Below are 56,791 nucleotides of genomic sequence, written 5' to 3'. Positions count from 1 at the left end.
CCGCCGGCGTTGGCCAGGAAGACCGCCATCAGCGTGCCCGTGCCGATGGCGCCCGCGAGGAAGCCGGCCAGGGCGGTCGCGCCCAGCCCGAAGCCGACGGCGATCGGGGCCAGCACCGCGAGGATGCCCGGTGTGACGAGCTCGCGCAGGGAGTCCTTGGTGACGATGTCGACGACCTTGCCGTACTCCGGGCGTCCGGTGCCCTCCATGATCCCGGGGATGTCGCGGAACTGGCGGCGCACCTCGTAGACGACCGCGCCGGCCGCACGGGCGACCGCGTTGATGGCCAGGCCGGAGAAGAGGAAGACCACCGCGGCGCCGAGCAGCACACCGACGAGGACGGCGGGGTTGAAGACGCTGAAGTCGAGGAGGTTGGCCTCCTCCAGGCTCGGGTCGGCGTCGGCCAGGGACTCGAAGACCGAGGTGGCGTAGGACCCGAAGAGCGCGGTCGCGGCGAGCACGGCCGTGGCGATCGCGATGCCCTTGGTGATGGCCTTCGTGGTGTTGCCGACCGCGTCGAGCTCGGTGAGGATCTGCGCCCCCTCCTCGCTGACGTCGCCGGACATCTCCGCGATGCCCTGGGCGTTGTCGGAGACCGGGCCGAAGGTGTCCATGGCGACGATGACGCCGACCGTGGTCAGCAGGCCCGTGCCGGCCAGCGCCACCGCGAAGAGCGACACCGTGAGCGCGGCTCCGCCGAGCAGGTAGGCCCCGAAGACCGCCGCCCCGATGACCAGCGTGGTGTAGACGGCCGACTCGAAGCCGACCGAGAGGCCCGAGAGGATGACGGTAGCCGCGCCCGTGAGCGAGGTCTTGCCGACGTCCTTGACCGGGCGGAACTCGGTGCCGGTGTAGTAGCCGGTGAGGGCCAGGATGCCGGCCGACATCACGATGCCGATGACGACGGCGGCCGAGGCGATGAAGCGCGGGTCGCCGTCGGCCTGGGCCAGGTCGGGGGCGATGTTGGCGAACTCCGAGAAGCTGCCGGGTAGGTAGACGTAGGAGAGCAGCACGCTGGCCACGGCGGCGATGCCCGAGGAGAGGTAGAAGGACCGGTTGATGGTGGTGAGGCCGTTCTCGCCGGCCTTGGGGCGGGTGAGGTAGACCCCCGCCACTGCGGTGAGGGCCCCGATGGCCGGGATGAGCAGCGGGTAGACCAGCCCCTGGTCGCCGAAGGCCTGCGAGCCCAGGATGAGGGCCGCCACGAGCGTCACGGCGTAGGACTCGAAGAGGTCGGCGGCCATGCCGGCGCAGTCGCCCACGTTGTCGCCGACGTTGTCGGCGATGGTGGCGGCGTTGCGCGGGTCGTCCTCGGGGATGTTGTTCTCGACCTTGCCCACCAGGTCGGCGCCGACGTCGGCGGCCTTGGTGAAGATGCCGCCGCCCACGCGCATGAACATCGCGAGCAGGGCGGCGCCGAAGCCGAAGCCCTCCAGCACGTCGGGGGCCTCGTCCTGGAAGAAGAGCACCACCAGGCTCGCGCCCAGCAGGCCCAGGCCGACGGTCAGCATGCCGACCATGGCCCCGGTGCGCAGCCCGATCGTCATCGCCGGCTCGCGGCCCGAGGTCTCGGCCGCGGCGGCGACGCGCAGGTTGGCCCGCACCGCGAGGTTCATGCCCAGGTAGCCGACGGTGGCGGAGAAGCCGGCTCCCACGACGAAGAAGACCGAGCGGAAGATCCGCACCACGGTGTCGTCCGCGGGCAGCAGCAGCAGGGCGAAGAAGGCGACGGCGGCGAAGATCGCCAACGTCCGGAACTGTCGGGTGAGGTAGGCGTTGGCGCCCTCCTGCACGGCTTGGGCGATGGTCTGCATGCTGGCGGTGCCCTCACCGGCGGCGAGGACCTCCCGGCGGAACATCGCCGCCATCGCCAGCGCACCGAGCGCGACGAGGGCAACGATGACGACCAGGACGAGGTTGCCGCCGGAGAGCTCCACGACCAAGGGTCGGATCCCCGTCATCTGATTCCTCCTACGTGCTGGGTGAGCGAGCGGTGGAGTGAACGATCAGGCGCAGGAACGTGATCTGCGTCTCACGGACGAGCCGGAGTCTACGCACGCCGACGCCCTTCACCGCACGACTGTGTGTCGTGGGTCACACGTGTCGGCCCGGGGCGCGGGTCGCGGCCGGGCCCCACGGTGGTCGGGTCCGGTGCTCCTCAGCGAGGAGGGGAGGGGCCGGCGGCCGGTCCTGAGGACCGGTCAGCTGGCGGCCAGCGCGTCGTCGGCGCTGTCGTGGATCATGAAGACCTTGGCCAGCCCGGTGATCCGGAAGATCTTCAGCAGACGGTCCTGGGTGCACACGAGGTGCAGCGACCCGTCGTGGGCCCGGACCTTCTTCAGCCCGCCGACGAGCACGCCGAGGCCCGTGGAGTCGAGGAACTCGACGGCCTCCATGTCGACCACGAGGTCGTAGGTGCCGGCGGCGACCAGTTCGGTGATCTTGTCGCGCAGCTTGGGGGCGGTGTAGACGTCGATCTCGCCACCGACGGCAACGATGGTCTTCCCATCGACGTCGCGCGTCGCAAGAGTGAGGTCCACGTCTACTCCCATGTCGGCCTGCGGAATCCGTGCCAGTCGATCTGGCGGACCTCGTGAGGGCGGGCGACGCCATGACACTCGGCCAGCCATATGAAACCACGCTCGCGGCCCCGGCGCACAAAAAGGGTAAAGGTCGGACCCCCGCGCCGCGCTGCGCCCCGACGCAGCGCCCTGGCCGCTCCCGGACAGTGGCACGAAGGCCCCCGCGCCGGCCGCCAGCGGCCCGCACCGCCCGGCCCTGCGGGGCTGTCGGTGGACCCTGGGACACTCGGATCCATGACCGCCGCCCTCCCCCTGCGCCCACGAGCCGGTCTGGTCGACCGCCTCGCCGCGGTGCCGGGCCGCGAGGACCGCCTGACCCACGTCGAGGAGCTCGCCGCGCGCGATCCGCGCCACGCCCCGTGGCCGACCTGGGTCGCGTCCGACGTGCGGGGCGCGCTCGAGGCCCGCGGGGTCGAGCGGCTGTGGAGCCACCAGGTCGAGGCCGCCGAGGCGGTGCGGGCCGGGCAGCACGTGGTGGTCGCCACCGGCACGGCGTCGGGCAAGTCGCTGGCCTACCAGCTGCCGGCGCTGACCGCGGTGCGCGAGTCGCGGGGCAGCCGGGGACAGCGCGGCGCGGGGGTGCTCTACGTCGCCCCGACCAAGGCGCTCGCCCAGGACCAGCTGACCTCGCTGCGCTCGCTGGGGCTCGACGTGCGCGCCACGACCCACGACGGCGACAGCGGTCGCGACCAGCGCGACTGGGCCCGCGAGCACGGGGAGTACCTCCTCACCAACCCTGACATGCTGCACCGCTCGATGCTCCCGGGCCACGCCCGCTGGGCCGGATTCCTCGGCTCGCTGCGCTACGTCGTGGTCGACGAGTGCCACCACTACCGCGGCGTGTTCGGCGCGCACGTGTCGCACGTGCTGCGCCGGCTGCGACGCGTGTGCGCCCTGCACGGCGCCGACCCGACCTTCGTGCTGGCCTCGGCCACGGTGGCCGACCCGGCGGCCGCCGCCCACCGCCTCACCGGGCTCGACGTGGAGCCGGTCACCGACGACGGGTCGCCGCGGGGTCGGGTGTCGGTGGCGCTGTGGGAGCCGCCGTTGACCTCCCACACCGGCGAGAACGGCGCCCCGGTGCGCCGCGCCGCCTCCTCGGAGGTCGCCGACCTGCTCGCCGACCTGGTGGTCGACGACGTGCGCACGCTGGCCTTCGTGCGGTCGCGACGGGGGTCGGAGCAGGTGGCGATGACCGCGGCCGCCCTGGTCGCCGAGGTCGAGCCGTCCCTGGCCCGCCGGGTCGCGGCCTACCGCGGCGGCTACCTTCCCGAGGAGCGCCGCGCCATCGAGACCGCGCTGCGCGACGGGTCGCTGTGCGGACTGGCCGCCACCAACGCCCTCGAGCTCGGCATCGACGTCAGCGGCCTCGACGCGGTGCTGATGGCCGGCTTCCCCGGCACCCGCGCCGCCCTGTGGCAGCAGGTGGGCCGGGCCGGGCGCGGCGCCCAGGACGCCGTCGGGGTACTCGTCGCCCGCGACGACCCGCTCGACACCTACCTCGTGCACCACCCCGACGCCCTCTTCGGGGCCCCCGTCGAGGCCAGCGTCTTCGACCCGGGCAACCCCTACGTCCTGGCCCCCCACCTGTGCGCCGCCGCCCAGGAGGCTCCGCTCACCGCCGACGAGCTGGACCTCTTCGGCCCCACCACGCGCGGCGTGCTCGACCAGCTGGTCGCCGGCGGGCTGCTGCGTCGCCGCCCCCGCGGCTGGTACTGGACCGACGCGCGCCGCGCGGCCGACCTGGCCGACATCCGCTCCACCGGCGGCGCGCCGGTCTCGCTCGTCGAGGCCAGCACCGGTCGCGTCGTCGGCACGGTCGACGCCTCCAGCGCCCACGGCACGGCCCACCCCGGAGCGGTCTACGTGCACCGCGGCGAGACCTGGCTGGTCGACTCCCTCGACCTCGAGGAGCACGTCGCCGTCATCCACCGCGCCGACCCCGACTACTCCACCTCCGCGCGCGAGGTCACCGACATCTCGATCGTCGCCGAGCGGGGTCACCGCACCTGGGGGCCGTGCCGGCTCAGCGTGGGCGAGGTCGACGTGTCGCAGCAGGTGGTCTCCTTCCTCAAGCGACGCCAACCCGGGGGCGACGTCGTCGGGGAGGAGCTGCTCGACCTGCCCGAGCGGGCGCTGCGCACCACCGCGGTGTGGTGGACCGTGCCCGCCACGACCCTGGCCGCGGCGGGCCTGGCCGCCGACGACCTGCCCGGGGCCGCCCACGCCGCCGAGCACTGCTCGATCGGCCTGCTGCCGCTCTTCGCGACGTGCGACCGCTGGGACATCGGCGGTGTGTCGACCGCGATGCACCCCGACACCGGCGAGCTGACGGTCTTCGTGCACGACGGCCACCCGGGCGGGGCCGGCTTCGCCGAGCGGGGCTTCCACGCCGCCCGGGCGTGGCTGACCGCGACCCGCGAGACCATCGCGACCTGCGAGTGCGCCGACGGCTGCCCCTCCTGCGTGCAGTCGCCCAAGTGCGGCAACCAGAACAACCCGCTCGACAAGGCCGCCGCGGGCCGGCTGCTCGACCTGCTGCTCACCGGCGCCGACCCCGACGGGTCCGCCGCCGGGGCCTGAGACCGGCCACGACCGCAGCGCCCGCGTCAGGCCGGGCCCGCGCGGGCGACACCCACGGGGTCGGCGGACCGGCCCAGCCACCGCGGCCCGCGCACCAGCGCCTCGACCTCCACCTCGGAGCCCGTGACCGTGCACCGCACGGCCTCGGCGCCGTTGTCGCCCGCCACCCGGGCGGCCGCGGAGCAGGCGTCCGCGCCCTGCTGCAGGGCGCCGGCCCCGGCGAGCGCAGCGAGGTCGGCGGCGGCCTGGGCCGAGCGGTGCGCGGCGAACACCGCCCCCACCGTGCCCAGCGCCGCCGCCACCAGGAGCAGCACCCCGAGCAGGGCGACGCCGAGCACCGTGGCCGCACCGCGCTGACCGCGCTCCCCCCGCTCCACCCGCTCCCCCCGCTCGGGCGCGGCCGGCCCGCCGGCGGGCCTCGTGACCGGGACGGTCACACGCCCACCTCCACCGCGGCGACCGCATCGGCGGCCACCTCCGCACCCGGCAGCGACCCGACGACTCCCCCCGGGCCGTCGAGTCGCGCGGTGACAGTGACGGTGACGGTGTCACCCGAGCGGACCACCGAGACGGTGGCGCCGCTGGGAGCCACCCGGCGCGCCGCTGCCACCGCGGCCGCCTCGCCGTCGCCCCGCGCCGCCACCCGCGCCCCCTCCCGGGCCGCGTCGACCACGCGGACCTGGCCCAGCACCAGCGAGAGCACCCACACGAGGGCCGCGGTCACGGCCACCATGGCCGGCAGGACCATCGCGGCCTCGGCGGTCACGGCGCCGCGCTCGCCGCGTCGGGGCGACGGCTCCCGGCTCATCCGATGCCCAGCAGCCCGAGCACGTGGTCGAAGAGCCGGGTGAGCAGCTGGTCGCCGAAGCCACCGGTCAGCATCTTGTAGAGCAGCCCGGCCAGGCCGGCGCCCGCAGCGGTGCCGACGGCGTACTCCGCGGTGGTGATGCCCGCCTCGGGGGCCGTAGCGCGGGTGTCGGCCGGGGATCCCGCCGGGGACGCTGCCGGGGACGCTGCCGGGGACGCTGACAGGGACGCGGGAGCCGGACGGGTGCCGGGCACGGCGTAGAGCGCCGGCCGACGACGGCGGCCGGTCCGCGAGACCGGCCACGGGCCGGGGCGGTCGACGCCCGGACGCGCCAGGCGGAGGGCCCGGGGCGGGCGAGGCGCCGGGGCGGGGGTGCCAGAGGCAGTGGCGTTGCCGGCGGCGTTGCCGGCTGCGGTGCCGGCTGCGGTGCCGACTGCGGTGCCGACTGCGGTGCCGGCTGCGGTGCTGGCGGCGGTGTCGGGGCCGGGGACGGGGCCGACAGGGGCCGTGTGGTGCTCGGCGGTCGTGGTCATCTCTCTCCTCGCGTCGTGGCGCCGCGGGCGCGGCGCCGTGTCTCGACCCTGGCGCCGCCGAGGCCTGGCGGTGCGGCCCGCGGGCGAGCCTGTGGAGGGCCCGGCCACAGGGTGGGCGTGTGCACGGTTGGTGGTCAGGTCGCTCACCACGCGAGGCTCTCGAGCAGGCCCGCGACCACCGGCACGATCCCGACGAGGAGGAAGGCCGGCAGCAGGCACAGCCCCAGCGGGGCAGCCGCCCGGACGCCGACGGCCCGGGCGCGGTCCTCCACGTCGGCCCGGGCGGAGCGCGCCAGCTCCTCCGCGAGCCGCTCGACGGCGGCGACCACCGGGGCGCCCGTCTCGTGGGCCCGGCCCAGGGCCCGGCCCAGAGGGGCCAGGTCGGCGTCGGCGGTGACGAGGCGCCAGACCTCGCCCGGGTCGAGGCCCAGGCGCAGGCGGTGCACCGCCGGCTCCAGACGCTCGGCGGCGGGCCCCGGGAGCGCAGCGGTCGCGAGCTCCACGGCGGCCCCCGGAGAGGCCCCGGCCCCCAGCGCGGAGCCCACGAGCGCCACGAGGTGGGGCAGCTCGCGCCTCACCGCCTCCCGCTCGCGTCGGGCGGGCGCCGGCTCGGCGCGCCCGATGCCGACCCACACCGCCGCGCCCACGGCCGGGGCCAGCACCGCGCCGGCCGTGCCGGACACGAAGGCCCAGGCCCCGACGGCGCCGAGGAGCGACCAGAGCAGACGGTGACGGTGCAGCCAGCCCACGCCCGACGCGCCGCCGGCGGCCGCAGCGGTCCCCGCGGGGCCGCCCCACGCGTCGCCGGGGCACGGGTCGGGAGGCCGCGCCGGGCTCGGCAGCAGCAGCGCCACCGCCGCCGCTGCGGCGAGGGCCGCGAGGAGCCCGGGCGTCACCGGCCCTGCTCCACCGACCGGGCGATGGCCTCGACCCAGGCCACACCGGCCAGGGCGCAGGTCACGCCGGCGGCCAGGCAGGCCAGGCCGACCGGCTCGCCGAGCAGGAAGCCCCAGGGGTCGCCGCCGGCACCCGACCCCATGGCGAGCGCGAGGAGCGGCAGTGCGGCGACGAGCTTGACGGTGGCCCGCACCGAGGCGAGCTCGCCGCGGACCACCCGCTCGGTGGAGCGCACGGCGCGCAGTTCGACCGCGACCCGGTCGACCGCGGCGGCCAGACCCACACCGGTGCGGTGGGCGACCTGCCACGCCGCGGCCAGCAGGCGCAGGTCACCGGCGCCCGGCTGCCGCGCGACCGTGCGCCACGCCTCGGCGACGTCGGTGCCCAGGCGCAGGCTCTCGGCGACCGGGGAGAGGGCCGCCCACTCCTGGGCGGCGTGGCCGAGGGCCAGCACCGGCGGCCGCCCGGCCGCGAGCTCGGCGGCGAGCCGCTCGCACGTCTCCAGGACCCGGGTGGAGGTGCGGTGCGCCTCGCGGGCGGCGCGACGGGCGGCCCAGAGCCGGGCCGTGGCGCCCGCGGCGCCGGCGAGCACCACGGCCAGCGCGACGGCCTCGGGCCCCAGCGAGGCGGCGAGGAGGAGCAGTGCCACGACGCCGACCCCGGTCGGCACGACCCGACCGGGCGTCGCCCGCCCCGCCCCGCCCCGCGCGGTCGCGACCCGGGGCCGCGGAGGCAGCAGGAGGGCGACGGCGAGCGCGGCGGACACGGCGGCGAGGCACGCCACCGCGGCCGCCGGCGCACCGTGCGCCACCCAGGTGGCGGGGCCGGAGCTCGTCACGGCCGCGACCCGGGCGCCGATCCCGCGCCGGGGTCGGCGTCGGGGTCGGCGAGCAGGGCGGCGAGACGGTCGGCCGCAGGACCCTCCACCAGGTCGCGGTCGCCGTGCGGCGCAGGTGGCCCCAGCCGGGCCGCGACCTGCATCCGCACGATGCCGTCGGCGCCGCGGTCGGGCACCGCCACCTCGACCAGCCGGCGCACCCCGTCGCCGCCGCGGCGCAGGTGGAGGACCAGGTCGATGCCCGAGGCCAGCTGGCTGTGGGCCGCCGCCCGGCCGAGCCCGGCCGCGAGGGCCAGCGCCTCGACCCGCGCCGGCACGTCGGTCGCGGAGTTGGCGTGCAGCGTGCCGCAGCCGCCCTCGTGGCCGGTGTTGAGCGCCGCCAGGAGGTCGACGACCTCGGCGCCGCGGACCTCGCCGACCACCAGCCGGTCGGGGCGCATGCGCAGGGCCTGACGGACCAGCTCGCGCACCTCGATGCCGCCGACGCCCTCGATGTTGGGGGTGCGCGCCTCGAGACCCACGACGTGGGGGTGGTCGGGACGCAGCTCGGAGGAGTCCTCGACCACGAGCAGCCGCTCGGCGGGGTCCACGAGGGCCAGCAGGGCGGCCAGGAGCGTGGTCTTGCCCGAGCCGGTGCCGCCGGTGACCAGGAAGGCCCGCCGCGAGGCCACGACGGCGCGCAGCAGGTGCGCGGCGTCGGGGCCGACCGCACCGGCGGCCCGCAGCGCGTCGAGGTCGAGGGCCCGACGGGAGGGCACGCGCAGGGAGATGGTGGTGCCGGGGCGGGCCACCGGGGAGAGGACGGCGTGGAAGCGGGTGCCGTCGAGCAGCCGCAGGTCGGCGCAGGGGCTGGCGTCGTCGAGGCGGCGACCGGCCAGCGCGGCCAGGCGCTGGGCGAGGCGTCGCACGGCCTGGTCGTCGGGGAAGCGCACCCCGGCGGGCTCGAGACCGGCCCCGCGGTCGAGGAACACCTGGTCGGGGCCGTTGACCAGCACGTCGGTGACGCCCGGGACGCGCAGCAGGGGCTCGAGCGGCCCGGCACCGACGACGTCGCGGCGCAGCGCGTCGTGCACGGCGAGGACCGTGGCGTCGCCGACCGGGCGCCCCGTGGCCCGCAGCGCCTGGGCCACGCGGTGCGGGGTCAGCTCGCCGGGCTCGGCGGCCAGCCGCTCGCGCACCGCCTCCACCGTCTCGGCCGGTGGCGCGCCCACCTGCGGGGCCTGGAGCCCGGTCACTCCGGTCGTGCCGGTCATGCCGCGGCCCTCGTCCGCACCGGAGCGGGCACCGCGCCGAGGACCTCCCCCATCGGCCGGGACAGCGGGCTGCGCCGCCCGTGGACCGGCCCCAGGCCCAGGTCGCACCACTCGCGCAGCCGGCGCACCTCGGGCACCACGGCGAGCACGGGCAGGCCCGTCGCGCGGGTCACCTCCGACGCCGTCAGGGCCCGGCCCCGCACGACCAGGGCGACCCCGCCGGCCTCGCCCGGCGCACCCCCACCGCCGGCCTCCGCGGCCAACCGGTCGCACAGCCGCGCCGCGGCGGTGACCCCGGGCACGGTGGCGCTCACGACCACCACGACGAGGTCGCTGCGGGCCCTGACCTCGCCGGTGGTGGCGTCGAGGACGCGCGGCAGGTCGACGACGACCGTGTCGTGCCCGCGGCGCGCCGCCGAGACCACCTCGCGCACCGCGCCGGGATCGAGCGACTCGGCCCGGCCGGCGGCCCAGCCGAGCACCCCGAGGCCCGCGCGGCGCGGGAGCGCCTCGCGCAGCGCACGCGAGCTCAGCCGGCCCGTGGTCTCGGCCACGGAGCCCCAGCGGACCCCGGCCGCCCGCTCGAGGCCCAGCACCCGGTCGGCGCCGGGACCCAGCGGGTCGAGGTCGACCACGAGCGACGTGCCGGCCGCGGCCGCCACCTGACCCAGGGCGCAGGCCACCGTCGTGGCGCCCGCCCCACCGGATCCGCCGACCACCGCGATCGTGCGCCCCGGCGAGGCCCGCCCCTCCCCCAGGTCGGTCAGCACCTCGGTGAGCCGCCCCGGGGCGGCACCGACCGGGAGCACCGACTCCGCCCCCAGCTCGAGGGCGGTGCGCAGACCGGCAGGTCCGACGTCGTCGAGGGCGACCACGTGCACCTGCCCCCGCCGGTCGGGCCCGAGCCGGGCCAGCTGCGGCGCGAGGTCGACGCCCACCAGCACGACCGGGGCGGTCGACCAGGCCCGCAGGGCGCCGGCCACGTCGTCGGTCGCGTGGGGCCGGGCGCCCGCCGCGGCCGCGAGCCGGGCGACCTCGTCGAGCAGCAGCGGGTCGCGGGTGAGCAGCAGGGGTGCGTCCATGCCGGCGAGCCTCACCCGCCGTCACGCCGTACGCCGCGCCTGCGGCCACCGCTGTGGACAGGGCCGCGCGCCGGCCGCCCTGGGGACGACTCGTGGTCACCCGTGGCACTCGCCCGCGCGCCGCCCGCGGGGTCCCTATGCTGGAGACATGCCGGGAGCGGCCTTCTTCGACCTCGACAAGACGATCATCGCCAAGTCGAGCGCCATGGCCTTCACCAAGCCCTTCCAGGCCGGGGGCCTGATCTCCCGGCGCGCCGTCGTGCGCTCGGCCTACGGCCAGTTCGTCTACCTGACCGGCGGCGCCGACCACGACCAGATGGAGAAGATGCGGCACTTCATGTCGCAGCTGGTCGCGGGGTGGGACGTCGCCACGGTGCGCGAGATCGTCGCGGAGACCCTCCACACCATCGTCGACCCGCTGGTCTACGAGGAGGCGGTCGGCCTCATCGAGGAGCACCACGCCGCCGGGCGCGACGTCGTCATCGTCTCCACCTCCGGCAGCGAGGTGGTCGAGCCGATCGGGGCCATGCTGGGCGCCGACCTCGTGGTGGCGACCCGGCTGGAGGAGGTCGACGGCCGCTACACCGGCGAGATCGCCTACTACGCCTACGCCGAGGAGAAGGCCGCCGCCATCCGCGCGCTGGCCGCGGAGCGCGGCTACGACCTCGCGGCCAGCTACGCCTACAGCGATTCGGTCACCGACACCGCGATGCTCGAGGCCGTGGGCCACCCGCACGCCGTCAACCCCGACAAGGACCTGCGCCGCATCGCGGTCGCCCGCGACTGGCCCGTGCTCGTCTTCACCCGGCCCGTGGCCCTGCGCTCGCGTCTGCCCGGCGGTCGCTCGACGCTCGCCGCGCTGGCCGTCACCGGCGTCGTCGCGGTGGGCGGCGCGGTCTGGGCCGGCACACGCCGTCGGCGACCTACCGCCGGGTAGGTCTTGTGCTCCAGGTCACACCGGCGTACACATGGAGTCACGAGGCCAGCAGGAGCGGGAAGGCCTCACCGGCCCGGTAGGACGGGGTCGGGACACCTCAACAGAGACGTACACGCGGTCCGGGGTACCCACGCGGCGATCCACCCTTCTTATGGGCGCATGCCAGCGGGACACTCCCGCAGCAGCAGTAGTGATGCACGCCTGGTAGCCGGCGGCTCGCGTGTCAGCGGTGGCACCCAGGTCGATCGATGGCCCGGGTGCCACCTGCATGTCCGGGCCCCGACGGGCACGTCTCGGATCGCCTCGCGGCGCTCCCCCTCAGGTCGCCTCAGGTCGCCTCGCGGCGCAGCGGGCTCGCCTCGGCGCCGGCGGCGTAGGCCTCGGCGGCGTAGAGCAGCCAGGAGTGGACGCCGGCCTCGCCGCCGTCGCGGTAGCCGCGCAGGTTGGACTCGTAGGCCTCGCGCAGGGCGAGGTGGCCGGCCTCGGGCACGACCAGCGACTTCTCGTCGACCCCGCGCGCCACCAGCACCAGCCGCTCGGCCGCCCGCGCCACGACCCCGTTGTGGGAGGCGAAGGGCGCGGAGGTCGCCAGGTCGGCGTGCACCACCGCGGCCACGACGAGCGCCGGGGCCGCGGTCTCGGCGGTGAGCAGCGTCGCCAGCGCCCGCAGCCGCTCGGCGGCCGCGGCGTCGCGCGGGCGGCCCCGCTCGTCCTCGGGCAGCGAGCCGGCGGAGGCCAGCGCGTGCACCCGGGCCAGGGCCTGCAGCGGCGCGCGGCCCAGCGCGGGCACGAGCGCGAGCAGCTCGGAGGAGACCCGCACCGCGTCGGCGGCCACCGCGTCGCCCTCCCCCGCACGCACCTCGGCGAGCGAGGAGCCCGAGCCCTCCAGCACCGCGCTGGCGTGGGCGCCGCGCAGCAGCGACTCCGCCGTCGTCTCCGGGGACGTACGCCGCAGCCCGCGGTCGCGCAGCATCACGTCGATGCCGTCGCGGGCGGCGACGAACGCGCTGGGCACGCCCTCGAGCGAGGTCAGCCAGGCCAGCGGGTCGTCGGTCACGGGCGCGAGGCTACCGGCCCGCGCGTGCCCGCCCGCGCCGCAGGGGACGGCGGCGGGGGCCACCAGGGGCCGGCAGGGGATATCGTCGCTGCGATGGCCGACCACCCCGCAGCCCCGCACCCGGACCGCACGCCCGCCCGGGCCTTCGGCACGGTCGCCGACGCCTACGACCGCGGCCGGCCCGGCTACCCCCGCGAGGCCGCCGCGTGGCTCACCGACCTGGGCGCCGGCGACCCGGTGACCGTGCTCGAGGTCGGCGCCGGCACCGGCAAGCTCACCGAGCAGCTGGTCGCGCTCGGTCACGACGTGCTGGCCACCGACCCCGACCCGGAGATGCTCGCCGTGCTGGGGCGGCGCCTGCCCGACGTGCGCACCGCCGTCGCCCCGGCCGAGGACCTCCCCCTGCCCGACGCCTCGGTCGACGTCGTGGTGTGCGCCCAGGCCTTCCACTGGCTCGACCCCGACGTCGCCCTGCCCGAGATCGCCCGGGTGCTGCGCCCCGGCGGCCACCTGGCCCTGGTGTGGAACGAGCGCGACGAGCGCATCCCGTGGGTGCGCCGGCTGGGCCGCCTGCTCGGCGGCGGGCAGCGCGGGGAGTCCCACCGGGCGCTCGTGCACTCCCCGCTCTTCGGCTTCGTCGAGGACCGCGCCTTCCGCTCCTGGCAGACCCTCAACCGCAGCACGGTGCAGGACCTCGCCCTCTCCCGCTCCCACGTCGCCACCCGCGACGACGTCGGGCGCGAGGAGCTGCGCGCGCAGGTGCTCGCCTTCTACGACGACTACGGCCGCGGCATGGACGGCATGCAGCTGCCCTACGTCGTGCAGTGCTTCCGCGCCGGCGTCCTCGAGCGCCGGGTCGTCGTCGCCGACGAGCCCGCCCACGCCGCGTCCCCGACCGGCGACCACGGCACCGCCGGCCCCGACGCCGCCGCCGGCGGGCCCGCCGAGCCCGACGCCACCCACCACGCCACCCACCACGCCACCGCCGATGCCACCCCCGACGCCACGGGGAGCCACCTCGTGGTCACCACCGGGAGCTTCCCGGCCGTGACCGACGTGACCAAGGCGCCCGACTCGGCCGTCACGGTCGACGAAGACACCGTGCTCCTCTTCGACTTCCGGTGAGGCTGCGACGCCGGCGCCACCTCGGCACCGACGCCGACCGCACGACCTTCCGCACCCTGCACACCGCGTCGCTGGCCGGCCCCGCCCTGCGCGAGGGGCTGCACCGCGCCAGCGCCGAGCGCAGCATCCGCCACCTGCACGCGCTGCTCGGCGCTCCCGCCCTCGCGCTCACCGACTCCGGCGTGCCCGCCGAGGTCCTGGCCTGGGAGGGCAGCGGCGCCCACCACCAGGGCCAGCTGCCGGCCCTGGTGGCCGAGACCGTCGAGCGGGTCGCCACCCGGGTCTTCGAGCGCTCCGACCTGCCCTGCGACCAGCCCGGCTGCCCGGTGCGCAACGCGGTGGTCAGCCCGCTGCTGGTCGAGGAGCGGGTGGTCGGCACGCTGGCGACGTTCACGGCGTACCCCACCGCCGGGCTGGCCCGGGCCACCGACGAGGTCGCCCGCTGGGTCTCGGGGCAGCTGGAGCTGGCCGAGCTCGACGCCTCGCGCACCCGGCTGATGGAGGCCGAGGTGCGCGCGCTGCGGGCCCAGATCAGCCCCCACTTCATCTACAACTCCCTCGGTGCGATCGCCAGCTTCGTGCGCACCGACCCCGACCGGGCGCGCGAGCTGCTGCTGGAGTTCGCCGACTTCACCCGCTACTCCTTCCGCCGCCACGGGGAGTTCACGACGCTGGCCGAGGAGCTGCGCTCGGTCGAGCGCTACCTGCTGCTCGAGCAGGCCCGCTTCGGCGACCGGCTGCGCGTGACCCTGCGCATCGCGCCCGAGGTGCTGCCGGTGGCCGTGCCGTTCCTGTGCATCCAGCCGCTGGTCGAGAACGCCGTGCGTCACGGCCTCGAGGGCCGCGAGGGCGGCGGTCACATCAGCATCGTGGCCCTCGACCGCGGCCAGGAGTGCGTCATCGAGGTGGAGGACGACGGCGTCGGCGAGGACCCCGCCCGGGTGCGGCGGGCCCTGGCCGGCGACGGCAGCCTCGACTCGGTGGGCCTGGGCAACGTCGACGGCCGGCTGCGCGCGGTCTACGGCGACGACCACGGCCTGGTCGTCGAGACCGCCGCCGGCGCCGGCACCAAGGTCACCGTGCGGGTGCCGAAGTTCGCCCCCGGGGTGCACGTCCGGTGACCGGCCAGGTCACGGGCCAGGGCACCGCCCCGGTGCTGGCACGGGTGCTGGTGGTCGACGACGAGCGGCCCGCGCTCGACGAGCTGCGCTACCTCCTCGAGCGCGACCCCCGCGTCGGGGAGGTGCTGACCCGCGACTCCGCCACCGCCGGGCTGAAGGTGCTGCAGGAGACCGAGGTCGACGCGGTCTTCCTCGACATCCAGATGCCCGGCCTCACCGGCCTGGAGCTCGCGCAGGTGCTCGGCCGCTTCCGCACCCCACCGCCCGTCGTCTTCGTCACCGCCCACGAGGCCCACGCCGTCGACGCCTTCGACCTGCGCGCGGTCGACTACGTGCTCAAGCCCGTGCGCGCCGAGCGCCTCGCCGAGGCCGTGCGCCGCGTCGTGGACGGCGCCGACCGCACCGGGGCCGTCGCCGACCTGCAGGTGCCGGTCGAGCTGGGCGGGGTCACCCGCTTCGTGGCCCGCTCCGAGATCACCCACGTCGAGGCCCAGGGCGACTACGCACGCCTGCACACCACCGCGGGCGGCTCCCACCTCGTGCGGACCCCGCTGTCGACGCTGGAGGAGGAGTGGGCCGAGGCCGGCTTCGTGCGCATCCACCGCTCGCTGCTGGTGGCGCTGGCCCACGTGGCCGAGGTCCGCACCGAGGCCGGCCGCTGCACCGTGCGGGTCGGCCCCGCCGACGGTGGCGCCGAGGGTCCCGAGCTGGTGGTCAGCCGGCGCCACACCCGCGAGCTGCGCGACCTGCTGCTGCGACGGGCCGGCTCGTGAGCGAGGCCCGCCCGCCGCGGGTGCGGGTCACCGGGCCGCCGCGGCGGCGTACGACGGGCGGGGCGGAGCGCGCCCGCCGCGACCCCGGGCCCGACGAGCGGCTGGCCGGGCTGTACCTCCGCTCGCTGCTGCGCGAGCAGCTGTGGCTGGCCGCGCGCACCCTGCTGGTGCTCGTCGGGGTGCTCGGGTCGCTGCCGCTGCTCTTCCACCTGGCGCCCTCGCTGGGCCACCGCAGCTGGCTGGGCGTGCCCCTGCCGTGGTTGCTGCTCGGCGTGGCGGCCTACCCGTTCCTCGTGGGGCTCGCCTGGCTCTACGTGCGCCGCGCCGAGCGCAACGAGGTGGCCTACGGCGACCTCGTGCGCGGCACCGCGTCGCCCGACCCGGCCCGGGACGGGCCCGAGGGGGGCCCGCGGTGAACGCCGCACCCGGCATCGTCGCGATCGTCCTGGTGACGGTGGCGACCCTGGCCATCGGCACCTGGGGGCTGCGCTTCTCCCGCACGACCAGCGACTTCTTCGTGGCCTCGCGCACCGTGCGCCCGGGGCTCAACGCCTCGGCCATCGGCGGGGAGTACCTCTCGGCCGCCTCCTTCCTGGGGGTGGCCGGGCTGCTGCTGACCTTCGGCGCCGACATGCTCTGGTACCCCGTCGGCTGGACCGCGGGCTACCTGGTGCTGCTCGTGCTCGTCGCCGCCCCCCTGCGCCGCTCGGGGGCCTACACGCTGCCCGACTTCGCCGAGGCCCGGCTCGGCTCGCGGCGGGTGCGCTCGACCTGCTCGCTGCTGGTGGTCGTGATCGGCTGGCTCTACCTGCTGCCGCAGTTCCAGGGCGCCGGGCTCACGCTGACCTCCGCGGTCGGCGCCCCGGGCTGGGTGGGCCCGGTCATCGTCGGCGCGGTCGTGCTGGTCAACGTCTCCTCGGGCGGCATGCGCTCGATCACCTTCGTGCAGGCCTTCCAGTACTGGCTCAAGCTCACCGCCCTGCTCGTGCCCGCGGCCGTGCTCGTCGTGGTGTGGCTCGGCGACGGCCGGCCCACGGGCGGCTCCTCCGGCGGTGCCGCCGGGGCGGACGCCGGGGCGGGCCCGGCCTTCCCCGACCTGGTGTCGTGGTCGCAGCCGCTGGCCGAGGGCGGCGGGCAGGGCCTCTACGTCACCTACTCCCTCATCGTGGCCACCTTCCTCGGCACGATGGGCCTGCCCCACGTGGTGGTGCGCTTCTACACCAACCCCGACGGCCGCGCCGCGCGCCGCACGACGCTGGTCGTGCTCGTGCTGCTCAGCGCCTTCTACCTCGTCCCGCCGGTGTACGGCGCCCTGGGCCGGGCCTACGCCCCGGCGCTGGCCGCCGCGGGCCGCTCCGACGCGCTGGTGCTCGAGCTGCCGCGGATCGTGCTGCCGGGCCTCGGCGGCGACGTGCTGACCGGCCTGGTGGTGGCGGGGGCGTTCGCGGCCTTCCTGTCCACCTCGTCGGGGCTGTCGATCGCGGTGGCCGGCGTGCTCAGCCAGGACGTCACCGGACGGGCCTGGGGCGGGCGCCGCCTCGACGGGGTCACCGCCTTCCGGGTGGCGGCCGTCGTCGCCGTCACCGTGCCCTGCGCCGTGGCCCTGCTCGGCCCCGAGGTCGGCGTCGCCTCCACCGTGGGCCTGGCCTTCGCGGTGGCCGCCTCGACCTTCTGCCCGCTGCTCGTGCTCGGCATCTGGTGGCCCGGCCTCACCGCCGCGGGCGCCGTCGCCGGTCTGGTCGTCGGCGGCCTCGGCTCCGGCACCGCCGCGCTGGTGACGCTGCTCGTCGACGTCGACCCCGGCTGGCGGGCGGTGCTGCTCGAGCAACCGGCCGCCTGGTCGGTGCCGCTGGCGGTGGGCGTCATGGTCGGCACCAGCCTGCTCACCCGGGCCTCGCGCCCCGCCCACGCCGGCGCCTTCCTCGTGCGGCTGCACACGCCCGAGGAGTCGGCGTACCCCCGGGGCTGAGGGGGTCGGGCTAGGCGGGCTGCTCGATGCGGGCCAGGGCGCGGGCGCGCCGGGCCACCAGCTCGACGAGCCGCGGGTGGGGTCCGATGACGTCGGCGACCAGCGCGGCTCCGGCCTCGCGGCACTCCCGGGCGGCCCGGTCGGCGAAGAACCCCGGTGAGAGCAGGTACGGCGACACCACGTCGCCGGGCCGCACGACCTCGGCCGGGCGACGGCCCAGCGCGGTGAGGGTGGCGACCTCGACCTCCACGGGCGAGGTCGCCCCGGCCGCGCCGGCCGCCTCGGACCAGGCCTCGCCGAGCAGCTCGGCGGCCCGGGTCAGGTCGCGGGTGGCCAGCGGGTCCGAGGAGCCCGCGGCGACGAGCACGAGCCGCCCGACCTGCCGCTCCTCCGGCCGCGCGCCCGCCTCACGCAGCCGCTCCAGCTGCGCGGCCGCGACCAGCCGGTGCGGGCCGAAGGGGCGACCGAGCACCAGCGAACCGCCGGCGGCGCGGGCCATGCGGGGCAGGTCCTGGCGCAGGTGGAAGCCGGTCGACAGCAGCAGCGGCACGACCAGCGTCGGGGTGGCCGAGGCCGCCACGACGTCCTCGAAGAGCGGCTCGCACAGCTCGACGTAGGAGCAGACGGCCTCGAGGCCGAGCTCCTCGCCGGCGGCGTCGGTCAGCAGGCGGGCGATCTCGTTGCCGCCGCCCTTGCGGGTGCCGTGGGCGACGGTCACGAGGCGGGCGTCCATGCCGCTCATGGTGCCACCCGCCTCGCAGCCGGGACGCTCCTGTGGATCGTCGAGTCGTGACCCGTCGGTGTGCGAGCAGTCGGTGGGGGTCTCGGGCGCACCCGGCCCCGGACGGTCGGTCACCACGAGCCCTGCCGACCCGCCACGCGGGGCCGCGTCACGTCCCCGGCCGGCTCGGCCGAGAAGTGGCGGCACACGACCGGTCGGGGACCGCCGCAGCTGTCGTCTCCCGCCACTTCCGCACGACGATCGGTCAACGCGAGCGCTGCCGACCCGCCACGCGGGGCCGCGTCACGTCCCGGCCGGCCCGCCCGAGAAGTGGCGGCGAACGACAGGTCGAGGACCGCCGCAGGTGTCGTCTCCCGCCACTTGCCGCCGCGCCCGGGTCCACCGCCTGCTGCGCGTGCCCGCACGATCGATCACCGCGAGCGCTGCCGACCCGCCACGCGGGGCCGCGTCACGTCCCGGCCGGCCCGCCCGAGAAGTGGCGGCGTATGACCAGTCGAGGACCCCCGCAGCTGTCGTCTCCCGCCACTTGCCGCCGCGCCCGGGTCCACCGCCTGCTGCGCGTGCCCACACGATCGATCACCGCGAGCCCTGCCGACCCGCCACGCGGGGCCGCGTCACGTCCCCGGCCAGCCCGCCCGAGAAGTGGCGGCGAACGACCGGTCGAGGACCGCCGCAGGTGTCGTCTCCCGCCACTCACCGACGCCGACCACCGGGCCGACCCACGGGCTGGTCGGCGGGCCGGTCAGCAGGTCGATCCCCCGGCCGGTCACCGCGCCGGTCACGCGCCGATCGCCGGGCCAGCCAGCGGGCCGGGGACCCCGGAGCGCCGGCGTCCCCTGACAGCGCCTCCCGCGCGTCTCGGACCGCCTCGAGCAGGTCGGGCTCGGCGCCACGACGACGCGTGGCGCGTCCGGGACGGTCCAGCTGATCACGGCCTCGTCGCGGCGATCGACGTGTCGCGTCAGGCCGGCACCATGACCGCCGCTGCCCAGCACCCTCAGGCGGCGAGAGGAGGCCTCGCAGTCAGCCCACGGCCAGCCGGTAGCCGCGCTTGACCACGGTCTGCACGGCCTTGGTGCCGATGCCGGCGCGCAGGCGGGCCACGGCCATCTCCACGGCGTGCTCGGAGCCGGCGGTGCCGCTGGGCAGCATGGCCAGCAGCGCCTGGCGCGAGACGACGTTGCCGGGGTTGGCGACCAGGGCCTGCAGCACCGCGGTCGGCGCCGGCGAGAGCCTGACCTCGACCCCGTCGAGGAGCACGCCGTCGCCGTGCAGCAGCAGCTGGCGCCCGCCGACCAGGTCGACGGCCAGGCCCGAGGAGCGCGAGGGCAGCTCGGTCTCGAGCTGCTTGACCATCGCAACCAGCCGCGAGCGCTCGGGGAAGAGCGTCGGCACGCCCCACATCTCGAAGGCGGCGGAGGTGACCGGGCCGACGCAGGAGGCCACGACGTCGGCCTGAAAGGCGGTGACGACCTCGTCGCGCCGGCCCACGACGCCCGCGGCCTCCATGAGCGCGGCCACGGCGGGCGCGGAGGTGAAGGTGACGGCGTCGAGGGCGCGGTCGGCGATGAGGTCGACCATCTTGAACATCGGGCCGGGGTCGTCGGCGGCCAGCACGCGGTAGACGGTCACGGTGGTGACGTCGGCGCCCTGGCGACGCAGCGCGTGGGCGACCATCGACAGCGACTGGCCGTGCTCCTGCACCACGATGCGGCGCCCGGCAAGGTCGCGCCCGCGCAGGTGCTCGAGCACGTCCTCGAAGCACTCCGACTCCGGGGCCCACAGCTCGCGCAGCCCGCGGCGCCGCAGCGCGCCCACGCTCTTGGGGCCGCGGGCGAGGATCTCGGAGGACCCCAGGGCGGCGAGCAGCTCGTCGAGCAGGCCCCAGCCCTCGGCGGCCTCGAACCACGCCTTCATGCCGATGCCGGTGGTGGCCAGGAAGACGTCGACGGGGCGGGAGAGCACCTCGGCGGTCTGGGCCCGCAGCTCGGCGTCGTCGACCTGGTTGGGCTCCAGCGAGAGCGCCGGGGCCCACTCCACGCGGGCGCCGCGACGCTCCAGCAGCGCGACCTGCTCGTCGACCTTGCGGGCGGCGGTCACGCCGATCCGGTAGCCGGCCAGCGGCGCGGCCGGCTCCGGTGGCTCGGGTGTCTCGGGCAGCTCGGGTGTCACGGACCCTCCCTCTGCGGGCCGACCAGCACCACGCCGCGGTCGACCCTGACGTCGTACGTCGGGACCCGGACGGCCGCGTCGTCGAGGCACTGCCCGGTGCGCAGGTCGTAGGCCTGCTTGTGCAGCGGCGACGCGACGCACGGGACCTCCCCCCGCGTGCCGACGATGCCGCGGGCGAGCACGGAGGCCCGCCCGAGGGGATCGTAGTTGCCCAGCGCGTGCACCGTGTCGTCGTGGGTGCGGAAGACCGCGACCGCCGCGCCCCCGACCAGCGCCGCCACGCCGCCCTCGACCTCGATCTGGTCCAGGCGGCAGACCGCCGTCCAGGTCGCCTCCGGCGCGTTCACCGGCCGGCCCCGACCGTCTCGGGGCTGCCCGGGCCGCCCGGGCCGCCCGGACCCACGGGGATGCTCGCGCCGAGCAGCACCGGGCCCTCGCTGTCGGCCGGGGCGACCTGGTCGCGCTCGCTGCGGAAGGTGATGTGGGGGTCGGGGGTGTCGGGGGCGTTGACGAAGGAGACGAAGCGGGCCAGCTTGTCGGGGTCCTCAAGGGTGGCGCGCCACTCGTCGGAATAGCCCTCGACGTGGGTGGCCATCGCCGCCTCGAGCTCGCTGCCGAGCCCGAGCACGTCGTCGACGACGACCTCGCGCACCCGGTCGAGGCCGCCGTCGAGGGCGTCGACCCAGGGGGCGGTGCGCTGGAGCCGGTCGGCGGTGCGGATGTAGTACATGAGGAAGCGGTCGAGGTAGCGCACCAGCGTCTCGGTGTCGAGGTCGCCCGCGAGCAGCCGGGCGTGCACGGGGGTGGCGCCGCCGTTGCCGGCGACGTAGAGGTTCCACCCCTTCTCGGTGGCGATGACGCCGAAGTCCTTCGACCGGGCCTCGGCGCACTCGCGGGCGCAGCCGCTCACCCCGCCCTTGAGCTTGTGCGGGGAGCGCAGGCCCCGGTAGCGCTCCTCGAGCATGATGGCCAGCGTCGTGGAGTCCTGCACGCCGTAGCGGCACCAGGTCGAGCCCACGCAGGACTTCACGGTCCGCAGCGACTTGCCGTAGGCGTGCCCGGACTCGAAGCCGGCGTCGACCAGGCGGGTCCAGATCGCCGGCAGCTGCTCCATGCGCGCGCCGAAGAGGTCGATGCGCTGGCCCCCGGTGATCTTGGTGTAGAGCCCGAAGTCGCGGGCGACCTCCCCGATCACGATGAGCTTCTCCGGGGTGATCTCGCCACCGGGGATGCGGGGCACGACGGAGTAGGTGCCGTTGCGCTGGATGTTGGCGAGGTAGGCGTCGTTGGTGTCCTGCAGCGTGCGGCGCTCCGCGCCGAGCACGTGGTCGCCGAGCAGGCTGGCCAGGATCGAGGCCACCGTGGGCTTGCAGACGTCGCAGCCGCGGCCCGTGCCGTGGGCGGCGACGACGTCGTCGAAGCGGGTGTGCCCGTGCACGGCGATCACCTCGAAGAGCTCCTGGCGCGAGAGCGGGAAGTGCTCGCACAGGCTGCGGTCGACGCTGCGGCCCCGGGCTGCGAAGAAGTCCTCCACGACCTTCTTGACCAGCGGCTTGCACGACCCGCAGGTCGCGCCGGCGCGGGTGCAGGCGGTGACGCACGACGGGCTGTCGCACGAGCCGCCCTCGCCGACCGCCTCCTCGATCTGCGCGCGGGTGACGTCGTTGCAGGAGCAGACCTGCGCCTGGGGCGGCAGCCCGATCTCGGCGCCGCCGCGGCCGCTGGGAAGGATCAGGTCCTCGGGGTTGTCGGGCAGCGCGATGCCCGGGTTGGTGGCGGTGGCCACCATCGGGCGCAGCACGCCGTAGGCGCTGGCGTCGCCCACGAGCACCCCGCCGAGCAGGCGCCGGCCGTCCTCGGAGACGACGAGCTTCTTGTAGACCCCGGCCACGGCGTCGGCGTAGACCAGCTCGAGGGCGCCCTCGGTGGTCGCGAAGGCGTCGCCGAAGGAGGCCACGTCGACGCCCATCAGCTTGAGCTTGGTCGACATGTCGGCGCCGGTGAAGGCGCCCGGGCCGCCCAGCAGGGCGTCGACGACGACCTCGGCCATCGCGTAGCCGGGCGCGACCAGGCCGTACATCCGTCCCGCCGGGGCCGCGCACTCCCCCACCGCCCACACGTGGGGGTCGGAGGTGCGGCACCGCTCGTCGACCAGCACGCCGCCGCGCTCGGCGACGTCGAGACCGGCCGCACGGGCCAGGGCGTCGCGCGGGCGGATCCCGGCCGAGAAGACCACGACCTCGGCCGGCAGCGGCTCGCGGTCGCGCAGCCCGAGGCCGACCACACGGCCGTCCTGGCCGAGCACCTCGGTGGTCGTCGCGCCGGTGTGCACGCCCAGCCCCAGGCCCTCGACGTGGCGGGTCAGTACCGCGCCACCGGCGTCGTCGACCTGCACGGCCATGAGCCGCGGCGCCATCTCCACCACGTGGGTCTCCAGGCCCAGCTGCGCCAGGGCGTTGGCCGCCTCCAGCCCGAGCAGCCCGCCGCCGACGACCGCGCCCACGCGGGCGGTGGCGGCCGCGTCACGGATCGCCTCGAGGTCCTCGATGGTGCGGTAGACGAAGACGCCGTCGAGGTCGGTGCCGGGGATCGGCGGCACGAAGGGGGCGGCGCCGGTGGCGAGCACCAGCTCGTCGTAGGCCAGCTCCCCGCCCGCGGCGGCACCGCCGAGCACGAGCGTGCGGGCACCGGTGTCGACCGACTCGACGGTGGTGCCGAGCAGCAGCCGCACCCGGGGGTCGTCGTACTCCCCGGTCGGGAGCAGCGAGAGCTCCTCGGCGCCGCGCTCGAAGAAGGAGGTCAGCGCGACGCGGTCGTAGGCGGCGCGCAGCTCCTCCCCGACCACGACCACGTCGTGGGTCTCGGTGAGGCCCCGCTCGACGGCGGCCTGCACGAAGCGGTGGCCGACCATGCCGTGGCCGACGACCACGAGGGTCCTGCGGTGGTGAGCCATCATGCTCGGGTTCCTTCCAGGGTGGTGCTGGGTCGGGTGGCGAGGAGCTGTCGCACGGCGGGCGCGCAGCCGCCGCAGCCGGTGGTGGCGCGGGTGGTGTCGCGGACCTGCTCGAGGGAGCCGCAGGCGCGCACGCGCCCGGCGCTGACGCCGGCGCACGCGCACACCTCGGCGTCGTCGGGCAGGGAGGCCGCGCTCGGGGTCGCACCCGCGCCGGGTCGCTCGCCGCGCAGCAGCGCGCCGGGCTCGCCCGGCGAGAGCACCGTGCCGCGGTCGTAGTACTGCGTGAGCAGGCCGATCCGGCTCAGGTCGCCGACGAGGGTCGCGGCCACGAGCACCCCGTCGCGCACGACGAGGCGGCGGTGCGAGCCCGCCACGGGGTTGGTCAGCTCCACGACCTCGCCCTCGGCGGTCTCGGGCTCGCCGAGCACCGCGACGTCGAGGTCGGTCGCGCGCAGCCGCGCCACCGTCCGCGACCCCTCGTACGCCGGGAGCGTGCGGCCCGGGCGGGGGTCGGCTCCCCCGGCCACGTCACCGGCCAGCTCGTGGGCCAGCACCTCGGCCAGCACGCCGGCCTGCTCCCAGGCGGGGGCGACGAAGCCGGTGGTGCGATCGCCACGCTGGGCGCAGTCGCCGATCGCGTGCACGCGGGGGTCGCTGGTCCGCAGCCGCGCGTCGACGACCACCCCGCGTCGCACCGCGAGGCCGGCCGACCGGGCCAGCGCGACCGAGGGACGGCCGCCGGCGGTGAGCACGACGAGGTCGGTGCCGAGGGTGTAGCCGTGGTCGAGCACGAGCCCCGCGGGGGTCAGCCGCACGGCGCGGGTGCCGGTGTAGACCGCCGTGCCGAGCCGGCGCAGGTCGCGGGCCAGGATCGCGCCCGCCGGTGCGCCGACCTGGCTGCGAAGCAGGTGGTCACCGCCCTCGACCACCTCGACGTCGAGGCCGCGCACGCCCAGGGCCCGGGCCACCTGGAGGCCGAGCAGCCCGCCGCCGACCACGACCGCGCGCCGCGCCGACGCCGCGGCGCGACTCAGCCGCAGGGCGTCGTCGAGGCTGCGGAAGGCGTGCACGCGCTCGTCGAGGCGTCCGTCCATGCCGACCAGCCCGCGCACCGGCGGCAGCGTGGGGATGCTGCCCGTGGCCAGCACCAGCCGGTCGTAGCCGAGGCGGGTGCCGTCGACGAGGCCGACCTCGCGGGCGTCGCGGTCGACCTCGAGCACCCGCGCGCCCGTGCGGAGGTCGACGCCCCGGTCGGCGTACCACTCCAGGCCGCGCAGGGTGAGCGCGTCGGCGCGGTGGATGCCCTCGAGCAGCGCGGAGAGCAGGATCCGGTTGTAGGGCGCGTGGGGCTCGTCGCCGAGCACGGTGATCCGCGCGCCGGTGTCGCGGGCGAGCAGCTCCTCGACCAGCCGGGTCGCGGCCATGCCCGACCCGACCACCACGACGCGGGCGCTCATGCGGGCACCCCCGCGGCGGCGACCTGCTCCCGCGCGGGCGCCTGGGCGGACGAGAGGTCCGGCGTGGGGTCCGGTGACGCGGCGAGCCCCACCGCTGCGGCGCACGCCTTGAACTCCGGCATCCGGCTGGAGGGGTCGAGCGCGTCGTGGGTGAGCCGGTTGGCGCCGACCCAGTGGAAGGGCACGAAGACGGTGTCGGGGCGGATGGAGTCGACCACGCGCGCCGGCGCGCGCAGCGACCCGCGACGGGTGGTGACCACGACCGGCTCGCCGTCGGCGGCACCGATCCGGGCGGCCAGCAGGGGGTGCAGCTCGACGAAGGGCCCGGTGTCGGGCAGGTCGCGGATCCGGCGGGTCTGGGCGCCGGACTGGTACTGCGCGAGCACCCGCCCGGTGGTCAGGTGCAGCGGGAAGGCGGCGTCGGGCTGCTCGACGGGGCCGCGGTGCTCCACGACGCGACAGCGCGCGCGGCCGTCGGGGGTGGCGAAGCGCTCGGCGAACAGGCGCGGCGTGCCCGGGTGGGGCGCACGACCCTCGGGCACGGCGGGGCAGGGCCAGAAGACGCCGTGCTCGGCGCGGACCCGCTCGTGGGTGATCCCGGAGTAGTCGGCGCGACCGCCGGCCGAGGCGCGGCCGAGCTCGGCGAAGACCTCGGCGGCGCCGGTGCCGAAGGGCACCGGGGAGCCCAGGCGGGCCGCGAGGTCGGCGAGCAGCTCCAGCTCGTCGCGCACCCCGGCGGGCGGGGCCACCGCGCGCTGGCGCAGCACGACCCGGCCCTCGAGGTTGGTCATGGTGCCGGTCTCCTCGGCCCACTGGGCCACGGGCAGCACGACGTCGGCGCGGGCCGCGGTCTCCGAGAGCACGAGGTCGAACACCACCAGCAGGTCGAGGGCGTCGAGGCGCTCGGTCACGTGGTCGGCGTTCGGCGCCGAGACGACCGGATTGCTGCCGGTGACCAGCAGCGCCCGCGGGCCGCCCTCGGTGCCCAGCGCCTCCAGCAGCTCGTACGCCGAGCGCCCCGGCCCGGGCAGGGTCTCGGGCGGCACGCCCCAGACGCCGGCGACGTGGGCGCGGGCCGCGGGGTCGTCGATCATCCGGTAGCCGGGCAGCTGGTCGGCCTTCTGGCCGTGCTCGCGCCCGCCCTGGCCGTTGCCCTGGCCGGTGAGGCAGCCCCAGCCCGAGGCGTCGCGCCCGGGCAGCCCGAGGGCGAGGGCGACGTTGATCCAGGCCAGCACGGTGTCGGTGCCCTGGGCGTGCTGCTCGGCGCCCCGGGCGGTGAGCACGACGGCCCGCTCGGCGTCGGCGAGCAGCCCGGCCAGCGCGCGCAGGTCCTCGGCGGCGACGCCGGAGACCCGCTCGACGCGCTCGGGCCACCAGCCGGCGACCGAGCGGCGGACGTCCTCGAAGCCGGTGGTGCGGGTCGCGACGTACTCCTCGTCGACCGCGCCGGCGCCGTCGAGCAGGTGGAGCAGGCCCAGCGCGACGGCCAGGTCGGTGCCCGGCAGCGGCTGGAGCACGAGGTCGGCGCGCTGCGCGGTGGCGGTGCGGCGCGGGTCGAGCACGACGACGCGGCCGCCGCGCTCGCGCAGCCGGTCGAGGTGGCGGGCGGCCGGGGGCATGGTCTCGGCGAGGTTGGAGCCCACGAGCACGACCAGGTCGGTGCGCTCGAGGTCGGCCAGCGGGAAGGGCAGCCCGCGGTCGAGCCCGAGGGCCTGGTTGGCCGCGGAGGCCGCGGAGCTCATGCACCAGCGGCCGTTGTAGTCGATCTGGCTGGTGCCGAGCGCCACCCGGGCCAGCTTGCCCAGCTGGTAGGCCTTCTCGTTGGTGAGCCCCCCGCCGCCGAAGACCGCGACCGCGTCGGGCCCGCTCTCGGCCTGGAGCGCCCGCATCCGGGTCGCGACCAGGTCGAGCGCCTCGTCCCACGACGCGGTGCGCAGCTCGCCGGTGGCACCGTCGCGCACGAGCGGGCTGGTCAGCCGCTCGCGGTGGCCGCGCAGCCCGGTCGCGGTCCAGCCCTTGCGGCACAGCGCGCCCTCGTTGACCGGGAAGTCGGTCCACGGCTGCACCTGCAGGGTGCGACCGGAGCGCTCCAGGGTCATGCCGCACTGCAGGGAGCAGTAGGGGCAGTGGGTGCGGGTGCCCGTGGCCGGGCCGGCGGGAGGGGTGCTCACGTCAGATGCCCGCGCCCGCCATGGTGCCGGGCCTGGCGGCGGCGGCCGCGGAGGGCCGGCGCAGGTAGACCGCCCAGGTGACCAGGGCGCACACGGCGTAGAAGGCGGTGAAGGCGACGAAGGCGCCCTTCGTGGCCGAGAGCGGGTCCCCGACCCACGGCGAGCTGAAGGCGATCGGGATGAGGAAGCCGCCGATCGCGCCCACCGCGCCGATGACGCCGATGGCGGCCGAGGCCTGCTTGGTGGCCAGCAGCAGCGCGGCGCTGCGGGCGGGGGTGCCGGCCTCGCTGGTGCGCTCGGCCTCGGTGCGCCAGATGGCGGGGATCATCTTGTAGGTCGAGCCGTTGCCGATGCCGGTGGCGGCGAAGACGCAGAGGAAGAAGCCGAGGAAGAAGGGGAACCACGACTGGTTGTCGGTGGCGATCGCCGGGTCGGCGGTTGGGTTGGGGGTCAGCCGCGTGAGGGTCCACAGCACCGCCAGGGTGGAGACGATCATGGCGCCGAAGGCGGCCAGGGTGACCCGGGCGCCGCCGAAGCGGTCGGCCAGCCACCCGCCGAGCGGGCGGGTCGCGGAGCCCACCAGGGCGCCGAGGAAGGCGAAGTAGGCGAAGTAGATGCCCGTGCCGAGCGGGGTCGGCTCCGGCACCCAGAAGGTGAGCTTGATGAGCAGCGGCATGGCCGCGGAGTAGCCGATGAAGGAGCCGAAGGTGCCGATGTAGAGGAAGGCCATGATCCACGTGTGCGGCTTGCGCACGACCTGCATTTGCTCGCGCGGGCGGGAGGTCGCGGTGGCCAGGTTGTCCATCCAGCGCCAGGCCGCGAACGTCGCCACCACGGCGAGCCCGGCGTAGACCCAGGCGGCGCGCTCGAGGTGGATGCCGCCTTCGCTGGCCTTGACCAGGCCGAAGATGCCGGCGCCGCCGACGATCACGGGCAGGAAGAGCTGGATCAGCGAGACGCCGAGGTTGCCGCCGGCGGCGTTGAGGCCGAGCGCCGCGCCCTTCTTGGCCGCGGGGTAGAAGAAGTTGATGTTGGCCATCGAGCTGGCGAAGTTGCCGCCCCCGAGACCGGCGGTCGCGGCGATGAGGCAGAAGGCCCAGTAGGGCGTGCCCGGGTCCTGCACCGCCCAGGCGAAGAGCAGCGTCGGCACCAGCAGCAGCGCCGCGCTCACCATCGTCCAGTTACGCCCGCCGAACCTCGGCACCGCGAAGGTGTAGGGCAGGCGCAGCAGCGAGCCGACGAGGTTGGGCAGCGCCACCAGCACGAAGAGCTGCTGCGGGGTGAAGGAGAAGCCCTGGGCCACCAGGAAGGCCGAGCTGACGCTCCAGATCAGCCACACCGAGAAGCCGAGGTGCTCGGCGAAGATCGACCACAGCAGGTTGCGCCGGGCCACGGGACGACCGGTCTCCTCCCAGAACGCCTCCTCCTCGGGGCGCCAGTCCTCGATCCAGCGTCCGGTGCGGCGCGCGGGCACCGACCCGGCGGCGGCGTCGCTGCGCGGGTTGCTGCGCGAGTGGCTGGTCATGGTCATGGCGCTGCTCCTGAGGGGCTCGTCGGTGGCTCCACCCTCGGCGCGCGAGGTTTCGCCCCTGTCGACCCCGGGTGACCGTCGAGGTCAACTTCTCCTCACGTCCTCACACCCCTCACGACCTCACCGCCCGCCCCACCGCCCGCCCTCGCCACGCCGCACCACCACCCCCACCCGGCCGCTCACCGCGCCCGACCGACCGCTCACCGACTCCGAGGCGCCGCTCGCCGACGACCCGGGCGTCGGCCCTGCCGGGGTGAGCGCCGTCACTCCTACGGTGACCGCGATCACACCTGCGGCCGGCGCGGCCGCATCCGCACGAGAGGGGACACCGCCGTGGGCACCCACGAGAGCCAGCCCGGAGCCGGGGAGCAGCCGCAGGCCGCCACCCAGGCCTCCCGGCACGACCCGGTCTACGACCGGCTGCACGACTCACCCGACTTCGCCGCGCTGCGCAAGGCCTACCGGGGCTTCGTCATCCCCGCCACGGTGGCCTTCCTGGCGTGGTACCTGCTCTACATCCTGATGTCGAACTACGCCGGCGGCTTCATGAACACCAAGCTGGTCGGCAACATCAACGTCGCGCTGGTCTTCGGCCTGCTGCAGTTCGCCACCACCTTCGGGCTGGCCTTCGCCTACGCCCGCTTCTCCGAGAGCCGCCTCGACCCGCTGGCGCGCTCCCTCAACGACGAGTACGACGCGACCGTGGCCGGCACCGACGGGAAGAGGCACTGACATGGACCACCAGGTGCTCACCACGATCCTGTTCCTCAGCGTCGTCGCGCTGACGATCGGGATCACCTTCTGGGCCAGCCGGCAGACCTCCGGCACGGCCGACTTCTACGCCGGCGGCCGCTCGTTCTCCCCAGTGCAGAACGGCCTGGCCATCGGCGGCGACTACATGTCGGCGGCGTCCTTCCTCGGCATCTCCGGGGCCATCGCGCTCTCGGGCTACGACGGCTTCCTGTACTCCATCGGCTTCCTCGTGGCCTGGCTGGTCGCGCTGCTGCTCGTGGCCGAGATGCTGCGCAACTCGGGGCGCTACACGATGGCCGACCAGCTGGCCTTCCGCATGCGCCAGCGCCCGGTGCGCATGGCCGCGGCGACCTCCACCGTGGTGGTGTCGATCTTCTACCTGCTGGCCCAGATGGTCGGCGCAGGCGCCCTGGTGGCGCTGCTGCTGGGCGTCGACGACCAGGCGGTCAAGAACATCGTCATCCTCGGCGTCGGCGCGCTCATGATCTTCTACGTCACCGTCGGCGGCATGAAGGGCACGACCTGGGTGCAGATCGTCAAGGCCGTGCTGCTCATGACCGGCTCGGCGCTGATCGTGGTGCTCGTGCTCGCGAAGTTCGACTTCAACCTCTCCGAGCTGCTCGGCACGGCCGCCAGCAACTCCGGTGCCGGCTCGGCCTTCCTCGAGCCCGGCCTGAAGTACGGCGCCACCGCGACCAGCAAGATCGACTTCATCAGCCTCGGCATCGCGCTCGTGCTCGGCACGGCCGGCCTGCCCCACATCCTCATCCGCTTCTACACCGTGCCGACCTCGCGCGACGCGCGGAAGTCGGTGCTGTGGGCCATCGGCCTCATCGGGGTGTTCTACCTCTTCACCCTCGTGCTCGGCTTCGGTGCCGCCGCCCTGCTGGACATCCCCGGCCTGCGCGAGTCCGGTGAGCTGGACGCCTCGGGCAACCTGGCCGCCCCGCTGCTGGCCGAGGCCGTCGGCGGCGGAGCCGGCTCCACGGGCGGTGCGGTGCTGCTGGCCATCATCGCGGCCGTCGCCTTCGCCACCATCCTGGCCGTCGTGGCCGGCCTGACGCTGACCTCGTCGGCGTCGGTGGCCCACGACATCTACAACAGCGTGATCAAGAAGGGCACCGCCAGCGAGGACCAGGAGATCAAGGTGACCCGCTGGGCCGCCGCCGGCATCGGCCTGGTGTCGATCCTGCTGGCCATCCCCGCCCAGAGCCTCAACATCGCGTTCCTGGTGGCCCTGGCCTTCGCCGTGGCGGCGTCGGCCAACCTGCCGACGATCATCTACAACATGTTCTGGAAGCGCTTCAACACCCGTGGCGCGCTCTGGAGCATCTACGGCGGCCTGATCTCGGCCGTCGGCCTGGTGGTCTTCTCCCCGGTCGTCTCCGGCAAGGGGCTCGACCCGACGGGCAAGAACCTGTCGCTGCTGCCGACCAGCATCGACATCTCGTGGTTCCCCCTGGAGAACCCGGGCATCGTCTCCATCCCGCTCGGCTTCCTGCTCGGCTACATCGGCACCATCACCTCCAAGGAGCCCACCGCGGAGGAGCGCTACACCGAGCTCGAGGTGCGCGCCCTCACCGGCGCCGGCTCGGAGAAGGCGATCTCGCACTGACCGCACCACCGCTCCGCCGGGCGCCGCGAGGCGCCCGGCGGGGCGGCACGACCCGCGGGCAACCGCGGGGCAACCGGCCCTCGCCACCCTGGGACCCGCGTCCTAGTGTGGCCAGCGCCACCCCGTCGACCCGGAGGAAACCGTGAGCGAAGAGACCCTGTCCAACCTGTCCCGTGAGGACCGCTCCTTCGAGCCCCCGGCCGAGCTGGCCGCCGCGGCGAACGTGGGGGCCGAGGCCTACGGGCGCGCCGCGGCCGACCCCGAGGCGTTCTGGGCCGAGCAGGCCGGCCGCCTCTCCTGGGAGCGCGAGTGGGACCAGGTGCTCGACTGGAGCAACCCGCCCTTCGCGAAGTGGTTCGTCGGCGGTCGCCTCAACGCCGCCTACAACTGCGTCGACCGCCACGTCGAGGCCGGCCGCGGCGACACCGTCGCGCTGCACTGGGTCGGCGAGCCCGAGGACGACACCCGCGACCTCACCTACGCCCAGCTCCAGGACGAGGTCAACCAGGCCGCCAACGCCCTGACCGCACTCGGCGTCGGCAGCGGCGACCGCGTCGCCATCTACATGCCGATGATCCCCGAGGCCGTCGTGGCCATGCTGGCCTGCGCCCGCCTCGGCGCTCCCCACACCGTGGTCTTCGGCGGCTTCTCCTCCGACGCCCTGGCCTCGCGCCTGGTCGACTGCGGCGCCAAGGTCGTCGTCACCTCCGACGGCGGCTTCCGCCGCGGCGCGCCCTCGGCCCTCAAGCCGGCCGTCGACGAGGCCCGCGCCAAGGCCGCCGAGCAGGACTTCGAGGTCGAGCACGTGCTCGTCGTGCGCCGCACCGGCCAGGACGTGGCGTGGGACGACGCCGTCGACGTGTGGTGGCACGACGCCGTCGCCGGCGCCTCCACCGAGCACGCCTGCGAGTTCTTCGACGCCGAGCACCCGCTCTACGTCATGTACACCTCCGGCACGACCGGCAAGCCCAAGGGCATCCTGCACACCACCGGCGGCTACCTCGTGGGCACCTCCTTCACCCACGACGCGGTCTTCGACCTCAAGCGCGACACCGACGTCTACTGGTGCACCGCCGACATCGGCTGGGTCACCGGGCACTCCTACATCGTCTACGGACCGCTCGCCAACGGCGCGAGCCAGGTGATGTACGAGGGCACCCCCGACGCGCCCTTCAAGGGCCGCTGGTGGCAGATCGTGCAGGACTACAAGGTGACGATCTTCTACACCGCCCCCACCGCGATCCGGACCTTCATGAAGCAGGGCCGCGAGATCCCCGACGGCTTCGACCTCTCCTCGCTGCGCCTGCTCGGCTCGGTCGGTGAGTCGATCAACCCCGAGGCCTACATGTGGTACCGCGAGGTCATCGGCGGCGAGCGCTGCCCCATCGTCGACACCTGGTGGCAGACCGAGACCGGCGCGATCATGATCTCGCCGCTGCCCGGCGTGACCGCCGGCAAGCCCGGCTCCGCGATGACACCGCTGCCCGGCATCGAGGCCGACGTCGTCGACGAGGCCGGCGAGTCGGTGCCCAACGGCTCCGGCGGCTACCTCGTGGTCAAGGGCCCCTGGCCCTCGATGCTGCGCACCCTGTGGGGCGACGACGACCGCTACGTCGAGACCTACTGGAGCCGCTTCCGCAAGCAGGGCTACTACTTCGCGGGCGACGGCGCCAAGAAGGACGAGGACGGCGCCATCTGGCTGCTGGGCCGCGTCGACGACGTCATGAACGTCTCCGGCCACCGCCTCTCCACCACCGAGATCGAGTCGGCGCTGGTCTCGCACCCCAAGGTCGCCGAGGCCGCCGTGGTCGGTGCCGCCGACGAGACGACCGGGCAGGCGGTGTGCGCCTTCGTCATCCTGCGCGACTCCGCCGGCGACGGCGGCGAGGACATCGTCGAGGAGCTGCGCAAGCACGTCGCCAAGGAGATCGGCGCGATCGCCAAGCCGCGCCAGATCATGGTGGTGCCCGAGCTGCCCAAGACCCGCTCGGGCAAGATCATGCGGCGCCTGCTCAAGGACGTCGCCGAGAACCGCCAGGTCGGCGACGTCACCACCCTGGCCGACAGCTCGGTGATGGACCTCATCTCCTCGGGCCTGCAGTCGGGCAAGGCCGACGACTGACCCCGCCCGACCAGGCCCGACACGGCCCCACCCGAGCGACCCCGTCGTACGACGCACCGGCCGCCGCCGCCCCCGGGCGACGGCGGCCGGTGCGTGTCCGGCCCCGGACGGGTGGTCCGGGCGGGGCCGTGCCGCCGGTAGCCTGGGGCCCAGGTGAGCCGGGAAGTCTGGTCGGCGCTCGCCCCGCCGACCCCTGAGGAGCCCCGTGCCCGACGCCCAGCAGCCCACTCCCCCGCCCGGTCCGACACCCGACCCGGCTCCGGGTCGCCAGCGCCTCTTCGCCCGCGGCTCCTTCCTCGAGCACTCCCGCGTCGCGGAGATCCTGCGCGCCGAGACCACCGGCGGCATGCTGCTCATCGCGGGCGCCGTGGTCGCCATCGTGTGGGCCAACAGCCCGTGGGCCTCGGTCTACGAGTCGATCCGCGACTACACCGTCGGCCCCTCGGCGCTGCACCTCGACCTCTCCCTCGGCACCTGGGCGGCCGACGGGCTGCTGGCGATCTTCTTCTTCGTCGCCGGCCTCGAGCTCAAGCGCGAGTTCGTCGCCGGCGACCTGCGCGACCCGCGCCGCGCGGCCCTCCCGGTCGCGGCGGCCGTCGGCGGCATGGCCGTGCCGGCCCTGGTCTTCGTGCTGTGGAACCTCGGCGGTGACGGCGACCTGCGCGGCTGGGCCATCCCCACCGCCACCGACATCGCCTTCGCCGTGGCCATCCTGGCCGTGATCAGCACCCACCTGCCCTCGGGCCTGCGCACCTTCCTGCTGACCCTCGCCGTGGTCGACGACCTGCTGGCCATCACCATCATCGCGATCTTCTACACCAGCGAGCTCGACCTGACCTTCCTCGCGCTCGCCCTCGTGCCGATCGCGGCCTTCGCCCTGCTGGTGCAGAAGCGGGTGTGGAAGGGCTGGCTGCTCATCCCCCTCGCCGTCGTCGCCTGGGCCCTGGTGCACGAGTCGGGCGTGCACGCCACGGTCGCCGGCGTGCTGCTCGGCTTCACCGTGCCGGTGCTGCGCCGCGACGGCCAGGAGGGCCCGGGCCTGGCCGAGCACCTCGAGCACCTCGTGCGCCCCATCAGCGCCGGTGTCGCCGTGCCGGTCTTCGCCTTCTTCGCCGCGGGCGTGACCGTCGGGGGGCTCAGCGGGCTGGTGGACTCCCTCGGCGACCCGGTCGCCCTCGGCATCGTCACCGGCCTGGTGGTGGGCAAGACCGTCGGCATCGTCGGCTCGACCTGGCTGCTGTCGACCTTCACCCGCGCCGACCTCGACGACGACCTCACCTGGGTCGACGTGCTCGGCATGTCGATGCTCGCGGGGATCGGCTTCACGGTCTCGCTGCTCATCGGCGAGCTCGCCTTCGGCCAGGGATCCGAGCGCGACGACCACGTCAAGGTCGGCGTGCTGGTCGGCTCGGTGATCGCCGCGCTGCTGGCCACCGTCGTCCTGCGCGGGCGCAACCGCGTCTACCGGCGCCTGTGCGAGGAGGAGGCCGAGGACCGCGACCTCGACGGCATCCCCGACGTCTTCCAGCGCGGCGAGCCCGGCACGCGCTGAGCCCTCCCCCTCGGCCTCACCCCCACGGTGGTGAGGCCGGGGGCCCGCGTTCTGTAGGGTCGGGCGGAGCAGTCACACACGTCGACGTCGGCACGCACGGCGCTGGAGCAGCGGGAGCACCCACACATGGCCATCGAACCGGTCAAGGACACCGACCCCACCATCGGCAAGCTGGTGGCCGACGCCAGCCGCGACATCTCCACCCTGGTCTCCAAGGAGATCGAGCTGGCGAAGTCGGAGCTGAAGGTCAGCGTCAAGGCCGGCGGCGTCGGCATCGGGCTCTTCGTGGCCGCCGGCGGTCTCGCCGTGCTGGCCGTCATCATGCTCTCGGTGGCCTTCGCCTACCTCATCAACTGGAACGGCGACGGCCTGGCCCTGCACTGGGCCTTCCTCATCGTCTTCGGCGCCTACCTGCTGCTCGCCGGCCTGCTCGCCTTCGTCGGCGTCAAGAAGGTCAAGCAGGTGCGCGCCCCCGAGAAGGCCATCGCCCAGGGCAAGGAGATCCCCCGCGCCCTCAAGGGCCAGGCCTGAGTCGGGCCTGAGCCAGGCCTGAGTCGGGCCTGAGCCAGGCCTGAGTCGGGCCTGAGCCAGGCCCGAGGCTCGCCCGGGGCCGGTCCCGGGTCCTGGCCCCGGCGCGGGTCTCAGCCCGCGCAGTCGCCGGTGTCGACGGCCGAGGCCGTGCCCCGGCCCCGCGCCGCGGTGTCGGCGACCTGGCCCGCCGTGAGGGCGTAGCCGGTGTCGTCGTCGGTCACCGAGGCGGCGAAGACGAGGCCCACGACGTCGCCGTCGCGCGCGACGATCGGGCCGCCGGAGTTGCCGGGGCGCACCAGCCCGCGCAGCGAGTAGACCTCGCGGATGACGGTGCCCTCCCCGTAGATGTCGGGTGAGCGCAGCCGCTGCTCGGAGCGGATCCGACCGGCCTGCTGGTCGTAGGGGCCGTCCTGGGGGTAGCCCAGGATCGCCACCGGGTCGCCCTCGGCCGCGGAGTCGTCGAGCGCGAGCGCGGCGCGGTCGCCGTCGAAGGCGATGACCGCGACGTCGACGTCGGGGTTGTAGACCACGACCTCGCCCGGCACCGACACGTCGCCCAGCATCACCTGGGGCTCGTCGACGCCGGCCACGACGTGGGCGTTGGTGAGCAGCCGGTCGCGGCCGTCGCCGAGGTCGGTGGCGTAGACGAAGCCGCTGCCCTCCACCCCTCGGCCGCAGGCGTTGGTGGCGCGCACCTTGAGCACGCTCGCGGCCGCGGCCTGGACGCCGGGGCGCGAGAGCATCCGCTGGTCGCCCGGGGCGACCTCGACGATCCGCTCGGGTGCGAAGGGCTCGAGGTAGCGCGGGAAGAAGCTCGTGCCGACCACGTCGTTGAAGGCCTGGAGCACGCCGCCGGCCGCACGCGGCAGCACGCCGTCGACCTTGGCGAGCACCTCCGAGCTGCGCACCAGCGGCGTCACGCCGTCGATGCGCGAGCCCGAGACGGCCACGCCCAGCGCCCAGGCGACCAGCAGCACCGCGGCGCCGCTGAGGGCCGCCCCGCCCACGGCGTCGACCGCGCGGGCCGGCTGCCAGGTGATGCGCGAGCGCAGCCGGGCCCCGGCGTACTGCAGCGCGGCCTGGCCGAGCGAGGCCGCCAGGATGACGATGAAGAGCGCGCCGAGGGAGACCAGCAGCGACGGGGCGGCGTCGCCCAGGGCGACGGGGGCCAGCCACACGCCGAGCAGGCCGCCGAGCAGCAGCCCGCCGGTGGCGAAGGCGCCGGTGATGAAGCCCTGCCAGTAGCCGGAGAGGGCGTAGGCGAGCACCAGCACCACGAGCAGCCAGTCGAGCAGGTTCATGGGGTCCTAGATGTCCTCGTGCGCCTCGGCGCGGTCCTCGATGTCCAGCATCCGCCCCTGCCGGGGCCGCGGCGCCCCCGCCACCATGTGCTCGGGCAGGTCCTGCAGGCGCGAGGTGTCCCACGGACGGGTCCAGCCGAGGTGGTCGAAGAGCCTCGAGACGATACCGCCCGTGAAGCCCCACAGCACGACGTCGTGCTCGGGGCCGATGAGGAAGCCGGGCCCGGTGAAGCCCGCGGGGTGGCGCACCTGCACGCGGTGGGTGGGGTCGAGCAGGTCCTCGATGGCGACGCGGTGGATCGCGTGGACCTCGGCGCGGCTGGCGATGCGCACGGCGACGTCGGCGCACCACCCGAGCACCGGCGTGACCGCGAAGTTGCTCGGCGGCAGCCACAGCTCCGGCAGCCGCCCGAAGAGCTCGACCGAGGCCGGGTCGAGGCCGACCTCCTCGTCGGCCTCGCGCAACGCGGCCTCCTCGACGCTCTCGCCGGGGTCGACCGAGCCGCCGGGGAAGGAGACCTGGCCGGGGTGGGAGCGCATGTCGTGGGCGCGCTCGGTCAGCAGGAGCTCGCCGCCGCGCTCGCCCTCGGCGAAGAGCATGAGCACGGCCCCCTGACGGGCGCTGCCGTCGGCGGGCGGTGTGAAGCGGGTGAGCTGCTCGGCGGTGATCTCCGAGGCGCCGCGCCTGACCGGCTCGAGCCAGTCGGGGATCACGCGGGTCCCTGGGTCTTCAGCAGCGCGCGGGCCGCCTCGGGGTCGGTGGGCCCCTCCCCGAAGGCCGGGCACCAGCGCGCGACCGGGCAGGCGCCGCAGGCGGGCTTCTTGGCGTGGCAGCAGCGCCGGCCGTGCCAGATCAGCCGGTGGCTGAGCATCGTCCAGTCGCGCTTCGGGAAGAGCGCCCCGATCGCGTGCTCGACCTTGACCGGGTCGGTCTCGCTGGTCCAGCCCAGCCGGCGGGCGAGCCGCCCGAAGTGGGTGTCGACGGTGATGCCCGGCACGTCGAAGGCGTTGCCGAGGACGACGTTGGCGGTCTTGCGACCGACGCCGGGCAGCTTCACCAGGTCGTCGAGACGGCCCGGGACCTCTCCGCCGTGGTCCTCGACCAGCGCCGCGCTGAGCTTGAGCAGCGACTCGGTCTTGGCCCGGAAGAAGCCCAGCGGCCCGACGATGCCCTCGAGGACCGCGCGGTCGGCCGCGGCCATGGCGCGGGCGTCGGGGTAGGCCGCGAAGAGGGTCGGGCGCACGGCGTTGACCCGACGGTCGGTGGTCTGCGCCGAGAGCACGGTGACCACGAGCAGCTGGAAGGCGTCGTCGAAGTCGAGCTCGCAGCCCGCCTCGGGGTAGGTCTCGGCCAGGGTGCGGTCGATCTTGCGGGCTCGACGCACCAGGCCGGTGGGGGTCTCGACGGCGGGCACCGGGTCAGCGTACGAGACCGTGCCGACACCGGGCCGACCCCGCACCGACCCCGCACCGACCCCGGACCCACCCCGCAACGGTCCCGGGGGCTCGCCGCGCCGAGGCCGGATTGCCCCTGTGAGGTTCCACACGGATAGGATCGTCGCGGTGGCTCTGCGCACGGCGGGCACAGATTCTGGAGGTTTCGTGGACAACGACGTACTTCGTCAGGCCCCGCTCTTCAGCGCCCTCGACGACGAGGCGGCCTCCGCGCTGCGCGCCTCGATGACCGAGGGCCGGATGCGGCGCTCCGAGGTGCTCTTCCACGAGGGCGACTCCGGCGACAAGCTCTACATCGTGCTCGACGGCAAGGTGAAGCTCGGCCGCACCTCCTCCGACGGCCGGGAGAACCTCCTCGCCGTGCTCGGCCCCGGCCAGATGTTCGGCGAGCTGTCGCTCTTCGACCCCGGCCCGCGCTCGGCCACCGTCACCGCCGTCACCGACGTCACCTACGCCTCGCTCTCCCACGAGGACCTGCTGCGCTGGCTCGAGGGCCGCCCCGTCGTCGCCCGCGGCCTGCTCACCCAGCTGGCCGGGCGGCTGCGCAAGGCCAACGACGTCGTCGCCGACCTCGTCTTCTCCGACGTGCCCGGCCGCGTCGCCAAGGCGCTGCTCGACCTCGCCGACCGCTTCGGCCGCACCGCCGACGACGGCGTCCACGTGCACCACGACCTCACCCAGGAGGAGCTCGCCCAGCTGGTCGGCGCCTCCCGCGAGACGGTCAACAAGGCGCTCGCCGACTTCGCCTCCCGCGGCTGGCTGCGCCTGGAGCCCCGCTCCGTCGTCATCATGGACGTCGAGCGCCTCTCCCGCCGCGCCCGCTGACCCCCGCTCCACCCCTCGGGCCCCCGCACGGGACCCTCGCTTGACCGCCCGCCGCTGCACCGATCACGCAATTGCGCGACGGTGCGCATGGCTGCCCAGCGCAATTGCGCCAGTTGCTCGACCAGGGCGAGCCCCGGGCTGCGCGGACCGCGCAAAGCTCCGAGCGGCGGGCCGCGTCATGGGCGCAATTGCGCCGCTTGCGCACCTCAGGTGGGGAAGTGCCGCTTCCAGGTCTCGTCCAGAGGCGGCACGTCGGGCCAGCCGCGCTCGACCAGCTGGCGACGGATCCGCTCCAGCGTGCGGCCCGGCTCGACGAACAGTCCGGACGCGGTGACGACGAGGATCCGGTACCCCGCATCGTCGAGCTCCTCGCGGCGCACCAGGTCGGACTGCCACTGCCGCGCGTCGTCGGCGTGCTGTCGCCCGTCGTACTCGATGACGAGCCGCACCAGCTCGTAGCAGAGGTCGAAGCGCCGCCACCACGAGCCGTCGTCGTGGCGGAGCACCACGTTGACCGCGGGCTCGGGAAGCCCCGCGAGCACGATCAGCAGACGGGTACGTGTCTCCTGCGGGGAGTCGACGCCGTCGCGGACGTAGGCCGCCGCCTCGCGCGCCGCCGCGGCGTAGTACTCCGTGCTGCGGTCGCAGGCCGCCCGGAGCTGGGCCGCCGTGACACCGCGCTGCGCGACCAACGCATCACCGAGCACGACGAGGTCGACCAGGGCCAAGGACCCCGCGAGCTGGATGAACGTGACCACCGGCGGGGTGGCGCGCACGCCTCGCGCCGTCATCACCGCCCGACCACGACCGGTGACGTGGGTCTTCAGGCCCGGGCGCGGCCGTCGGTGGCAGGCCTTGACCACGGTGACGTGCTCGAAGGGGTGCTCGGGCACCGGGAGGCCCCAGAGCCTGGCGGCACTGAAGTGGCTGGCGTACGCCGACGCCGGGTGCAACGCCAGCGCGGCCCGGATGGGGGTGTCGTCGTCCACGGCCTCGGTGTGCACCCACACCGACCGCAGCACCTGCCGGTAGCACCGGCGGCGCAGCTCGACGACTGAGTGGCCGGCGGCCAGGAAGGCCGCCGTCGTGAAGGGTCGCCCGAGGTCCAGGCCGGCCGGACCACCCGCCTCGCGTCCGGAGGAGGCGTCGGGGTCAGGGCCGGGCGCGGAGGGTGAGGTCGATCGGTCCATGCGCTCTTCATGCCCACTCGGGCACGACCGCTCGTACGTCGTCCACAGCCCGACACCGCCATGGGGCACGGGGGATGCGCCGCTGCCGGTCTTTGCGCTGTTCCGACCCCCCGGGACACGCCCAGGGTGCCCAGACCACGCAAAGCCCGGCGGCGCTTCCGGCACGACCGCCGCAATTGCGCGACCGGCGTCCCCGGATCACGCAATTGCGCCGATCCGCCGATCCGCCGATCCGCCGGTCAGGCTGCGGGAAGCAGACCGGCGCCACGAGTCAGCGTCCGGGGCGGCTAACCCTGGCGCCCCTGGCGCCCGTGCTCCAGGTAGGCCAGCTGGGCGCGCACGGACAGCTCGGCGGCCCCCCAGAGCACGGGGTCGACGTCGGCGTAGACGACCTCGACGACCCGGCGGGCGAGGTCGTCGGCGGCGCGCTCGGCGGGGGTGAGGGCGCGCAGCGCGTCCTCGACCTGCTCGAGGCGCGAGCGGCGGTGGGTGCGGTAGTGGTCGAGCACGGGCAGCGCCTGCTCGATGACCGGCCCGTGGCCGGGCCAGATGGCGGCGAGGTCGCGCTCGGAGGCCAGGGCGTGCAGCCGGTCGAGGGAGTCGAGGTAGGCACCGAGGCGGCCGTCGGGGTGGGCGACCACGGTCGTGCCGCGCCCCAGCACGGTGTCGCCGGTGAGCACGGCGGCCTCGGCGGGCAGCCAGAAGGACAGCGAGTCGGCGGTGTGGCCGGGCGTCGCCGCCACCCGCACCTCCAGGCCGTCGACCTCCACGACGTCGCCGTCGACGAGGCCCTCGGCGCCCAGGCAGAGCGCGGGGTCGAGGGCACGGACCCCGCAGCCCATCCGCTCGGCGAACTCGCGGGCCGCCTCGGCGTGGTCGTGGTGGTGGTGGGTCAGCAGCACCAGGCCGACCTCCCCCGCCGCCTCGGCGACGGCGTCGAGGTGGGAGGTGATCGACGGGCCGGGGTCGACGACGACCGCGCGGGAGGCGCCCGGCTCGCGCAGCACCCAGGTGTTGGTGCCGTCGAGGGTCATCAGGTCGGCGTTGGGCGCGAGCACGCAGCGGGCGCGCTCGCCGAAGGATCCCCCGGCCCACTCACCGAGCGGCACGACCACCGCTCACTCCCCCCGCTGGGCCCGTCGGGCGGCGACCAGCGGCCGCATCCGCTCGGGCATCGACAGCGTCCAGCCCTCGCCCAGCGGCTCGACGGTGGGGGTGAACATCGCGACCGAGCGCGACCCGGCCACGTGGAGCACCTCGTGCGGGTCGGCGTGGTCGCCGACCTCGAGGCAGGTGAGGTACGTCGGCGGCATCATCGCCAGCTCGCCGGCGTCGGCCCGGTCGGCGGCGACGCCGGCCGGCAGCCAGGTCACCGACGAGGACTCGCTCGACACGTCGCGGGTGCGCTGGCCCTCGGGCAGGAGCGCGACGAAGAACCAGGTGCGGTAGCGGCGCGGCTCGAAGACCGGGGTCAGCCACGCGTCCCAGACGCCGAGCAGGTCGGTGCGCAGCACGAGCCCGCGGCGCGTCAGCAGGTCGGTGAGCGCGAGCTCGCGCGCCTCGAGGGCCACGCGGTCGGCCTCCCAGTCCGCCGAGGTGGTGTCGGCGACGACGTCGTCCACGGAGGGCCCGGCGAGCAGCACGCCCGACTCCTCGAAGGTCTCGCGCACCGCGGCGCAGACCAGGGCGCGCGCCTTGTCCTCGTCGCAGCCCAGCCGCTCGGCCCACTGCGTGGGTGTCGGTCCGGCCCAGGCGACCTCGGCGTCGAAGTCGCGGGGGTCGACCCCGCCGCCCGGGAAGACGGCCATGCCGCTGGCGAAGGCCATCGTGGCCTGGCGCCGCAGCAGGTAGACCTCCGGGCCCCGCTCCCCGCCCCGCAGCAGCACGACGGTGGCCGCGTCGCGCGGCTCGACCGGCTCGCGGCGGCCCGCGGCGTACTCCAGCGCCACGGTCGCGACCTCGGCGGGCAGCGGCACGGGCGGGAGCGGGATCCGCATCAGGGGGCCACTTCCACCATGATCTCGACCTCGACGGGGGCGTCGAGCGGCAGCACCGGCACCCCGACGGCGGAGCGGGCGTGCACGCCGGCGTCGCCGAACACCTCGCCGAGCAGCTCCGAGGCACCGTTGGCGACCTGGGGCTGGCCGGTGAAGTCGGGGGTGGAGGCCACGAAGGCGACGACCTTGACGACGCGCACGACGCGCGAGAGGTCGCCGACCTCGGAGCGCACCGCGGCGATGGCGTTGAGCGCGCACTGCTGCGCGCAGGCGTAGGCCTCCTCCACGGTGACCTCGCCGCCGACCTTGCCGGTGGCCATGAGCTCGCCGCTGCGCATCGGCAGCTGGCCGGAGGTCAGCACCAGGTCGCCGGTGCGCACGACGGGCACGTAGACGGCCACGGGGGCGGCGACCTCGGGCACCGCCAGCCCCATCGCGGCCAGCCGCTCCTCGGGGGAGGTCCCCTGGGAGGTCACTGGGCGGGTCGCTTGAGGAAGGCGATCAGCCCGCCCTGGGCGTTGGTCTGGATGGTCACCAGCTCCCAGCCGTCCTGGCCGAAGTTGTTGAGCATGAGCGCTTCGTTGTGGAGCGGAATCGGCGCCACCTGGTACTCCCACTTGGTCATGCTCCGCACCCTACTCACGTCGCTGGGCCCGGACGGAGCACATGACCGGCCCGAGCCCGATCGCGCCCGTTCCGACACCCGAGCCTGTGGTTTTACCTGCGAACGTCTTGACGATCGGACGTGACCTGCCTCACTCTCGTCCGGAGGCCACGGGGGGTGGCCCACCCTCGGCCGCTCCGGCCACTGCTCGAAGGAAGTCCATATGTTCCTCATCGCCGTGACGTCGTGCCCCACGGGCATCGCGCACACCTACATGGCCGCCGAGGCCCTGGAGACCGCCGCCCGCGAGGCCGGCCACGAGATCGTGGTCGAGACCCAGGGCGCCGGCGGCGCGGTGCGCGTCAGCCAGGCCGACCTCGACCGCGCCGACGCCGTCATCCTCGCCGCCGACGTCGAGGTGCGCGACAAGCACCGCTTCACCGGCCTGCCCACGGTCGTCTCCGGCGTCAAGCGCGGCATCAGCGACCCCGCCGGGCTCATCCGCGAGGCCGAGGCCGCCGCCCGCGCCGGGGTCCGCACGAGCACCGCCACGAGCACCGCCACCAGCACCGTGCCGGGCGCCGCCGCGGCGCCCGCGACGAAGGTCGAGGCCGGCGGGTCGGTCGGCTCGCGGGTGCGCCAGTGGCTGATGACGGGGGTCAGCTACATGATCCCCTTCGTCGCCGCCGGCGGCATCATGATCGCGCTCGGCTTCATGCTCGCCCGGATCGCCGGCGGCGACCAGGGCGCCGTCGAGGTCACCCAGATCCCCGTCACCGACCTCATCGCGGGCTTCGACCCCACCTCCGGCATGGAGTGGGCCGCGCTGCTCTTCCAGGGCGGCGTGGCGGCGTTCGGCTTCCTGGTCGCGGTGCTGGCGGGGTTCATCGCCTACGCGATCGCCGACCGACCCGGGCTCGCGCCGGGCTTCGTCGCCGGAGCCCTCTCCGGCGTCGTCGGCGCCGGCTTCCTCGGCGGCCTGGTCGGCGGCTTCGTGGCCGGCTTCCTCGCCCTGGGCATCAGCCGTCTGCGCGTGCCCAAGGCCGTCGCCAGCCTCATGCCCGTCGTGGTCACCCCGCTGCTGGCCACCTTCGCCACCACGGTCGTGATGCTCCTCGTCATCGGTCGCCCGCTGGCCAGCGTGCAGACCGGCCTCACCGACGGCCTCGACAGCCTCAGCGGCGGCTCGATCGCCGTGCTCGGCGTCGTGCTCGGCCTGATGATGGCCTTCGACATGGGCGGCCCCGTCAACAAGACCGCCTACGTCTTCGCCACCGGCGGCCTCACCGCCTCGGCCATCGCCGACTCCAGCGCCGCCCTGACCGTCATGGCCGTCGTGATGGCCGCCGGCATGACCCCGCCGCTGGGCCTCGCCCTGGCCACCGTCGTGCGCAAGCACCTCTTCACCGAGGCCGAGCGGGAGAACGGCAAGGCCGCCTGGCTGCTCGGCGCCTCCTTCATCACCGAGGGCGCGATCCCCTTCGCCGCCGCCGACCCGCTGCGGGTGATCCCCTCGATCATGGTCGGCTCGGGCGTCACCGGCGGCCTCGTCGCCGCCTTCGGCAGCAAGCTCGCCGCGCCCCACGGCGGCATCTGGGTCACCCCTCTCATCAGCGGCATCCCCGGCTACCTCGTGGCCGTCGTGGTCGGCACCCTCGTGACCGCCGCCCTGGTGGTCGTCTCCAAGTCGCTGGGCCGCGGCCGCCAGGCCGTGCGCACCGCCGACGAGGAGCTCGCCCTGGTCGCCTGACCGCGCGCCGTCGGCGCAGGTTGGCCCCACTCTCCGCGGGCCCCGGGAGCAGCCCTCCCGGGGTCCGTGGCACGTCCGGGCCCGGCGCTCACAGGAAGGGCAGGTACGGCGCGAGCACGCCGCGCAGCTCGTTGAGCGCGAGTGCGGCGAAGAGCACCGCGCACAGCACCAGCAGCGAGTTGGAGAGCCAGCCGTTGCGCCACTGCTGCGGCACCTCGGTGTGCTCCAGCGCACCGTCGCGGCGCCGGTTGAGCAGCACCAGCAGGGTCACGGCGAGGAACGGCATGAAGAAGGCACCGAGCACGCCGTAGGCCAGGATCAGCCCCACCGGCCGGTCGAGCAGGAGCAGCAGCATCGGCGGGAAGGTCAGCCACAGCATGTAGGCGCGGAAGTACCGGCCACCGGTGCGGGTCGCCGGGTGGCCCGAGGGCAGGTCGCGCAGGTTGCCCCAGAAGTCGGCGAACATCAGGCTCACCCCGCTCCAGACCCCGATGAGCGAGGAGAACGACGAGGCCCAGAAGCCGACGAGGAACACGACGCCGAAGACCTCGCCGTAGCGGTCCTGCAGCACGTCGGCGAGCTGCACGAGACCCTGGTCGCCGGAGTCGATGGCGATGCCGGCGGAGTAGAGCAGCTCCGCGCCGACGATGAGCATCGAGACCACGAAGACTCCGGTCACGGCGTAGGCCACGCCGTTGTCGATGCGCATGACCTTCATGAAGCGCGGGGTGTCCCAGCCCTTCTCGCGCAGCCAGTAGCCGTAGGCGGCCAGCGTGATGGTGCCGCCGACGCCGCCCGCGATCCCCAGCACGTTGATGACCGAGTCGTCGGGGAAGATCGGGCGCAGGCCGAGCACGACCTCGCCGAGGTTGGGCAGCGTCAGCACCGCCGCGCCCACCACGGCGACGAACATCATCGCCACGAAGACCGTGATCACCTTCTCGAAGGTGCGGTAGGAGCCGAACCACACCAGCGCCAGGCCCACCAGCCCCGAGGCCACCGCGGTCCAGCGCAGCGACAGGTCGGGGAAGAGGGCCACCAGCGGCAGCGCCGTCGACGACATCGCCGTCGCGCCGTAGACCAGGCCCCAGACCACGATGTACGGCGCGAAGTACCAGGTCGTCCACCGGCCGAGGCTGCGCCAGCCCTCGAAGATGGTGCGCCCCGTGGCCAGCGAGTAGCGCCCGGCGCCCTCGACGAGCACCACCTTGATCACTGCCCCCAGCACGGCCACCCACAGCAGCGTGTAGCCGAACTTCGAGCCGGCCACCAGGGTCGCCACCAGGTCGGCGGCGCCGACGCCGGTGGCGGCGACCACCAGCCCCGGGCCGACCACCTTCCAGCGTGGCGCCTGGTCGGCGGCGGGCGGGGCGGAGCCGGTGCGGTCCGCGGCGGTCATCGACGGGTCCCGAGAAGAGCCATCGCCCCATCATGTCCCACCCCTAGGGCGTCACACCTAGGGTTGCCCCGTGAGTGCGCAGAGGCGGCCGGACTGGCCGAAGGTCAGGCTGCACGTCGTGACCGGCAAGGGCGGCACCGGGAAGTCCACCGTGGCCGCGGCCCTCGCGCTCGCGCTGGCCTCCCACGGCAAGAACGTCCTCGTCTGCGAGGTCGAGGGACGCCAGGGCATCGCCCGGATGTTCGACGTCGACCCGCTGCCCTACGAGGAGGTCCGCGTCGCGACCGGGCTGAGCACCGACCGCGGCGCCGGCACCGTGCACGCGCTGCACATCGACCCGGAGTCGGCGCTGCTGGAGTACCTCGCGATGTACTACAAGCTCGGCCGCGCCGGCCGGGCCCTCGACCGCTTCGGGGTGGTGGAGTTCGCCACCACGATCGCCCCGGGCGTGCGCGACGTGCTGCTCACCGGCAAGGTCTACGAGGCCGTCGAGCGCAACAGCCGCAACAGGAACGCCATCACCTACGACGCCGTGGTGCTCGACGCCCCGCCGACGGGTCGCATCTCGCAGTTCCTCAACGTCAGCGACGAGCTGGCCGGCCTGGCCAAGGTCGGACCGATCAAGAACCAGTCCGACACGATGATGACCCTCTTCCGCTCCCCGCGCACCGCGGTCCACCTCGTCACTGTGCTCGAGGAGATGCCGGTGCAGGAGACCCACGACGGCATCGAGGAGCTGCGCCGCGACGGCCTCCCCGTCGGCGGCGTCGTGGTCAACATGGTGCGCCCCCGCGACATCGGCGACGACGACCTGGCGGTGGCCCGCGCCGACGGCCTCGACCGCGACGCGCTGGCCGCCGACCTGGCCGAGGCCGGCCTGCCGGTGAGCGACCCGCTGCTCGACGGCCTGCTCCGCGTCGCCCACGACCACGCGGAGCGCCGCGCCCTCGAGGACGCCCAGCGCGCCCTCGTCGCCGACTTCGGCGTGCCGTCGTACGAGCTGCCGCGCCTGCCGGGCGGCGTCGACCTCGGCGGGCTCTACGAGCTGGCCGCAGCGCTGAAGGAACAGGGGATCGCATGACCCGCTCAGGACCCCGCGTCGGCCCGCTGGCCGGGCGCGCCTCCGCCGCCCCGCCCCTCGACGTCGACGCGCTGCTCGACGACACCACCACCGGCATCATCGTGTGCTGCGGCTCCGGCGGCGTCGGCAAGACGACCACCTCCGCCGCGCTCGCGCTGCGGGCCGCCGAACGCGGCCGGAAGGTGGTCGTGCTGACCATCGACCCCGCCCGGCGCCTGGCGCAGTCGATGGGCATCGAGGAGCTCGACAACACCCCGCGCCCGGTCACCGGCCTCGCGGAGGGCGCCACCGGGTCCCTCGACGCGATGATGCTGGACATGAAGCGCACCTTCGACGAGGTGGTCGAGAGCCAGGCCAGCCCGGAGAAGGCCCGCCAGATCCTGGAGAACCCCTTCTACGTCGCCCTCTCCAGCTCGTTCGCGGGCACGCAGGAGTACATGGCGATGGAGAAGCTGGGCCAGATCCACGCCGACGCCCAGCGCGACGGCACCTACGACCTCATCGTGGTCGACACCCCGCCCTCGCGCTCGGCGCTCGACTTCCTCGACGCGCCCGAGCGCCTCTCCAGCTTTCTCGACGGCCGCTTCATCCGGCTCATGCTGGCCCCGGCCAAGGGGCCGGCGCGGCTGATGACCGCGGGGCTCGGGATCGTCACCAACGCCCTCACCAAGATCCTCGGTGCTCAGGTGCTGCGCGACCTGCAGACCTTCGTGTCGGCGATCGACACCGTCTTCGGCGGCTTCCGCCAGCGGGCCCAGCGCACCTACGCCCTGCTGCAGGCCGAGGGCACGGCCTTCCTGGTCGTGGCGGCGCCCGAGCCCGACGCGCTGCGCGAGGCGGCGTACTTCGTCGAGCGGCTCAGCGGCGACCGCATGCCGCTGGCGGGCCTGGTCGTCAACCGCGCCAGCCCGGCCCCCGCCAGCGACCTGTCGGCCTACGAGGCCATGAGCGCGGCGGCCCGCCTGCGCGCGGGCCGCACCGAGGACGACCTCACCGCGGGCCTGCTGCGGCTGCACGCCGACCAGGTGCGCCTGGTCGAGCGCGAGGCCGGTCTGCGTGCCCGCTTCGCCGCGGCCCACCCCGGCGTCGCCACCGCCGTCGTGCCCGCCCTCGCGGGCGACGTGCACGACCTCGGCGGTCTGCGCCGCGTCGGCGAGCTGCTCGCCGAGGGCCAGGTCCACTGATCGGACGCCGGCGCCGTCTCGTCGGCGCCGGGTCGGGCCTCAGACCGTGACGTCGGCGGTGCGGGGCGCGGCCACGGGGGCCGGTGCGGCCTGGGTGCGGGCGGCCTCGAGGACCGAGCGCCACGAGGCGTTGGGCCGGCGGCGCAGGAGGGCGCGGCGCTCACGCTCGGTCATGCCACCCCACACACCCCACTCGATCTGGTTGTCCAGGGCCTCGGCGAGGCACTCGGTGCGCACGGGGCACCCGGCGCACAGCTGCTTGGCCTTGTTCTGCTCGGCCCCACGGACGAACAGCTGATCCGGCTGCGCGGCCCGGCAGGCGGCGCGCGGCGTCCAGTCTTCAACCCACATGATGATGTCCCCACATCGTCCGAGAGCAGGTGTGGCGTCCCCATGACGCACGATCCTGTGATCTCTTGGGTACAAGTTAAGGAACCGGGGCCGGCAGCGGACAGACTCGTTGAGGTCGAGCCGCATAGTCCGAAATGACTACTCTCCCATAGCCGGGTTTCGCTGGGGCCTGGAGGCCTCCCGTACCCTGGCGGCATGTCTGAACCGCGCAGTGACCGTCTCTCCAGCGGCCGGGTGCTCACCCACCTGGGTGTGATGGTCGCCGTGTCGGCCGTCCTCGGCGTCGTCGTCGCCGGGCTCGCCATCCCGTTCGCCGGCGTCCTGGGCATCAGCGCCCGCAACGTCGCCGAGACCATGGACAGCCTGCCCGCCGAGCTCGAGACCGAGCAGCTGGCCCAGAAGACCGAGATCACCGACGTCGAGGGCAACGTCATCGCGACGCTCTACGACCAGAACCGCGTCGAGGTCCCGTTGAGCCAGATCTCGCGCAAGATGGTGAAGTCGATCATCGCGATCGAGGACTCGCGGTTCTACCAGCACGGTGCCCTCGACGTGCGCGGCACCCTGCGCGCCTTCGTGACCAACCAGGCCAACGACGGCAACGTCCAGGGCGGGTCCTCGATCACCCAGCAGCTGGTCAAGCAGACCCTGCTGACGCAGGCCAAGACGAAGAAGCAGCGTGCCGCGGCCATCGACGACAGCTACGCCCGCAAGATCCGCGAGCTGCGCTACGCCATCGCCCTGGAGCAGCGCCACAGCAAGGACTGGATCCTCGAGCGCTACCTCAACATCGCCTACTTCGGCGACGGCGCCTACGGCATCCAGGCCGCGGCCAAGCACTACTTCGACGTCAACGCCAAGCAGCTCAACTACCCCCAGTCGGCGATGCTGGCCGGCCTGGTGAAGAGCCCCGACGGCTACGACCCCACCAACTCCCCCGACCGCGCCATCGAGCGCCGCAACGTCGTGCTCGACCGGATGGCGGAGCTCTCGGTGATCCCCGGGACCAAGGCCGACCGGCTCAAGGACACCCCGCTGCGGCTCAAGGTCACCAACACGCCCAACGGCTGCGTCTCGACCGTCGCCCCCTTCTTCTGCGACTACGTCGTCAACTACCTCATGGAGGACCCGGCGCTGGGCGACACCCGTCGCGAGCGCAAGGACATGCTGCTTTCGGGGGGCCTGCGGATCCGCACCACCCTCGACCAGAGCTTCCAGGAGGCCGCCGACGCCTCGGTCGCCAGCCACGTCTACCCGACCGACACCGCCATCGGCGGCCTGGCCATGGTCGAGCCGCGCACCGGCAACGTCCGCGCCATCGCGCAGTCGCGGCCCATGGGCGACGACATGGCCGCCGGCGAGACCTACCTCAACTACGCCGTCAACGAGAAGTACGGCGACTCCGCCGGCTTCCAGGGCGGCTCCACCTTCAAGGCCTTCGTGCTGGCCGCGGCGGTCGAGGACGGCATCCCGCTCACCGAGACCATCTACTCCCCGCCGACCATCTCGATCAGCGAGTCGGCCTTCGAGGACTGCGACGGCGAGCCCTACGGCTATGGCACGTGGTCGCCGAGCAACTCCACCGACTCGGGCACCATGAACCTCATCACCGGCACCCAGCTGTCGGTCAACACCTTCTACGCCCAGCTCGAGGCCCGCACCGGCATCTGCCAGCCCTTCGAGCTGGCCCAGTCGATGGGCCTCGACCTCGACAACCCCACCGGCGACGAGTTCGGCAACGGCGCCGAGCGCGTGCCCTCCTTCACCCTGGGCAGCCCCAACGTCAGCCCCCTGGAGATGGCCGAGGCCTACGCCACCTTCGCCGGCCGCGGCCTGCACTGCGACGCCCGCCCGGTCACCGCGATCGAGGACCTGCGGGGCAACCTGCTCAAGGAGTACCCCTCCTCGTGCGACCAGGTGATGGAGGCCTCGACGGCCGACGCCGTCAACTCGGTGCTGCGCGGCGTCATCGAGGGCGGCTTCGCCTCCGCCGAGGCGCTCGACTCGCCCGCGGCGGGCAAGACCGGCACCACCCAGGACGGCAAGTCGGTGTGGTTCGTCGGCTACACCCCCAAGCTCGCGACCGCCGCCATGATCGCCGGTGCCAACGACGTGGGCACGCCGGTCAGCCTCAGCTACCAGACCGTCGGCGGCACCTACATCTCCGCGGCCTCCGGCTCCGGCGTGGCCGGGCCGATGTGGGGTGACGCCATGAAGGCCGTCGACGACCAGCTCGACGACGACAACTTCGTCGCTCCCTCCGGCACCGACGTGGAGGGCGTGCTCACCACCATCCCCGACGTCGCGGGCCTGTCGCTGACCGAGGCGCAGAGCCAGCTGTCCTCGGCCGGGTTCGGCTACACCTACGGCGGCTACCGCGACACCGGCTACGCCGCCGACTCGGTCGCCTACACCTACCCCAGCGGCGGGGAGTCGGCTCCCTCCGGCACCGCGATCACCATCTACCAGTCCACCGGGGTCGTGCCCCAGCCCGTCGCCCCCTCGACCCCCCAGGGCGGCGGCGGCAACGGCGGTGGCAACGGCGGTGGCGGCGGCAACGGCGGCAACGGTGGCGGCGGTGACGCGGGCGGCAACGGCAACGGTCGGGGCGGCGGCAACGGCGGCGGTCGCGGCAACTGACCTCACCACCCCCTGACGCACGAAGGCCCGCTCCCTGGAGGGAGCGGGCCTTCGTCGTGCGCGGGGTCAGGCGCCGAGCTGGCGGCGCACCTCCGCAGCGACCGCGCCCCCGTCGGCACGGCCCTTGACCTGCGGCTGCACGAGGCCCATGACCTTGCCCATGGCGCGCATGCCCTCACCGGCCGCGCCGGTCTGCCCGACCGCGGCCGAGACGATCTCGGCGACCTCGGCGTCGGTGAGCTGCTCGGGCAGGTAGTCGGCGATGACCTCGGCCTCGGCCCGCTCCTTGGCGGCCATCTCGTCGCGGCCGCCGTCGGCGAAGGCGGCCGCCGCCTCGCGGCGCTTCTTGGCCTCGCTGGTCAGCACGCCCACGACGTCGTCGTCGGTGAGCTCGCGGGCCTGCTTGCCGGCGACCTCGGCGTTGGTGAGGGCGCTCAGCACCATGCGCAGGGTGGAGGAGCGCACCTCGTCGCGGGCCTTGATGGCGGTGGTCAGGTCGGCACGGAGACGGTCCTTGAGGGCGGGCATGAGGCCCATTGTGGCAGCCTGGGCCGGTGCTCCTCACCCGCATTGCGCCCCACCTCCTCACCGGGGCGGCAGCGGCCGCCGCGACCGGCGCGGCCCTCACGGCGTACGCCGCCTCCGAGGCCCGGGCCTACACCCTGCGCCGCGTCGAGGTCCCGCTGCTGCCGGCCGGCCACGAGCCGCTGCGCGTGCTCCACCTCTCCGACCTGCACATGACCCCGGGCCAGCGCCGCAAGCAGGAGTGGCTGGCCGGCCTGGCCGAGCTGCGCCCCGACCTCGTGGTGGACACCGGTGACAACCTCTCCCACCGCGACGCGGTGCCCGTCGTGCGCGACGCCCTCGGAGCGCTGCTCGACGTGCCGGGCGTCTTCGTGCACGGCTCCAACGACTACTTCGAGCCGAGCCTGCGCAACCCCCTGCGCTACCTCCTGCCCGACGACGGCCGACGCGCCACCCACACCCCGCAGCTGCCCTGGCGCGAGCTGTCGGCGACCTTCACCGGGCGGGGCTGGCTCGACCTCACCAACACCCGCGGCGCCCTCACCGTGCGCGGCACCCGGCTCGCCTTCGCCGGGGTCGACGACCCCCACCTCGGCTACGACCGCCTCGACGCGGTCTCCGGCCCCGCCGACCCCGGCGCCGACGTGCGCATCGGCGTCACCCACGCCCCCTATCTGCGCGTCCTCGACCACTTCTCCGCCCAGGGGCACGACCTGGTCCTGGCCGGTCACACCCACGGCGGCCAGGTGTGCCTGCCCGGAGGTCGGGCGCTGGCCACCAACTGCGACCTCGAGCCGGCCCGGGCCCGCGGGCTGCACCGTCACCCCGCCGACTCCCGCGACGGCGACCCGGGCTCGGCGTGGATGCACGTGTGCGCCGGCCTCGGCACCAACCCCTACGTGCGGCTGCGCCTGGCCTGCCGCCCCGAGGCCACGCTGCTCACCCTGGTGCCGCGCGCTCCCCGCTGACCGGCGCCGCTGACCAGGGCCGGTGACCAGGGCCGCTGACCAGGGTCCGGACCACCCCGCGGCCGATTGGGGGCCGCAGGAGCGGCTCGGGTATGCTCCCGTGCTTGTGAGCCCGGCATCGCCGGTGGTCACGATCGGGCTGTGGCGCAGCTTGGTAGCGCGCCTCGTTCGGGACGAGGAGGCCGCAGGTTCAAATCCTGTCAGCCCGACCATCAGGGCCCGGATCCACCAGGATCCGGGCCCTTCGTGGTCCCGGGACCCGAGGGTGCCGGTGAGCACGGCGACGATCGGGGCGAGGAGTGCTGGCGCGCCCCGCGGACCCGCGGACGCGACCCGCCGCTGCGTGTCAGACTGGCCGCATGCCAGACGAGCAGCAGCGACCCGAGGCGCCGTCGCTGGAGGTGCCGTCCTTCGGGCTCAAGCGTCGCCGCAAGCGTGACGCCGCCCCGCCGGAGGAGCCCCCCGCCTCGCGTCCCGTCGACAGCGGCCCCGCGGCGCCCGCGGACACCTCCGACGCCGCGAGCACCGCCCCGCTGCCGGTCGTCGAGGCCCCGGAGCCGCCGCCCGCGCGCAGCACCGCCCCGGCGGCCCCTGCCCCGCCGTCGGCCCCCGGGGCGGCCGAGACTCCCCGCGGCCGCCGCTTCGGCCGGGCCGGCAGGTCCGAGCGGTCCACGGGCGGCGCGGCGCCGAGCCAGGCGCCGAGCACCGCGCCGTCCGCCGTCGCCCCTCCGGCGCCGGCTCCTGCCCCGACCCCGGCCGCGTCTCCCTCCGCGGCCCCCAGGCCCGCCGCCGCTCAGGCGGCGCCCTCGGCTCCCACCCCGACGACCGCCCCGGCGACCGCGGCCGCGGTCGGTGTCGCCGACGAGCCCCGTCCCGCGACGGCGCCCCGTCCGGGCCTGGGCACGGCCCTGGAGGCCGTGAGCGGGCCCGTGGCGGCCGCGGTCACCGGTCTGGTCGTCGGCATCGTCACCGTGGCCCTGACGACCCTGGCCCTGGCCGGCTGCGAGGCCGTGCGCGGCACCTCGACCTGCGGCCGACCCGGCTTCCTGGCGCTGCTGGCCATCATGGCGGCGATGGTGGTGCTGGGCACGGCCCTCCTGCGTCTCTTCCGCGTCGGCGACGCCGGGAGCACGAGCTTCCTGGCCATCGGCCTGCTCGGCGTGGTGAGCCTGCTCTTCCTCGTCGACAGCCTGCTGGAGTGGTGGATGGTGCTCGTCATCCCGCTGGTCACCGGCGTGACCTACCTGTTCTCCCACTGGGTCACCACGCTGATCGACCCCGACGACTGAGCTGGTCGCAGACGCCGCGAGGGGCGGCACGGTCCGGTGGACCGTGCCGCCCTTCGTGCGTGGTGCGTGAGCGGGCTGCGCTCAGAGGCCGGCGGCGACCAGCTCGGCGATCTGCACCGTGTTGAGCGCCGCGCCCTTGCGCAGGTTGTCGTTGCTGATGAAGAGGGCCAGGCCCCGGTCGCCGTCCACGCCCGGGTCCTGCCGCAGCCGCCCGACGTACGACGGGTCGCGCCCGGCCGCCGCCAGCGGGTTCGGGACGTCGACCAGCTCGACGCCCGGGGCGTCGCGGAGCAGCTCGGCGGCACGGGCCGGCGTCATCGCCTCGGCGAACTCGGCGTTGATCGCCAGCGAGTGGCCGGTGAAGACCGGCACGCGCACGCAGATGCCCGAGACGCGCAGGTCGGGGATGCCGAGGATCTTGCGCGACTCGTGGCGCAGCTTCTGCTCCTCGTCGGTCTCGCCCAGGCCGTCGTCGACGATCGAGCCCGCCAGCGGGAGCACGTTGTAGGCGATGGTGCGGGCGTAGACCCGGGGGTCGGGGAAGGCGACGGCCGAGCCGTCGTAGGCCAGCTCGCGGCTCCCCTCCCCCGCCGCCGAGACCTGGCCCGCCAGCTCGTCGACGCCGGCGATGCCGGAGCCGGAGACGGCCTGGTAGGTCGAGGCGATCAGGCGCACCAGGCCCGCCTCGTCGTGCAACGGCTTGAGCACCGGCATGGCGGCCATGGTGGTGCAGTTGGGGTTGGCGATGATCCCGCGCCGCGCGGCGATGACCTCGCGGGCGGCCTCGGGGTTGACCTCCGAGACGACCAGCGGGATGGCGGGGTCCTTGCGGAAGGCGCTGGAGTTGTCGACCACGACCACGCCCGCGTCGACGAAGCGCGGCACGAGCGCCCGCGAGGCGGTGGCGCCGGCGGAGAAGAGTGCGATGTCGAGACCCGTCGGGTCGGCGGTCTCGGAGTCCTCGACCACGACCTCGCGGCCCTCGAAGTCGAGCGTGCGGCCCGCGGAGCGCGCGGAGGCGAAGAAGCGGATCTCCTCGACCGGCACCTTGCGCTCGGCCAGGATCTGGCGCATCGCCACCCCGACCTGGCCGGTGGCGCCGACGACGCCGATGCGCAGCCCGCTCATCGACCCGTGCCGCCGTAGACGACGGCCTCGACCTCGGTGGCGTCGAGGTCGAAGGCGGTGTGGGTGGCCTGCACGGCGGTGTCGATCTGACCCTCGTCGACGATCACCGAGATCCGGATCTCCGAGGTCGAGATCATGCCGATGTTGACCCCCGCCGAGGCCAGCGCGGAGAAGAACTTCGCGGTGATGCCCGGGTGGGAGCGCATGCCGGCGCCGATGAGGGAGACCTTGCCGATCTGGTCGTCGTAGAGCAGCTTGTCGTAGCCGACCTCGTCCTGGATCCGCGCGAGCGCGCCCATCGCGCTCTGGCCGTCCTCGCGGGGCAGCGTGAAGGAGATGTCGGTGAGGCCCGTCGCGGCGGCCGAGACGTTCTGCACGACCATGTCGATGTTGACCTCGCTGGAGGCCAGCGTCTCGAAGATGCGGGCGGCCTCGCCGACCTTGTCGGGCACCCCGACGACGGTGATCTTGGCCTCGGACCGGTCGTGGGCGACGCCCGCGATGATCGCCTGCTCCATGGGGTTCTCTCCTGAACGGTGGTCGGGAAGGATCCACGTGCCCTCGACGGTGTCGAACGAGGTGCGGACGTGGATCGGTACGTCGTAGCGGCGGGCGTACTCGACGCACCGCAGGTGGAGGATCTTGGCCCCGGAGGCCGCCATCTCGAGCATCTCCTCGGTGGAGACGCGGTCGAGCTTGCGCGCCGCCGGGACGATGCGCGGGTCGGCGGTGAAGACGCCGGCCACGTCGGTGTAGATCTCGCACACGTCGGCGCCGAGCGCGGCGGCCAGCGCCACCGCGGTGGTGTCGGAGGCGCCGCGGCCCAGCGTGGTGACGTCCTTGGTGTCCTGCGAGACGCCCTGGAAGCCGGCGACGATGGCGATCGCGCCGTCGGCGATGGCCTGCTCGATGCGCCCGGGGCTGATGTCGATGATCTTCGCCTTGCCGTGCACCGAGTCGGTGATCACCCCGGCCTGGGAGCCGGTGAACGACTGCGCCTTGTGGCCCAGCTGCGCGATGGCCATCGCGACCAGCGCCATCGACATCCGCTCGCCCGCGGTGAGCAGCATGTCGAGCTCGCGCGGCGGCGGGAGCGGCGTCACCTGCTCGGCGAGGTCGCGCAGCTCGTCGGTGGTGTCGCCCATGGCCGAGACGACCACCACGACGTCGTGGCCCTGCTTGCGGGTGTTGACGATGCGCTGGGCGACCCGCTTGATGCCGGTGGCGTCGGCGACCGACGACCCGCCGTACTTCTGGACGACAATGCCCACGATGAATGTCCCTCGAGGTCCCGGTGTTGCGTGAGACGCGGCCTGTGCACCGCGTCCTGACCGGTGACGGAGTCTATCGGGGCGTCGTGGCCCGCCCGCCCAGCATCTCATCGGCCAGCATCTCATCGGCCGCGGCGACCTGGTCGGCGTCGAGGTCGAGGTCGACGTCGAGACGGTCGTGGGCGACCACCGAGAGCAGCGCGTTCAGCGCGGCGCCGGCGAGGTTGCCCCACGAGGAGACGTAGGAGAACTGCCACCACCACAGCGCCTCCTCGACGTTGCCGGCGCGGTAGTGGCGCAGGCCGTTCTCGAGGTCGCTGGCGATGCTGGTGAGGTCGTCGGAGAGCTGGCCCTCGACGACCTCGGGCACGTAGGGGTCGAAGACGAAGGCGTAGGTGTCGAGACCGCCCAGCAGCTCGGCCAGCCGCAGCCGCATCTCGTCGAGGTCGGCCTCGGGGCCCACGTCGGGCTGGTACTCCGCGATCGGGGTGAAGTCGCGCTGGGCGCCCAGGCGCGCGCCCGCGAGCAGCACCTGGCTGATCTCGAGGAGCAGCAGCGAGATGGTGCGGCCGGCGTCAGGCTCCTGGGAGACCGCGCGCAGCGCGAGCAGGAAGCTGGCCACCTGGTCGGCGATCTGCTGCGCGAACTCCTCGGTCTCGGCGTCGAGGGCCGG

50 protein-coding genes and 1 tRNA gene (2 of these 51 cut by a window edge) are annotated in these 56,791 nt (G+C 74.8%); 20 read left to right on the top strand and 31 right to left on the bottom strand.

The window, feature by feature from the left end; translation table 11 throughout:
• Together ASF47_RS06500 and ASF47_RS06495 are read right to left on the bottom strand one after the other, a co-directional pair.
• Nucleotides 1-1,961, bottom strand: partial view of a sodium-translocating pyrophosphatase gene (locus ASF47_RS06500; RefSeq protein ID WP_056863199.1) — the 5' portion only. It extends 391 nt beyond the left edge of the window; only the first 1,961 of its 2,352 coding nucleotides appear in the window; its start codon is at nucleotides 1,959-1,961; its stop codon lies beyond the left edge, outside the window.
• Between the two features lie 240 nt (nucleotides 1,962-2,201).
• Complete coding sequence (locus ASF47_RS06495) at nucleotides 2,202-2,540, bottom strand: anti-sigma factor antagonist (RefSeq protein ID WP_056863198.1); 339 nt, start codon at nucleotides 2,538-2,540, stop codon at nucleotides 2,202-2,204.
• Between the two features lie 276 nt (nucleotides 2,541-2,816).
• On the opposite strand from ASF47_RS06495, the gene ASF47_RS06490 reads away from it, so the two are divergent.
• Complete coding sequence (locus tag ASF47_RS06490; RefSeq protein ID WP_056863197.1) at nucleotides 2,817-5,165, top strand: DEAD/DEAH box helicase; 2,349 nt, start codon at nucleotides 2,817-2,819, stop codon at nucleotides 5,163-5,165.
• A 26-nt stretch (nucleotides 5,166-5,191) separates the two neighbouring features.
• Here the strand turns inward: ASF47_RS06490 and ASF47_RS06485 are convergent, their stop codons facing one another.
• The 7 genes from ASF47_RS06485 to ssd form a co-directional block, all read right to left on the bottom strand.
• Complete coding sequence (locus ASF47_RS06485) at nucleotides 5,192-5,602, bottom strand: Rv3654c family TadE-like protein (RefSeq protein ID WP_165699028.1); 411 nt, start codon at nucleotides 5,600-5,602, stop codon at nucleotides 5,192-5,194.
• Nucleotides 5,599-5,973 (bottom strand): TadE family protein, encoded by a 375-nt coding sequence (locus ASF47_RS06480; protein WP_056863196.1) that lies wholly within the window; start codon nucleotides 5,971-5,973, stop codon nucleotides 5,599-5,601. Before ASF47_RS06480 ends, ASF47_RS06485 begins: the two co-directional genes overlap by 4 nt.
• Nucleotides 5,970-6,506, bottom strand: a complete 537-nt coding sequence (locus ASF47_RS21865) for a DUF4244 domain-containing protein (RefSeq protein WP_056863195.1) — start codon at nucleotides 6,504-6,506, stop codon at nucleotides 5,970-5,972. The genes ASF47_RS06480 and ASF47_RS21865 overlap by 4 nt, the downstream gene beginning before the upstream one ends.
• A gap of 143 nt (nucleotides 6,507-6,649) precedes the next feature.
• A complete protein-coding gene (locus ASF47_RS06470; RefSeq protein WP_056863194.1) occupies nucleotides 6,650-7,402 on the bottom strand; it encodes a type II secretion system F family protein in 753 nt (250 codons plus the stop codon).
• Nucleotides 7,399-8,241, bottom strand: coding sequence for a type II secretion system F family protein (locus ASF47_RS06465; RefSeq protein ID WP_056863193.1), 843 nt, complete (start codon nucleotides 8,239-8,241; stop codon nucleotides 7,399-7,401). Before ASF47_RS06465 ends, ASF47_RS06470 begins: the two co-directional genes overlap by 4 nt.
• The gene (locus ASF47_RS06460) at nucleotides 8,238-9,494 is read right to left on the bottom strand and encodes a TadA family conjugal transfer-associated ATPase (RefSeq protein ID WP_056863192.1); all 1,257 of its coding nucleotides are present in this window, start codon (nucleotides 9,492-9,494) and stop codon (nucleotides 8,238-8,240) included. The genes ASF47_RS06465 and ASF47_RS06460 overlap by 4 nt, the downstream gene beginning before the upstream one ends.
• Nucleotides 9,491-10,576, bottom strand: a complete 1,086-nt coding sequence (ssd, locus tag ASF47_RS06455) for a septum site-determining protein Ssd (protein WP_056863191.1) — start codon at nucleotides 10,574-10,576, stop codon at nucleotides 9,491-9,493. Before ssd ends, ASF47_RS06460 begins: the two co-directional genes overlap by 4 nt.
• Nucleotides 10,577-10,724: 148 nt before the next feature.
• Here ssd and ASF47_RS06450 point away from each other — a divergent pair, with 148 nt between their 5' ends.
• Nucleotides 10,725-11,513, top strand: a complete 789-nt coding sequence (locus ASF47_RS06450; protein WP_056863190.1) for an HAD family hydrolase — start codon at nucleotides 10,725-10,727, stop codon at nucleotides 11,511-11,513.
• Between the two features lie 328 nt (nucleotides 11,514-11,841).
• Here the strand turns inward: ASF47_RS06450 and ASF47_RS06445 are convergent, their stop codons facing one another.
• Nucleotides 11,842-12,570 (bottom strand): hypothetical protein, encoded by a 729-nt coding sequence (locus ASF47_RS06445; protein ID WP_056863550.1) that lies wholly within the window; start codon nucleotides 12,568-12,570, stop codon nucleotides 11,842-11,844.
• Between the two features lie 93 nt (nucleotides 12,571-12,663).
• Between ASF47_RS06445 and ASF47_RS06440 the strand changes: the two genes are divergently transcribed.
• The 5 genes from ASF47_RS06440 to ASF47_RS06420 are packed head-to-tail and all read left to right on the top strand — an operon-like array spanning nucleotide 12,664 to nucleotide 17,558.
• Nucleotides 12,664-13,695: a class I SAM-dependent methyltransferase gene (locus ASF47_RS06440; RefSeq protein WP_056863189.1), complete on the top strand. Its 1,032-nt coding sequence runs from the start codon at nucleotides 12,664-12,666 to the stop codon at nucleotides 13,693-13,695.
• Complete coding sequence (locus ASF47_RS06435) at nucleotides 13,692-14,816, top strand: sensor histidine kinase (RefSeq protein ID WP_056863188.1); 1,125 nt, start codon at nucleotides 13,692-13,694, stop codon at nucleotides 14,814-14,816. Before ASF47_RS06440 ends, ASF47_RS06435 begins: the two co-directional genes overlap by 4 nt.
• Nucleotides 14,813-15,589 (top strand): LytR/AlgR family response regulator transcription factor, encoded by a 777-nt coding sequence (locus tag ASF47_RS06430; RefSeq protein ID WP_056863187.1) that lies wholly within the window; start codon nucleotides 14,813-14,815, stop codon nucleotides 15,587-15,589. Before ASF47_RS06435 ends, ASF47_RS06430 begins: the two co-directional genes overlap by 4 nt.
• Nucleotides 15,586-16,005: a hypothetical protein gene (locus tag ASF47_RS06425; RefSeq protein ID WP_056863186.1), complete on the top strand. Its 420-nt coding sequence runs from the start codon at nucleotides 15,586-15,588 to the stop codon at nucleotides 16,003-16,005. The genes ASF47_RS06430 and ASF47_RS06425 overlap by 4 nt, the downstream gene beginning before the upstream one ends.
• Nucleotides 16,002-17,558 carry a sodium/solute symporter gene (locus tag ASF47_RS06420; protein WP_056863185.1) on the top strand — a complete coding sequence of 519 codons (1,557 nt, stop codon included), beginning with the start codon at nucleotides 16,002-16,004 and terminating at the stop codon, nucleotides 17,556-17,558. The genes ASF47_RS06425 and ASF47_RS06420 overlap by 4 nt, the downstream gene beginning before the upstream one ends.
• Nucleotides 17,559-17,568: 10 nt before the next feature.
• On the opposite strand, the gene ASF47_RS06415 is transcribed toward ASF47_RS06420, so the two are convergent.
• From ASF47_RS06415 to ASF47_RS06380, 7 genes are all read right to left on the bottom strand, one after another.
• Nucleotides 17,569-18,291, bottom strand: coding sequence for a sirohydrochlorin chelatase (locus tag ASF47_RS06415; protein WP_056863184.1), 723 nt, complete (start codon nucleotides 18,289-18,291; stop codon nucleotides 17,569-17,571).
• Between the two features lie 1,032 nt (nucleotides 18,292-19,323).
• The gene (locus ASF47_RS06405; protein ID WP_235558662.1) at nucleotides 19,324-20,472 is read right to left on the bottom strand and encodes a uroporphyrinogen-III synthase; all 1,149 of its coding nucleotides are present in this window, start codon (nucleotides 20,470-20,472) and stop codon (nucleotides 19,324-19,326) included.
• On the bottom strand, nucleotides 20,469-20,819 hold the full coding sequence (gene nirD / locus ASF47_RS06400) for a nitrite reductase small subunit NirD (RefSeq protein WP_056863182.1): 351 nt from the start codon (nucleotides 20,817-20,819) through the stop codon (nucleotides 20,469-20,471). Before nirD ends, ASF47_RS06405 begins: the two co-directional genes overlap by 4 nt.
• Nucleotides 20,816-23,428, bottom strand: a complete 2,613-nt coding sequence (gene nirB, locus ASF47_RS06395) for a nitrite reductase large subunit NirB (protein WP_056863181.1) — start codon at nucleotides 23,426-23,428, stop codon at nucleotides 20,816-20,818. The genes nirD and nirB overlap by 4 nt, the downstream gene beginning before the upstream one ends.
• Nucleotides 23,425-24,885 (bottom strand): FAD-dependent oxidoreductase, encoded by a 1,461-nt coding sequence (locus ASF47_RS06390; protein WP_056863180.1) that lies wholly within the window; start codon nucleotides 24,883-24,885, stop codon nucleotides 23,425-23,427. Before ASF47_RS06390 ends, nirB begins: the two co-directional genes overlap by 4 nt.
• Nucleotides 24,882-27,056 (bottom strand): molybdopterin oxidoreductase family protein, encoded by a 2,175-nt coding sequence (locus ASF47_RS06385; protein WP_268778308.1) that lies wholly within the window; start codon nucleotides 27,054-27,056, stop codon nucleotides 24,882-24,884. The genes ASF47_RS06390 and ASF47_RS06385 overlap by 4 nt, the downstream gene beginning before the upstream one ends.
• 1 nt (nucleotide 27,057) lies before the next feature.
• Entirely contained in the window at nucleotides 27,058-28,587 is a 1,530-nt protein-coding gene (locus ASF47_RS06380; protein WP_082500083.1) for an MFS transporter, read from the bottom strand.
• Between the two features lie 333 nt (nucleotides 28,588-28,920).
• Here ASF47_RS06380 and ASF47_RS06375 point away from each other — a divergent pair, with 333 nt between their 5' ends.
• The 5 genes from ASF47_RS06375 (at nucleotide 28,921) to ASF47_RS06355 (ending at nucleotide 35,160) form a co-directional block, all read left to right on the top strand.
• Entirely contained in the window at nucleotides 28,921-29,319 is a 399-nt protein-coding gene (locus ASF47_RS06375) for a DUF485 domain-containing protein (protein ID WP_056863179.1), read from the top strand.
• A 1-nt stretch (nucleotide 29,320) separates the two neighbouring features.
• Complete coding sequence (locus ASF47_RS06370; RefSeq protein ID WP_056863178.1) at nucleotides 29,321-30,955, top strand: solute symporter family protein; 1,635 nt, start codon at nucleotides 29,321-29,323, stop codon at nucleotides 30,953-30,955.
• 142 nt (nucleotides 30,956-31,097) lie between these two features.
• Nucleotides 31,098-33,077, top strand: a complete 1,980-nt coding sequence (gene acs / locus ASF47_RS06365) for an acetate--CoA ligase (protein WP_056863177.1) — start codon at nucleotides 31,098-31,100, stop codon at nucleotides 33,075-33,077.
• A gap of 205 nt (nucleotides 33,078-33,282) precedes the next feature.
• Complete coding sequence (nhaA, locus tag ASF47_RS06360; protein ID WP_056863176.1) at nucleotides 33,283-34,629, top strand: Na+/H+ antiporter NhaA; 1,347 nt, start codon at nucleotides 33,283-33,285, stop codon at nucleotides 34,627-34,629.
• 126 nt (nucleotides 34,630-34,755) lie between these two features.
• Entirely contained in the window at nucleotides 34,756-35,160 is a 405-nt protein-coding gene (locus tag ASF47_RS06355) for a phage holin family protein (RefSeq protein ID WP_056863175.1), read from the top strand.
• A 110-nt stretch (nucleotides 35,161-35,270) separates the two neighbouring features.
• On the opposite strand, the gene ASF47_RS06350 is transcribed toward ASF47_RS06355, so the two are convergent.
• From ASF47_RS06350 to nth, 3 genes are read right to left on the bottom strand one after another with little or no spacing between them, the layout of a single operon-like run.
• Entirely contained in the window at nucleotides 35,271-36,461 is a 1,191-nt protein-coding gene (locus ASF47_RS06350) for a MarP family serine protease (protein ID WP_056863174.1), read from the bottom strand.
• Nucleotides 36,462-36,467: 6 nt separating this feature from the next.
• Entirely contained in the window at nucleotides 36,468-37,175 is a 708-nt protein-coding gene (locus tag ASF47_RS06345; RefSeq protein ID WP_056863173.1) for an NUDIX hydrolase, read from the bottom strand.
• Nucleotides 37,172-37,876, bottom strand: coding sequence for an endonuclease III (gene nth, locus ASF47_RS06340; protein WP_056863172.1), 705 nt, complete (start codon nucleotides 37,874-37,876; stop codon nucleotides 37,172-37,174). Before nth ends, ASF47_RS06345 begins: the two co-directional genes overlap by 4 nt.
• 187 nt (nucleotides 37,877-38,063) lie before the next feature.
• Between nth and ASF47_RS06335 the strand changes: the two genes are divergently transcribed.
• Nucleotides 38,064-38,741 carry a Crp/Fnr family transcriptional regulator gene (locus ASF47_RS06335; protein WP_056863171.1) on the top strand — a complete coding sequence of 226 codons (678 nt, stop codon included), beginning with the start codon at nucleotides 38,064-38,066 and terminating at the stop codon, nucleotides 38,739-38,741.
• A gap of 206 nt (nucleotides 38,742-38,947) precedes the next feature.
• On the opposite strand, the gene ASF47_RS06330 is transcribed toward ASF47_RS06335, so the two are convergent.
• From ASF47_RS06330 to ASF47_RS21555, 5 genes are all read right to left on the bottom strand, one after another.
• Complete coding sequence (locus ASF47_RS06330) at nucleotides 38,948-39,931, bottom strand: DUF559 domain-containing protein (RefSeq protein WP_056863170.1); 984 nt, start codon at nucleotides 39,929-39,931, stop codon at nucleotides 38,948-38,950.
• A 287-nt stretch (nucleotides 39,932-40,218) separates the two neighbouring features.
• Entirely contained in the window at nucleotides 40,219-41,040 is an 822-nt protein-coding gene (locus ASF47_RS06325) for an MBL fold metallo-hydrolase (RefSeq protein ID WP_327138652.1), read from the bottom strand.
• A gap of 9 nt (nucleotides 41,041-41,049) precedes the next feature.
• A complete protein-coding gene (locus tag ASF47_RS06320) occupies nucleotides 41,050-41,928 on the bottom strand; it encodes an NUDIX hydrolase (protein ID WP_082500082.1) in 879 nt (292 codons plus the stop codon).
• Nucleotides 41,928-42,404 carry a RidA family protein gene (locus ASF47_RS06315; protein ID WP_200918976.1) on the bottom strand — a complete coding sequence of 159 codons (477 nt, stop codon included), beginning with the start codon at nucleotides 42,402-42,404 and terminating at the stop codon, nucleotides 41,928-41,930. The genes ASF47_RS06320 and ASF47_RS06315 overlap by 1 nt, the downstream gene beginning before the upstream one ends.
• The gene (locus ASF47_RS21555) at nucleotides 42,401-42,553 is read right to left on the bottom strand and encodes a hypothetical protein (protein ID WP_165699027.1); all 153 of its coding nucleotides are present in this window, start codon (nucleotides 42,551-42,553) and stop codon (nucleotides 42,401-42,403) included. The genes ASF47_RS06315 and ASF47_RS21555 overlap by 4 nt, the downstream gene beginning before the upstream one ends.
• Before the next feature lie 202 nt (nucleotides 42,554-42,755).
• On the opposite strand from ASF47_RS21555, the gene ASF47_RS06310 reads away from it, so the two are divergent.
• The gene (locus tag ASF47_RS06310; protein ID WP_056863168.1) at nucleotides 42,756-44,282 is read left to right on the top strand and encodes a PTS fructose transporter subunit IIC; all 1,527 of its coding nucleotides are present in this window, start codon (nucleotides 42,756-42,758) and stop codon (nucleotides 44,280-44,282) included.
• Nucleotides 44,283-44,370: 88 nt separating this feature from the next.
• On the opposite strand, the gene ASF47_RS06305 is transcribed toward ASF47_RS06310, so the two are convergent.
• On the bottom strand, nucleotides 44,371-45,681 hold the full coding sequence (locus ASF47_RS06305; RefSeq protein ID WP_056863167.1) for an Nramp family divalent metal transporter: 1,311 nt from the start codon (nucleotides 45,679-45,681) through the stop codon (nucleotides 44,371-44,373).
• A gap of 70 nt (nucleotides 45,682-45,751) precedes the next feature.
• Between ASF47_RS06305 and ASF47_RS06300 the strand changes: the two genes are divergently transcribed.
• The gene (locus ASF47_RS06300; protein WP_056863166.1) at nucleotides 45,752-46,762 is read left to right on the top strand and encodes an ArsA family ATPase; all 1,011 of its coding nucleotides are present in this window, start codon (nucleotides 45,752-45,754) and stop codon (nucleotides 46,760-46,762) included.
• Nucleotides 46,759-47,946: an ArsA family ATPase gene (locus ASF47_RS06295; protein ID WP_056863165.1), complete on the top strand. Its 1,188-nt coding sequence runs from the start codon at nucleotides 46,759-46,761 to the stop codon at nucleotides 47,944-47,946. The genes ASF47_RS06300 and ASF47_RS06295 overlap by 4 nt, the downstream gene beginning before the upstream one ends.
• A 39-nt stretch (nucleotides 47,947-47,985) precedes the next feature.
• On the opposite strand, the gene ASF47_RS20595 is transcribed toward ASF47_RS06295, so the two are convergent.
• Complete coding sequence (locus ASF47_RS20595; protein ID WP_082500081.1) at nucleotides 47,986-48,297, bottom strand: WhiB family transcriptional regulator; 312 nt, start codon at nucleotides 48,295-48,297, stop codon at nucleotides 47,986-47,988.
• Nucleotides 48,298-48,492: 195 nt separating this feature from the next.
• Here ASF47_RS20595 and ASF47_RS06285 point away from each other — a divergent pair, with 195 nt between their 5' ends.
• On the top strand, nucleotides 48,493-50,937 hold the full coding sequence (locus ASF47_RS06285) for a penicillin-binding protein (protein WP_056863163.1): 2,445 nt from the start codon (nucleotides 48,493-48,495) through the stop codon (nucleotides 50,935-50,937).
• A 66-nt stretch (nucleotides 50,938-51,003) separates the two neighbouring features.
• Here the strand turns inward: ASF47_RS06285 and ASF47_RS06280 are convergent, their stop codons facing one another.
• Entirely contained in the window at nucleotides 51,004-51,465 is a 462-nt protein-coding gene (locus tag ASF47_RS06280) for a GatB/YqeY domain-containing protein (protein ID WP_056863546.1), read from the bottom strand.
• A gap of 26 nt (nucleotides 51,466-51,491) precedes the next feature.
• On the opposite strand from ASF47_RS06280, the gene ASF47_RS06275 reads away from it, so the two are divergent.
• The 3 genes from ASF47_RS06275 to ASF47_RS06265 all read left to right on the top strand — a co-directional run bounded on the left by ASF47_RS06275 (nucleotide 51,492) and on the right by ASF47_RS06265 (nucleotide 53,719).
• The gene (locus ASF47_RS06275) at nucleotides 51,492-52,430 is read left to right on the top strand and encodes a metallophosphoesterase (protein ID WP_228942949.1); all 939 of its coding nucleotides are present in this window, start codon (nucleotides 51,492-51,494) and stop codon (nucleotides 52,428-52,430) included.
• A 135-nt stretch (nucleotides 52,431-52,565) separates the two neighbouring features.
• Nucleotides 52,566-52,642, top strand: a tRNA-Pro gene (locus tag ASF47_RS06270).
• Nucleotides 52,643-52,789: 147 nt separating this feature from the next.
• Complete coding sequence (locus tag ASF47_RS06265; RefSeq protein WP_056863162.1) at nucleotides 52,790-53,719, top strand: hypothetical protein; 930 nt, start codon at nucleotides 52,790-52,792, stop codon at nucleotides 53,717-53,719.
• Between the two features lie 81 nt (nucleotides 53,720-53,800).
• Here the strand turns inward: ASF47_RS06265 and ASF47_RS06260 are convergent, their stop codons facing one another.
• From ASF47_RS06260 to ASF47_RS06250, 3 genes are all read right to left on the bottom strand, one after another.
• On the bottom strand, nucleotides 53,801-54,847 hold the full coding sequence (locus ASF47_RS06260) for an aspartate-semialdehyde dehydrogenase (RefSeq protein ID WP_056863161.1): 1,047 nt from the start codon (nucleotides 54,845-54,847) through the stop codon (nucleotides 53,801-53,803).
• Nucleotides 54,844-56,118: an aspartate kinase gene (locus ASF47_RS06255; RefSeq protein WP_056863160.1), complete on the bottom strand. Its 1,275-nt coding sequence runs from the start codon at nucleotides 56,116-56,118 to the stop codon at nucleotides 54,844-54,846. Before ASF47_RS06255 ends, ASF47_RS06260 begins: the two co-directional genes overlap by 4 nt.
• Before the next feature lie 73 nt (nucleotides 56,119-56,191).
• Nucleotides 56,192-56,791: the 3' portion of a DUF5063 domain-containing protein gene (locus tag ASF47_RS06250; RefSeq protein WP_082500080.1), read on the bottom strand. The gene runs 84 nt beyond the window's last position; only the last 600 of its 684 coding nucleotides appear in the window; its start codon lies off the right edge, out of view — the gene reads right to left on this strand; the stop codon is at nucleotides 56,192-56,194.

Origin of the sequence: Nocardioides sp. Leaf285, assembly GCF_001422955.1 — a bacterium.
GTDB lineage: Bacteria > Actinomycetota > Actinomycetes > Propionibacteriales > Nocardioidaceae > Nocardioides > Nocardioides kribbensis.
This window is presented reverse-complemented; position numbering and strand designations above follow the sequence as displayed.

Bases quoted from the DNA above. Each gene is read 5' to 3' on its own strand.
- ASF47_RS06390 (WP_056863180.1), bottom strand. From the start codon at position 24,885: ATGAGCGCCCGCGTCGTGGTGGTCGGGTCGGGCATGGCCGCGACCCGG.
- ASF47_RS06295 (WP_056863165.1), top strand. From the start codon at position 46,759: ATGACCCGCTCAGGACCCCGCGTCGGCCCGCTGGCCGGGCGCGCCTCC.
- ASF47_RS06460 (WP_056863192.1), bottom strand. From the start codon at position 9,494: ATGACCGGCACGACCGGAGTGACCGGGCTCCAGGCCCCGCAGGTGGGC.
- ASF47_RS06415 (WP_056863184.1), bottom strand. From the start codon at position 18,291: ATGGACGCCCGCCTCGTGACCGTCGCCCACGGCACCCGCAAGGGCGGC.
- ASF47_RS06355 (WP_056863175.1), top strand. From the start codon at position 34,756: ATGGCCATCGAACCGGTCAAGGACACCGACCCCACCATCGGCAAGCTG.
- ASF47_RS06260 (WP_056863161.1), bottom strand. From the start codon at position 54,847: ATGAGCGGGCTGCGCATCGGCGTCGTCGGCGCCACCGGCCAGGTCGGG.
- ASF47_RS06380 (WP_082500083.1), bottom strand. From the start codon at position 28,587: ATGACCATGACCAGCCACTCGCGCAGCAACCCGCGCAGCGACGCCGCC.
- ASF47_RS21555 (WP_165699027.1), bottom strand. From the start codon at position 42,553: ATGACCAAGTGGGAGTACCAGGTGGCGCCGATTCCGCTCCACAACGAA.
- nirB (WP_056863181.1), bottom strand. From the start codon at position 23,428: ATGATGGCTCACCACCGCAGGACCCTCGTGGTCGTCGGCCACGGCATG.
- ASF47_RS21865 (WP_056863195.1), bottom strand. From the start codon at position 6,506: ATGACCACGACCGCCGAGCACCACACGGCCCCTGTCGGCCCCGTCCCC.
- ASF47_RS06310 (WP_056863168.1), top strand. From the start codon at position 42,756: ATGTTCCTCATCGCCGTGACGTCGTGCCCCACGGGCATCGCGCACACC.
- ASF47_RS06305 (WP_056863167.1), bottom strand. From the start codon at position 45,681: ATGACCGCCGCGGACCGCACCGGCTCCGCCCCGCCCGCCGCCGACCAG.
- ASF47_RS06370 (WP_056863178.1), top strand. From the start codon at position 29,321: ATGGACCACCAGGTGCTCACCACGATCCTGTTCCTCAGCGTCGTCGCG.
- ASF47_RS06280 (WP_056863546.1), bottom strand. From the start codon at position 51,465: ATGCCCGCCCTCAAGGACCGTCTCCGTGCCGACCTGACCACCGCCATC.
- ASF47_RS06320 (WP_082500082.1), bottom strand. From the start codon at position 41,928: ATGCGGATCCCGCTCCCGCCCGTGCCGCTGCCCGCCGAGGTCGCGACC.
- ASF47_RS06330 (WP_056863170.1), bottom strand. From the start codon at position 39,931: ATGGACCGATCGACCTCACCCTCCGCGCCCGGCCCTGACCCCGACGCC.
- ASF47_RS06350 (WP_056863174.1), bottom strand. From the start codon at position 36,461: ATGAACCTGCTCGACTGGCTGCTCGTGGTGCTGGTGCTCGCCTACGCC.
- ASF47_RS06440 (WP_056863189.1), top strand. From the start codon at position 12,664: ATGGCCGACCACCCCGCAGCCCCGCACCCGGACCGCACGCCCGCCCGG.
- ASF47_RS06480 (WP_056863196.1), bottom strand. From the start codon at position 5,973: ATGAGCCGGGAGCCGTCGCCCCGACGCGGCGAGCGCGGCGCCGTGACC.
- ASF47_RS06450 (WP_056863190.1), top strand. From the start codon at position 10,725: ATGCCGGGAGCGGCCTTCTTCGACCTCGACAAGACGATCATCGCCAAG.
- ASF47_RS06265 (WP_056863162.1), top strand. From the start codon at position 52,790: ATGCCAGACGAGCAGCAGCGACCCGAGGCGCCGTCGCTGGAGGTGCCG.
- ssd (WP_056863191.1), bottom strand. From the start codon at position 10,576: ATGGACGCACCCCTGCTGCTCACCCGCGACCCGCTGCTGCTCGACGAG.
- ASF47_RS20595 (WP_082500081.1), bottom strand. From the start codon at position 48,297: ATGTGGGTTGAAGACTGGACGCCGCGCGCCGCCTGCCGGGCCGCGCAG.
- ASF47_RS06490 (WP_056863197.1), top strand. From the start codon at position 2,817: ATGACCGCCGCCCTCCCCCTGCGCCCACGAGCCGGTCTGGTCGACCGC.
- ASF47_RS06285 (WP_056863163.1), top strand. From the start codon at position 48,493: ATGTCTGAACCGCGCAGTGACCGTCTCTCCAGCGGCCGGGTGCTCACC.